At 69.2% G+C, this 54,467-nt stretch carries 59 protein-coding genes and 1 tRNA gene; 34 read left to right on the top strand and 26 right to left on the bottom strand.

The features are described 5' to 3' along the window. Positions 1-7 precede the first annotated feature (7 nt). From G5B46_RS08365 to G5B46_RS08350, 4 genes are all read right to left on the bottom strand, one after another. On the bottom strand, positions 8-532 hold the full coding sequence (locus tag G5B46_RS08365) for a DUF3617 family protein (protein WP_165257698.1): 525 nt from the start codon (positions 530-532) through the stop codon (positions 8-10). A 79-nt stretch (positions 533-611) separates the two neighbouring features. Then, positions 612-1,112, bottom strand: a complete 501-nt coding sequence (locus tag G5B46_RS08360) for a polymer-forming cytoskeletal protein (protein ID WP_165257697.1) — start codon at positions 1,110-1,112, stop codon at positions 612-614. 89 nt (positions 1,113-1,201) lie between these two features. Next, positions 1,202-1,534, bottom strand: a complete 333-nt coding sequence (locus G5B46_RS08355) for an Mpo1-like protein (protein WP_165257695.1) — start codon at positions 1,532-1,534, stop codon at positions 1,202-1,204. Between the two features lie 127 nt (positions 1,535-1,661). After that, entirely contained in the window at positions 1,662-2,159 is a 498-nt protein-coding gene (locus tag G5B46_RS08350) for an Lrp/AsnC family transcriptional regulator (protein ID WP_058348122.1), read from the bottom strand. 142 nt (positions 2,160-2,301) lie between these two features. Between G5B46_RS08350 and G5B46_RS08345 the strand changes: the two genes are divergently transcribed. Then, positions 2,302-5,742: an indolepyruvate ferredoxin oxidoreductase family protein gene (locus G5B46_RS08345; RefSeq protein WP_165257694.1), complete on the top strand. Its 3,441-nt coding sequence runs from the start codon at positions 2,302-2,304 to the stop codon at positions 5,740-5,742. A gap of 16 nt (positions 5,743-5,758) precedes the next feature. Here G5B46_RS08345 and G5B46_RS08340 read toward each other — a convergent pair whose 3' ends face one another. Continuing rightward, positions 5,759-6,568, bottom strand: coding sequence for an energy transducer TonB (locus G5B46_RS08340; protein ID WP_165257692.1), 810 nt, complete (start codon positions 6,566-6,568; stop codon positions 5,759-5,761). A gap of 23 nt (positions 6,569-6,591) precedes the next feature. Here G5B46_RS08340 and G5B46_RS08335 point away from each other — a divergent pair, with 23 nt between their 5' ends. From G5B46_RS08335 to G5B46_RS08320, 4 genes are read left to right on the top strand one after another with little or no spacing between them, the layout of a single operon-like run. Continuing rightward, positions 6,592-6,966 carry a hypothetical protein gene (locus G5B46_RS08335; protein ID WP_165257690.1) on the top strand — a complete coding sequence of 125 codons (375 nt, stop codon included), beginning with the start codon at positions 6,592-6,594 and terminating at the stop codon, positions 6,964-6,966. Next, entirely contained in the window at positions 6,963-7,250 is a 288-nt protein-coding gene (locus G5B46_RS08330; RefSeq protein ID WP_165257688.1) for a type II toxin-antitoxin system RelE/ParE family toxin, read from the top strand. Before G5B46_RS08335 ends, G5B46_RS08330 begins: the two co-directional genes overlap by 4 nt. Beyond that, positions 7,250-8,368: an NAD(P)/FAD-dependent oxidoreductase gene (locus tag G5B46_RS08325; RefSeq protein ID WP_165258337.1), complete on the top strand. Its 1,119-nt coding sequence runs from the start codon at positions 7,250-7,252 to the stop codon at positions 8,366-8,368. The genes G5B46_RS08330 and G5B46_RS08325 overlap by 1 nt, the downstream gene beginning before the upstream one ends. Positions 8,369-8,421: 53 nt before the next feature. Next, complete coding sequence (locus G5B46_RS08320; protein ID WP_101719401.1) at positions 8,422-8,790, top strand: hypothetical protein; 369 nt, start codon at positions 8,422-8,424, stop codon at positions 8,788-8,790. 9 nt (positions 8,791-8,799) lie between these two features. Here the strand turns inward: G5B46_RS08320 and G5B46_RS08315 are convergent, their stop codons facing one another. Further along, positions 8,800-10,044, bottom strand: a complete 1,245-nt coding sequence (locus tag G5B46_RS08315; protein ID WP_165257687.1) for a PQQ-dependent sugar dehydrogenase — start codon at positions 10,042-10,044, stop codon at positions 8,800-8,802. A 125-nt stretch (positions 10,045-10,169) separates the two neighbouring features. Here G5B46_RS08315 and G5B46_RS08310 point away from each other — a divergent pair, with 125 nt between their 5' ends. Together G5B46_RS08310 and G5B46_RS08305 are read left to right on the top strand one after the other, a co-directional pair. Beyond that, a complete protein-coding gene (locus G5B46_RS08310) occupies positions 10,170-11,219 on the top strand; it encodes a glycosyltransferase (protein WP_165257685.1) in 1,050 nt (349 codons plus the stop codon). Between the two features lie 42 nt (positions 11,220-11,261). Further along, a tRNA-Met gene (locus tag G5B46_RS08305) sits at positions 11,262-11,338 on the top strand. Positions 11,339-11,461: 123 nt separating this feature from the next. Here G5B46_RS08305 and G5B46_RS08300 read toward each other — a convergent pair. From G5B46_RS08300 to G5B46_RS08290, 3 genes are all read right to left on the bottom strand, one after another. Further along, positions 11,462-12,085, bottom strand: coding sequence for a hypothetical protein (locus G5B46_RS08300; protein WP_165257684.1), 624 nt, complete (start codon positions 12,083-12,085; stop codon positions 11,462-11,464). A gap of 13 nt (positions 12,086-12,098) precedes the next feature. Beyond that, complete coding sequence (locus tag G5B46_RS08295; RefSeq protein WP_165257682.1) at positions 12,099-12,488, bottom strand: helix-turn-helix transcriptional regulator; 390 nt, start codon at positions 12,486-12,488, stop codon at positions 12,099-12,101. 121 nt (positions 12,489-12,609) lie between these two features. Then, positions 12,610-13,512 (bottom strand): PAS domain-containing protein, encoded by a 903-nt coding sequence (locus G5B46_RS08290; RefSeq protein WP_165257680.1) that lies wholly within the window; start codon positions 13,510-13,512, stop codon positions 12,610-12,612. 262 nt (positions 13,513-13,774) lie between these two features. Between G5B46_RS08290 and G5B46_RS08285 the strand changes: the two genes are divergently transcribed. The 4 genes from G5B46_RS08285 to G5B46_RS08270 all read left to right on the top strand — a co-directional run bounded on the left by G5B46_RS08285 (position 13,775) and on the right by G5B46_RS08270 (position 16,689). Beyond that, positions 13,775-14,200 carry a TadE/TadG family type IV pilus assembly protein gene (locus G5B46_RS08285; protein ID WP_165257679.1) on the top strand — a complete coding sequence of 142 codons (426 nt, stop codon included), beginning with the start codon at positions 13,775-13,777 and terminating at the stop codon, positions 14,198-14,200. 3 nt (positions 14,201-14,203) lie between these two features. Continuing rightward, positions 14,204-15,850, top strand: coding sequence for a pilus assembly protein TadG-related protein (locus tag G5B46_RS08280; protein WP_205691565.1), 1,647 nt, complete (start codon positions 14,204-14,206; stop codon positions 15,848-15,850). A 38-nt stretch (positions 15,851-15,888) separates the two neighbouring features. Next, positions 15,889-16,239 carry a hypothetical protein gene (locus tag G5B46_RS08275; RefSeq protein WP_240903411.1) on the top strand — a complete coding sequence of 117 codons (351 nt, stop codon included), beginning with the start codon at positions 15,889-15,891 and terminating at the stop codon, positions 16,237-16,239. A gap of 96 nt (positions 16,240-16,335) precedes the next feature. Continuing rightward, positions 16,336-16,689, top strand: coding sequence for a PilZ domain-containing protein (locus G5B46_RS08270; RefSeq protein WP_165257677.1), 354 nt, complete (start codon positions 16,336-16,338; stop codon positions 16,687-16,689). Positions 16,690-16,763: 74 nt separating this feature from the next. Here G5B46_RS08270 and G5B46_RS08265 read toward each other — a convergent pair whose 3' ends face one another. The 5 genes from G5B46_RS08265 to G5B46_RS08245 all read right to left on the bottom strand — a co-directional run bounded on the left by G5B46_RS08265 (position 16,764) and on the right by G5B46_RS08245 (position 23,956). Then, positions 16,764-17,195, bottom strand: a complete 432-nt coding sequence (locus G5B46_RS08265; RefSeq protein ID WP_058348070.1) for a helix-turn-helix domain-containing protein — start codon at positions 17,193-17,195, stop codon at positions 16,764-16,766. Positions 17,196-17,306: 111 nt separating this feature from the next. Beyond that, positions 17,307-18,128: an acyl-homoserine-lactone synthase gene (locus tag G5B46_RS08260; protein ID WP_165257675.1), complete on the bottom strand. Its 822-nt coding sequence runs from the start codon at positions 18,126-18,128 to the stop codon at positions 17,307-17,309. Positions 18,129-18,402: 274 nt separating this feature from the next. Beyond that, a complete protein-coding gene (locus tag G5B46_RS08255; RefSeq protein WP_165257674.1) occupies positions 18,403-19,131 on the bottom strand; it encodes a LuxR family transcriptional regulator in 729 nt (242 codons plus the stop codon). Positions 19,132-19,298: 167 nt separating this feature from the next. Further along, positions 19,299-20,822, bottom strand: coding sequence for a response regulator (locus G5B46_RS08250; protein ID WP_165257672.1), 1,524 nt, complete (start codon positions 20,820-20,822; stop codon positions 19,299-19,301). Positions 20,823-20,965: 143 nt separating this feature from the next. After that, positions 20,966-23,956, bottom strand: a complete 2,991-nt coding sequence (locus G5B46_RS08245) for a TonB-dependent receptor (RefSeq protein ID WP_165257670.1) — start codon at positions 23,954-23,956, stop codon at positions 20,966-20,968. 474 nt (positions 23,957-24,430) lie between these two features. Here G5B46_RS08245 and queC point away from each other — a divergent pair, with 474 nt between their 5' ends. The 5 genes from queC to G5B46_RS08220 all read left to right on the top strand — a co-directional run bounded on the left by queC (position 24,431) and on the right by G5B46_RS08220 (position 27,390). Further along, positions 24,431-25,174, top strand: coding sequence for a 7-cyano-7-deazaguanine synthase QueC (gene queC / locus G5B46_RS08240; RefSeq protein ID WP_165257668.1), 744 nt, complete (start codon positions 24,431-24,433; stop codon positions 25,172-25,174). Beyond that, positions 25,171-25,803 carry a 7-carboxy-7-deazaguanine synthase gene (gene queE, locus G5B46_RS08235; protein ID WP_165257666.1) on the top strand — a complete coding sequence of 211 codons (633 nt, stop codon included), beginning with the start codon at positions 25,171-25,173 and terminating at the stop codon, positions 25,801-25,803. The genes queC and queE overlap by 4 nt, the downstream gene beginning before the upstream one ends. Positions 25,804-25,874: 71 nt before the next feature. After that, positions 25,875-26,243 (top strand): 6-carboxytetrahydropterin synthase, encoded by a 369-nt coding sequence (locus tag G5B46_RS08230; RefSeq protein ID WP_109099966.1) that lies wholly within the window; start codon positions 25,875-25,877, stop codon positions 26,241-26,243. A gap of 209 nt (positions 26,244-26,452) precedes the next feature. Beyond that, on the top strand, positions 26,453-26,929 hold the full coding sequence (locus tag G5B46_RS08225) for a recombinase family protein (protein WP_165257665.1): 477 nt from the start codon (positions 26,453-26,455) through the stop codon (positions 26,927-26,929). A gap of 65 nt (positions 26,930-26,994) precedes the next feature. After that, complete coding sequence (locus tag G5B46_RS08220; RefSeq protein ID WP_165257663.1) at positions 26,995-27,390, top strand: YciI family protein; 396 nt, start codon at positions 26,995-26,997, stop codon at positions 27,388-27,390. 3 nt (positions 27,391-27,393) lie between these two features. On the opposite strand, the gene G5B46_RS08215 is transcribed toward G5B46_RS08220, so the two are convergent. Continuing rightward, positions 27,394-27,627: a hypothetical protein gene (locus tag G5B46_RS08215; protein ID WP_165257662.1), complete on the bottom strand. Its 234-nt coding sequence runs from the start codon at positions 27,625-27,627 to the stop codon at positions 27,394-27,396. Positions 27,628-27,831: 204 nt separating this feature from the next. On the opposite strand from G5B46_RS08215, the gene G5B46_RS08210 reads away from it, so the two are divergent. Next, positions 27,832-28,047, top strand: a complete 216-nt coding sequence (locus G5B46_RS08210) for a hypothetical protein (protein ID WP_165257661.1) — start codon at positions 27,832-27,834, stop codon at positions 28,045-28,047. Positions 28,048-28,205: 158 nt separating this feature from the next. Here the strand turns inward: G5B46_RS08210 and aroC are convergent, their stop codons facing one another. The 4 genes from aroC to argH all read right to left on the bottom strand — a co-directional run bounded on the left by aroC (position 28,206) and on the right by argH (position 32,563). After that, a complete protein-coding gene (gene aroC / locus G5B46_RS08205; protein ID WP_165257659.1) occupies positions 28,206-29,333 on the bottom strand; it encodes a chorismate synthase in 1,128 nt (375 codons plus the stop codon). Positions 29,334-29,432: 99 nt separating this feature from the next. After that, on the bottom strand, positions 29,433-30,698 hold the full coding sequence (gene lysA / locus G5B46_RS08200) for a diaminopimelate decarboxylase (RefSeq protein WP_165257658.1): 1,266 nt from the start codon (positions 30,696-30,698) through the stop codon (positions 29,433-29,435). A 135-nt stretch (positions 30,699-30,833) separates the two neighbouring features. Next, a complete protein-coding gene (locus tag G5B46_RS08195) occupies positions 30,834-31,148 on the bottom strand; it encodes a hypothetical protein (RefSeq protein WP_165257656.1) in 315 nt (104 codons plus the stop codon). Continuing rightward, positions 31,145-32,563: an argininosuccinate lyase gene (gene argH, locus G5B46_RS08190; RefSeq protein ID WP_165257655.1), complete on the bottom strand. Its 1,419-nt coding sequence runs from the start codon at positions 32,561-32,563 to the stop codon at positions 31,145-31,147. The genes G5B46_RS08195 and argH overlap by 4 nt, the downstream gene beginning before the upstream one ends. Between argH and G5B46_RS08185 the strand changes: the two genes are divergently transcribed. The 6 genes from G5B46_RS08185 to G5B46_RS08160 all read left to right on the top strand — a co-directional run bounded on the left by G5B46_RS08185 (position 32,564) and on the right by G5B46_RS08160 (position 36,934). After that, on the top strand, positions 32,564-33,184 hold the full coding sequence (locus tag G5B46_RS08185; RefSeq protein WP_165257653.1) for a TlpA disulfide reductase family protein: 621 nt from the start codon (positions 32,564-32,566) through the stop codon (positions 33,182-33,184). Then, a complete protein-coding gene (locus G5B46_RS08180; RefSeq protein ID WP_165257652.1) occupies positions 33,181-33,921 on the top strand; it encodes a GNAT family N-acetyltransferase in 741 nt (246 codons plus the stop codon). The genes G5B46_RS08185 and G5B46_RS08180 overlap by 4 nt, the downstream gene beginning before the upstream one ends. Before the next feature lie 79 nt (positions 33,922-34,000). Further along, positions 34,001-34,528: a CcdC protein domain-containing protein gene (locus tag G5B46_RS08175; RefSeq protein WP_165257650.1), complete on the top strand. Its 528-nt coding sequence runs from the start codon at positions 34,001-34,003 to the stop codon at positions 34,526-34,528. A 186-nt stretch (positions 34,529-34,714) separates the two neighbouring features. Continuing rightward, positions 34,715-35,935 carry an acyltransferase gene (locus G5B46_RS08170; protein ID WP_165257648.1) on the top strand — a complete coding sequence of 407 codons (1,221 nt, stop codon included), beginning with the start codon at positions 34,715-34,717 and terminating at the stop codon, positions 35,933-35,935. Positions 35,936-35,967: 32 nt separating this feature from the next. After that, positions 35,968-36,612: a hypothetical protein gene (locus G5B46_RS08165; RefSeq protein ID WP_205691563.1), complete on the top strand. Its 645-nt coding sequence runs from the start codon at positions 35,968-35,970 to the stop codon at positions 36,610-36,612. 7 nt (positions 36,613-36,619) lie between these two features. Further along, on the top strand, positions 36,620-36,934 hold the full coding sequence (locus tag G5B46_RS08160; protein WP_165257644.1) for a transcriptional regulator: 315 nt from the start codon (positions 36,620-36,622) through the stop codon (positions 36,932-36,934). On the opposite strand, the gene gluQRS is transcribed toward G5B46_RS08160, so the two are convergent. Continuing rightward, the gene (gene gluQRS / locus G5B46_RS08155; RefSeq protein WP_165257643.1) at positions 36,931-37,770 is read right to left on the bottom strand and encodes a tRNA glutamyl-Q(34) synthetase GluQRS; all 840 of its coding nucleotides are present in this window, start codon (positions 37,768-37,770) and stop codon (positions 36,931-36,933) included. The genes G5B46_RS08160 and gluQRS overlap by 4 nt on opposite strands. A 13-nt stretch (positions 37,771-37,783) precedes the next feature. Then, positions 37,784-38,404, bottom strand: coding sequence for a TetR/AcrR family transcriptional regulator (locus G5B46_RS08150; protein WP_165257641.1), 621 nt, complete (start codon positions 38,402-38,404; stop codon positions 37,784-37,786). Between the two features lie 177 nt (positions 38,405-38,581). Between G5B46_RS08150 and G5B46_RS24365 the strand changes: the two genes are divergently transcribed. The 4 genes from G5B46_RS24365 to G5B46_RS08135 all read left to right on the top strand — a co-directional run bounded on the left by G5B46_RS24365 (position 38,582) and on the right by G5B46_RS08135 (position 40,911). Next, complete coding sequence (locus G5B46_RS24365; protein ID WP_240903410.1) at positions 38,582-38,695, top strand: hypothetical protein; 114 nt, start codon at positions 38,582-38,584, stop codon at positions 38,693-38,695. Positions 38,696-38,876: 181 nt separating this feature from the next. Further along, positions 38,877-39,356 (top strand): transcription elongation factor GreA, encoded by a 480-nt coding sequence (greA, locus tag G5B46_RS08145; RefSeq protein WP_165257639.1) that lies wholly within the window; start codon positions 38,877-38,879, stop codon positions 39,354-39,356. Between the two features lie 242 nt (positions 39,357-39,598). Then, entirely contained in the window at positions 39,599-40,183 is a 585-nt protein-coding gene (locus G5B46_RS08140; RefSeq protein WP_165258331.1) for a DNA-3-methyladenine glycosylase 2 family protein, read from the top strand. 164 nt (positions 40,184-40,347) lie between these two features. Next, complete coding sequence (locus G5B46_RS08135) at positions 40,348-40,911, top strand: HNH endonuclease (RefSeq protein WP_205691581.1); 564 nt, start codon at positions 40,348-40,350, stop codon at positions 40,909-40,911. Positions 40,912-40,974: 63 nt separating this feature from the next. Here G5B46_RS08135 and G5B46_RS08130 read toward each other — a convergent pair whose 3' ends face one another. Further along, positions 40,975-41,466, bottom strand: coding sequence for a PEGA domain-containing protein (locus G5B46_RS08130; protein ID WP_205691562.1), 492 nt, complete (start codon positions 41,464-41,466; stop codon positions 40,975-40,977). 122 nt (positions 41,467-41,588) lie between these two features. After that, on the bottom strand, positions 41,589-41,717 hold the full coding sequence (locus tag G5B46_RS24690; RefSeq protein WP_276611534.1) for a hypothetical protein: 129 nt from the start codon (positions 41,715-41,717) through the stop codon (positions 41,589-41,591). Between the two features lie 523 nt (positions 41,718-42,240). Between G5B46_RS24690 and kdpA the strand changes: the two genes are divergently transcribed. From kdpA to G5B46_RS08095, 6 genes are all read left to right on the top strand, one after another. Beyond that, on the top strand, positions 42,241-43,950 hold the full coding sequence (kdpA, locus tag G5B46_RS08120; protein ID WP_165257635.1) for a potassium-transporting ATPase subunit KdpA: 1,710 nt from the start codon (positions 42,241-42,243) through the stop codon (positions 43,948-43,950). Between the two features lie 16 nt (positions 43,951-43,966). Continuing rightward, entirely contained in the window at positions 43,967-46,039 is a 2,073-nt protein-coding gene (gene kdpB, locus G5B46_RS08115; protein ID WP_165257633.1) for a potassium-transporting ATPase subunit KdpB, read from the top strand. Positions 46,040-46,184: 145 nt separating this feature from the next. After that, positions 46,185-46,970, top strand: coding sequence for a transporter (locus G5B46_RS08110; protein ID WP_165257631.1), 786 nt, complete (start codon positions 46,185-46,187; stop codon positions 46,968-46,970). A gap of 18 nt (positions 46,971-46,988) precedes the next feature. Next, positions 46,989-47,567: a potassium-transporting ATPase subunit KdpC gene (gene kdpC, locus G5B46_RS08105; protein WP_165257629.1), complete on the top strand. Its 579-nt coding sequence runs from the start codon at positions 46,989-46,991 to the stop codon at positions 47,565-47,567. A gap of 3 nt (positions 47,568-47,570) precedes the next feature. Next, on the top strand, positions 47,571-50,279 hold the full coding sequence (locus G5B46_RS08100; protein WP_165257627.1) for a sensor histidine kinase KdpD: 2,709 nt from the start codon (positions 47,571-47,573) through the stop codon (positions 50,277-50,279). Between the two features lie 7 nt (positions 50,280-50,286). Continuing rightward, entirely contained in the window at positions 50,287-50,979 is a 693-nt protein-coding gene (locus tag G5B46_RS08095; RefSeq protein ID WP_165257625.1) for a response regulator, read from the top strand. 10 nt (positions 50,980-50,989) lie between these two features. Here the strand turns inward: G5B46_RS08095 and G5B46_RS24360 are convergent, their stop codons facing one another. After that, positions 50,990-51,394 carry a hypothetical protein gene (locus G5B46_RS24360; protein ID WP_240903409.1) on the bottom strand — a complete coding sequence of 135 codons (405 nt, stop codon included), beginning with the start codon at positions 51,392-51,394 and terminating at the stop codon, positions 50,990-50,992. A 191-nt stretch (positions 51,395-51,585) separates the two neighbouring features. Here G5B46_RS24360 and G5B46_RS08085 point away from each other — a divergent pair, with 191 nt between their 5' ends. Continuing rightward, positions 51,586-51,864 (top strand): hypothetical protein, encoded by a 279-nt coding sequence (locus G5B46_RS08085; protein ID WP_165257621.1) that lies wholly within the window; start codon positions 51,586-51,588, stop codon positions 51,862-51,864. 348 nt (positions 51,865-52,212) lie between these two features. Here G5B46_RS08085 and G5B46_RS08080 read toward each other — a convergent pair whose 3' ends face one another. Together G5B46_RS08080 and G5B46_RS24180 are read right to left on the bottom strand one after the other, a co-directional pair. Then, positions 52,213-54,006 (bottom strand): ATP-binding protein, encoded by a 1,794-nt coding sequence (locus G5B46_RS08080; protein ID WP_165257619.1) that lies wholly within the window; start codon positions 54,004-54,006, stop codon positions 52,213-52,215. Positions 54,007-54,067: 61 nt separating this feature from the next. Further along, the coding region (locus tag G5B46_RS24180) for a hypothetical protein (protein WP_205691561.1) at positions 54,068-54,467 on the bottom strand (400 nt) is incomplete at its 5' end.

Raw genomic sequence — 54,467 nt, 5'->3', positions numbered from 1 at the left:
GCGATGACTAGGTCTTGGGCGCCGGGGCCGTTTCGGCCTTGTTTTCGCCCTTCGGCTCGCACGGGCCGATGTAGACGCTCTGGCTGTGCAGCCGCATGACCTTGGAGGCGCCGTAGGCCTGGACCTTCATTTCGAGGTCGGTGGTGGTGCGGGTCTGGAAGTCGCCCTTCACCACGCCGGCCAGGCTGTAGGTGATGGCGTCCTTGCGGCAGGTCAGTTCGATCGTGAAACCGTCGATGACCGGCGTGACCTCGGGCTTGCCGCAGGGCGCGGCCTTGGCGGCTTCGGCGGCCGGGTCGTGCCCCTCGCCGATGCACTGGGTGGTGCTCTGTTCGCCGCTGGGCGTGCCGGCGGTGGTCTTCCAGAGACCGGCGCGCAGCGGCCGGGGCGCGCCGCCGGCTTCGGGCGCCGCCTCGCTCCTGGCCGAGGAGGCTTCGGCGCCGGCCGCCGGCGCGGCGGCCTTGTCGTCGTTGCGCGAGCAGCCGGCCGCCGCGAGGACGGCCAGGAGGAGGGCGAGGTGGGCGGTGGTCATCGGCTACTGTCCCGAAAAGCGCGGCGGCGAACCGCCTTGCTCGAACAATACCCGGATGCGCCGGCCGGTTGCCAGGGGATCAGCCCGCAGCGGGCGCGTAAGTAGCTGCGGCCGGGGCCGGAGCAGGGGTGGGAGCCGGGGCCGGTTGCGGCGCCGGGCGGGTGAACTTGACGCTGCGGCCCTGGAAGTCGGCGCCGCTCTCCATGGCCAGTTGCTCGTGGGCGATGTCGCCCTCGACCTTGGCCGTACCGTAGAGGCGCACCTGGCGGGCGGCGACGGCGCCGATGACCTTGCCGTGGATCTCGACGGCCTGGGCGGCGATCGAGCCTTCCACGCGGCCGTTGGGGCCCAGCACCAGCTTGCCGACCTTGATGTCGCCGATCACCAGGCAGTCCAGGTGCAGTTCGCCGTCGCCCGAGACGTCGCCGCGGATGGTCAGGCCCTGGGCGATCAGCGAGGCGGGCTTGGGACGCGGCGGCGGAGCCGGGGCGGCGGCCTGGGCCAGGGGGGCGGGCGTCGGAGCGGCCGCCAGCGGCTCCAGGGCCAGCGGGGCGGGGGCGTCTTTCTTCTTCTGGAACATGAGGCGGCGGCTTTCTCGAATTGGGTCGCTTGCCAGCTTGACCAGCAAGGGCGGCGCCAATCGGAAATCGTCGTCTCAGGCGGGGCCCGTCACCAGGGGCGGCGGCCCGCCACCGTCTCGAAGAACAGCCGGAAGTCGCCCATCAGGCTGTAGAGGGGATAGGTGAAGGTGGCCGGGCGGTTCTTCTCGAACACGAAGTGTCCGACCCAGGCGAAGCCGTAGCCGACCAGCGGGGCGGCCAGGAAGAACCACGGGCTGATCGTCAGGCCCATCACCAGGCTGACGATCACAAGACTGGTGCCCACCACGTGCAGGCGGCGGCTGGTGCGGCTCTGATGTTCGGAGAGATAGAAGGGATAGAAGTCGGCGAAGGTGCGATAGCGCTCTTCGCCCGGCGCGTGTTCGGCGCGATGCTGGCCCATGGGGCGTGTCCTCCCGGTCGATGCGGCCCGACCTTGTCGCTTAGAGGAGGACTCTCTGCGCCCCGATGCAAGAGGCGACGCAAGAGGTCTCGTCGAGGGCGGCCCCCACCGCCCTCGAAGCGAGCCCTCAGCCCAGCGGGCTGACGTAGGGGCTGACCAGACCCAGCGGCACGGCCGTCGAGTTCTTGACGCCGCGGATGACGATGCGGCTCTCGATGTTCGAGACCAGGCCCAGCGACAGGATCTTGTCGCGCAGGAACTCGTCGAAGGCGTGCATGTCGCGGGTGACGATGCGCATCTCGTAGTCGGCCGCGCCCGTCACGGTGGCGCATTGCACCACCTCGGCCCACTTGGCGACCGCGTGCTCGAAGGTTTCGAGGTTTTCCTTGGTCGGCAGCGACAGCTTCACGGTGCAATAGACCTCGAAGCCCAGGCCCAGCTTTTCGCGGTCCAGGATGGTGACGCGGCGCTGGATGACGCCGGCGTCTTCGAGACGCTTGATGCGGCGCCAGCACGGGCTGGACGACAGGCCGACTCGCTCGGCGATCTCGGCGACGGACAGTCCGGCGTCGTGTTGGATGAGATCCAGGATCTTGGCATCCACGGCGTCGAGTTGTTCGGACAAGAATTCCTCCCCCCAGAGGGTGTTTGACGCGTCGATTTTGCGCAAAGCCCACCTGAGTCGGGCACGCCTTGGGCAAACAATTTCCGGGCTTCTATAAGATATTGCCTTACGGGCGAAAAGACCCGGGAGGAAAAATTTTGCCATGCGGCACTCGGAAGTCACGCTCGACGACAAATATGTGCTCGAAGATGGTCGGGCATTCATCACCGGCGTGCAGGCGCTGCTCCGTGTGCTGCTCGATCGCAAGCGCCTGGATCGACTCGCCGGCCTGAACACCGCCGGCTTCATGTCGGGCTATCGGGGCTCGCCGCTGGGCGGCCTCGACCAGCAGGCCGCGCGCATCCGCAAGCTGCTCGACGCGCACGACGTGGTCTTCAAGGAAGGCCTCAACGAAGACCTGGCCGCCACGGCCGTCTGGGGCAGCCAGCAGGCGAACCTCTTCCCCGGCGCGACGCACGATGGCGTCTACGGCATGTGGTACGGCAAGGCGCCGGGCGTCGACCGCACCGGCGACGTCTTCAAGCACGCCAACTTCGCCGGCTCCTTCCCGACCGGCGGCGTGCTGGCGGTGGCGGGCGACGACCACGCCTGCAAGAGCTCGACCCTGCCGTCGCAGTCGGAGTTCGCCTTCCAGGACTTCGAGATTCCCGTGCTGTCGCCCGCCGACGTGCAGGAAGTGCTCGACTACGGCCTTCTCGGCATCGCCATGTCGCGGTTCTCGGGTCTCTGGACCGGCCTGATCGCTCTCGCCGACACCATGGACAGCGGCGTGACCATCGACGTGTCGCTGGGCCGTCACCAGGCCGTCATTCCCGAATTCGCCATGCCGCCCGGCGGCCTGGGCATCCGGCTGAAGGACCAGCCGATGGAGAAGGAGCGTCGGCTCCGCCTCCACAAGATCCCCGCGGCCCTGGCTTTCGCCCGCGCCAACCAGATCGACCGCGTGGTGCTGGGCGCCTCGCACGTTCGCGTCGGCAAGGCCCGGCTGGGCATCGTGTGCCAGGGGCAGGCCTACAAGGACGTGCTGGAGGCCTTCTCGGCCATGGGCATGAGCCTGCAGGAAGCCGCCGACCTGGGCGTCTCGGTCTACAAGGTGGGCATGCCCTGGCCGCTGGAGCCCCTGGGCCTGCGCGCCTTCGCCGCCGGCCTCGAGACGCTGATGGTCATCGAACACAAGCGCGCGCTGATCGAGCCCCAGGCTCGGGCGGCGCTTTATGACCTGCCGGCCCAGGCCCGCCCGCGCATCATCGGCAAGACCGACGAGAAGGGCCATCCGCTGCTGTCGGAACTGGGCTCGCTGTCGGTGGCCGAAATCGCCCTGGCCATCTACGACCGCCTGCCCGACGGGCCGCACATGGAGCGGGCGCGCGCCTATCTGAACCGCGTCTCGGCCGCCGGCGTCGCCGCCGTCAGCCTGGCCTCGGACCAGGCCCGCAAGCCGTTCTTCTGCTCGGGCTGCCCGCACAACACCTCGACCAAGCTGCCGGAAGGCAGCCGGGCGCTGGCGGGCATCGGCTGCCACTACATGGCCGGCTTCAACGACCCCTCGACCGACCTCAACACCCACATGGGCGGCGAGGGCCTGACGTGGGTGGGCGCCGCGCCCTTCACGACCGAGAAGCACGTCTTCCAGAACCTGGGCGACGGCACCTACAACCACTCCGGCTCCCTCGCCATCCGGGCCGCCGTCGCGGCCGGGGCCAACATCACCTACAAGCTGCTGTTCAACGACGCGGTGGCCATGACTGGGGGGCAGCGCGCCGAAAGCGGCTTCACCCCCGCACAGATCACCCGCCAACTGGCCAGCGAGGGCGTGACCCGCACCGTGGTCGTGGTGGATGACCTCAAGCGCTACGAAGGCGTCGCCGACCTGGCGCCCGGGGTCGAGGTGTTCCCGCGTTCCGAGCTGATGACCGTGCAGAAGATGCTGCGCGACACCCCCGGGACCACGGTGCTGCTCTACGACCAGACCTGCGCCACCGAGAAGCGCCGTCGTCGCAAGCGCGGGACCATGGCCAAGGCGACCCAGAAGGTCTTCATCAATCCGCTGGTCTGCGAAGGCTGCGGCGACTGCTCGGTGAAGTCCAACTGCGTGTCGGTCGAGCCGCTCGACACCGCCTTTGGCCGCAAGCGCAAGATCAACCAGTCCAGCTGCAATCAGGACTACTCGTGCCTGGAGGGCTTCTGCCCGTCCTTCGTCACGCTGGAAGGGGCCGAGAAGGCCGGTGAAAAGGCCAAGCCCGCGCCGCTGTCGGCGGACTCCACGCCCTTGCCGGCGTTCGAGGAGTTCCACGGCGTGCGCCGGATCATCTTCACCGGCGTCGGCGGCACCGGGGTCACGACCGTGGCCTCGATCCTGGCCATGGCCGCCCACGTCGACGGCCGCGCCGGCAGCGTGGTCGACATGACGGGCCTGGCCCAGAAGGGCGGCTCGGTGTTCAGCCACGTCAAGATCGGCGAGACCGAGGAGACGGTGGTCGGTGGGCGCGTGCCGGCCGCCAGCGCCGACGTGCTGATCGCCTGCGACCTGCTGGTCGCCGCCAGCCCCGAGGCCCTGGCGCTGTACGCCAAGGACCGCACCATGGCCTTCGGCAACAGCGATTTCGCGCCCACCGCCGACTTCGTCACCAGCCGCGACGTCAAGTTCGATGGCGGAGCCATGGCTCGCCGGGTCAAGGCCGCCGCCAAGGCCTTCGACGCCTGCCCGGCCCAGCGCCTGGCCGAAAGCCGGTTCGGCGACGCCATCTACGCCAACATGATCATGGTCGGCTTCGCCTGGCAGCGCGGGGTGATCCCGGTCTCCAGCCGCGCGCTCTACCGGGCCATCAAGCTGAACGGGGTGGACGCCGAGGCCAACCTGCAGGCCTTCGAGCTGGGCCGCCAGATCGCCTTCGACCCAGCCGCGGCCGGCGACAAGCCGGTCGAGGTCCCCACGCCGCAGACCGAGCCGCTGGACGCCCTGATCGCTCGTCGGGTCGAGGATCTGGTCGCCTACCAGGACGCCCATTACGCCGCCCGCTACGCCGAACGCATCGCCAAGCTGCGTCACGCCGAGGTCGCGGCGACGGGCGAGGGGGCCGAGTTGCCCCTGACCCGCGCGGCGGCGACCAATCTCTACAAGCTGATGGCCTACAAGGACGAGTACGAGGTCGCCCGCCTCTACACCGACGGCCGCTTCGCCCAGGAGCTGGCCGGAACCTTCAAGGGCGGCAAGGCCAAGGTCTGGCTGTCGCCGCCGCTGATCGCGCCCAAGGGCAAGGACGGCAAGCCGAAGAAGATCGCCTTCGGCGGCTGGATGCTGGATCTGGCCTTCCCGATGATCGCGCGCATGAAGGGCCTGCGCGGCGGGGCCTTCGACGTCTTCGGCAAGACCGAGGAGCGCCGGAGGGAGCGCGGCCTGATCGCCGACTACGAGGTCACGCTCGACCGCCTGGCCGCCGGCCTGCGCACCGAGAACAGGACCCTGGCCGTCAAGCTGGCGGAGGTTCCCTCCGAGATCCGCGGCTACGGCCACGTCAAGGAAGCCGCGGTCGAGAAGGCCAAGGCGACCGCGGCCAAGCTGTGGGAGCAGTGGGAGGGGTGATCCCCCTCCCGGCGAGCTATTTCGACGCGTCGCGATAGACCGGCGCGTAGGCGGCGTTCAGGGCCGGCCAGTCGAAGACGGCGATCACCTGCTGGCCTTCGACCTTGGAGCCGTCCCTGGCGCGCTCGGGCGGGATGAAGCGCGGGGCCAGCGCCAGCATGGCCTCGCCGCCCGCCTGGGTCAGGTGTTCGCCGATGGCGCGGCAGCCGGTCAGCGCGCCGCCCTTGGCCGTGCACTCCAGATGGGTCAGGCCGTTCTCGGGGCCGATGGCCGCCACGATCGGGCCGTACAGGCCGACGGTGGGCGAAGCCTTCCAGTCCAGGCCGTGCAGGGCGCACTTGGCCGCGGGCTGGCCTTCCAGCATGCACGGCGCCGGGCCGTTGGGCTCCAGAGTCAGGATGGCGCCCGTCCCCGGCTGGGGGATCTGGACGTTGTTGTGGCCGCTCGGGGTCACCAGGGTGATCGGAATGGTGATCATCGCGCCGGCGACCGGCTGGCCGTCTGTGGTGGCGGGGGCCATGCGGAACTTGTCGGCCAGTTTCAGGGCCATGTCGTCGAAGTGCTCGTCCTTGGGGAAGGACGCCGGCGCGCGACAGGCTTCCAGGCGACCGTCGGCCGAGACGCGGCAGCGCAGCAGGGCCCAGCCGCCGATGCCCTGGCGCATGGCTCGGTAGGGATAGTAGTTGGCCATGTCGTTGGCGTTGGGTTTGCTCTTCCAGACGACGCCGTCGACGATCTCGCGTCCGGGCGAGGGCGCCTGGGCCATGGCGGAGCCGGCGAGGGCGAGGCTGACGGCCAGGCCCAGAAAACGTGCGGTTGAAATCATGGTCAAATACCCCCTGGGTCGTTATGGCCAAGTTGCAGGAGAGACTCAACGCCTTCACGCAGGCGGCGATCGAACGGCCGTCGGCGCTGGCCGGCAGGCGGGTTCGTGCTAGGCTGAGATCCATGAACAAGCCGGTTCGACATCCAGACAGGCACTTCATTCCGCCGGCCCTGGCTGAGCGCTTCCGTCCAGCCGTCGAGAACGGACGGTTCGAAAGTGTGGGCGAGGCGGTGGTCGTCGCCGCCCAGGCCTTTGCCGATCGTCTGGAGTTCGAGACTGCCGACGATGTCGAGGCCATCCGTCGCTCTATCGCTGCGTCCATCGCCGAGGAGGACTACGAGGACGCCGACGCCGTGTTCGCCAGGCTGCGCCAGCGTTATGGCGAGGGCGAGGATTGAAGCGTCTACGGTTCTCGCGGCGTGCGGAACTGGACCTTGTCGGCATAGGCGATTGGATCGCCGCCGATCGTCCCATGGCGGCGCGGCGCCTTGTCGCCCGTCTGATCTCAGGCGCGGAGGCCTTGCGGGCGACGCCTGAAATGGCGCCTCTCGTTTCCCACTATGGCGAGGGCGTTCGAGGTCTTTCCGTCAGGCCCTACATCATTCTCTACCGCGTTTCCGGGGAGGTCGTGTTCATCGAGCGCGTCATCCACGGCGCGCGATCGCCAAAGACCATCAGATGATCCCAGACTTCGATTTCGACGCCGTCGTGGTGGGCGCGGGCGCCGTGGGACTGGCCTGCGGCTACGCCCTGTCGCGGCGAGGCCTGGTCGTGGCGGTGCTGGAGGCCGAGAGCCACATCGGCCAGGGCGTGTCGTCGCGCAATTCCGAGGTGATCCACGGCGGGCTCTACTATCCGACCGGTTCGCTGAAGGCCCGGCTGTGCGTGCAGGGGCGGCGGCGGCTCTATGAATTCCTCGACGCCCACAAGGTCGCCTACAAGAAGTGCGGCAAGCTGGTGGTGGCCACCAGCGACGACGAGATCGCCCGGCTCGACGCCATCTGGGACCAGGCCCTGGCCAACGAAGTCGAGGGCATGGAGCGCCTGACGGGCGCGCAGGCCCAGGCCCTGGAGCCCGGTCTCAATGCCCACGCCGCCCTGCTGTCGCCGGAAAGCGGCGTCTTCGCCAGCCACGACTACATGCTGGCCCTGCACGGCGAGATCGAGGCCGCCGGCGGGGCGGTGGTGGTCTCCACCCCCTTCGAGGGCGCGAGCCCGCTGGAGGGCGGCGGCTTTTCGGTACGGGCCGGCGGCGCCGAGCCGACGACCCTGACCTGCCGCCTGCTGGTCACCGCGCCGGGCCTGTCGGCGCAGGGCGTGGCGGCGAGCATCGAGGGCTTTCCGCGGGATCAGATCCCCGCCGCCCATTACGGCAAGGGGGTCTATTTCCGGCTGACCGGCAAGGCGCCGTTCCAGCGCCTCGTCTATCCGCCGCCGATCCACGGGGCGCTGGGCACGCACTACCGCAACGACATGGGCGGCCAGGCGGTGTTCGGGCCCGATCTCGAATACGTGCCAGAGCCCGACTATTCTGTGGATCCAGACAGGGCGAAGGCCTTCGCCGCTTATATCCGCAAGTTCTGGCCGGGGCTGCCCGATGGCGCGCTCAGCCCCGACTACGCCGGCGTGCGCCCCAAGATCCACGGTCCCGACGAGCCCCAGCCAGACTTCCAGCTTCGCGGCGCCGACACTCATGGCCTTCCGGGGCTGGTGGCGCTGTTCGGCATCGAGAGCCCGGGCCTGACCAGTTCGCTGGCCATCGGCGAGGCCGTCGCCGACCGGCTTGAGTCGGCTGGCTGACACCAAACCCGCCCTCGTGCGTTAGCCTGGAAGGCTGTTCGACGGAGAGGGCGATGGTGGACGATTTCATCGACAGGCTGACTTCGCGCCTGGTGCGGGGCGCTGGCCTGGTCATGGCCGCGGCGATCGCGGCGATCTCGGGGGCCATGGCGGTGTTCGCCTTCCTGGCCTCGCTGGTCGGCGCGGCTTGGGCCCACGCCATCGTGGCGGCGATCGCCGCAGCGGTGGTGGCGATCTGGGCGCTGGCCCAGTCCAATCAGCAGGCCAAGGAGCGCAAGGCCCCCATCGAGGAGCGCGTGGCCGACATCATCCTGGCCCATCCGACCGCCTCGTTCCTGGCGGGGCTCGCGGCCGGAGCCTTGGTCAAGGGCAAGCCGTCGGAGGCGCGCAAGGCCTGGCGCGCCCGCCGCGAGGTGGACTAGAGCTGGGCCTCAGCCCTTCGGGGCGATCCGGATCACCTTGCCGTCGTCCTCGTCGGTCACCGCCCAGACGGCGCCGTCGGGGCCGACCACGACGTCGCGGATGCGTTCGCCGAAGTCGACGGCGATGCGCTCTTCGCCGACCACCTTGTCGCCGTCCAGCGTCAGGCGGGCGATGTGGTGCTCCTTCAGCGCGCCGACCAGCAGGCTGCCCTTCCAGGCGGGGAACAGGTCGGCCTGGTAAAAGGCCATGCCCGAGGGCGCGATCACCGGATCCCAGTAGTAGATCGGCTGCTCCAGGCCTTCCTTGGCGGTGATGCCCTCGCCGATCGGCTTGCCGGAATATTCCTCGCCATAGGTGATCGACGGCCAGCCGTAGTTCTTGCCGGCGCGGGGAATGTTCAGCTCGTCGCCGCCCTTGGCGCCGTGCTCGACCGTCCACAGTTCGCCGGTCTTGGGATTGATGGCGGCGGCCTGCAGGTTGCGGTGGCCGATCGACCAGATCTCGGGCTTGGCGCCGGCCTGACCGACATAGGGATTGTCGGCGGGGATCGAGCCGTCCGGCTTGATCCGCACCACCTTGCCCAGCGTGCCGTCGAGGCGCTGGGCCTGCATGCGGCCTTCGATGATCGAGCGCTCGCCGGTGGTGACGAACAGGTTGCCGTCGCGGGCGAACACCAGCCGTCCGCCAAAGTGCAGCGACGAGGCCAGGGTCGGCGTCTGGCGCCAGATGACCTGCACGTTCTCCAGCTTGGGCGTTGCGCCAGGGACCAGCTTGCCGCGCGCCACGGCCGTGCCGTTGCCGCCGTCGCGGGGCTCGGCGTAGCTCCAGTAGACGAGGCCGTTGTGGGCGTAGTGCGGATCGATCGCCAGGCCCAGCAGACCGCCCTGGCCGTTGGCGTCCACCGCCGGCAGGCCGGTCACGGCGGGCGACAGCTTGCCGTCCTTGGCCAGGATGCGCAGGCGGCCGGCGCGTTCGGTCACCAGGGCCGAACCGTCGGGCAGGAAGGCGATGGCCCACGGATGGTCCAGGCCCTTGGCCACGACCTGCACCTGGTAGTCGACGCCGGCGGCCTTCAGCGGCGCGCGCGTCTGGCCGGCGAAGGCGGGCTTCTGGTCGGGCGCGTTGGCGGTGCGGGTCTCGACCGGACCGCCGTCGGCGGCTACGGCCGGGGCGCTGCTGTCTTGGGCCTCGCCGGGGCCGCAGGCGGCGATGGCGAGCAGGGCGGAGGCGGCGAAGATCAGGGAAGAACGCATGGGGCGACCATAGACGTCTTTTCCTCCGGCGGGCGAGAGGCGGGGCCCCATTTCTTTCGGCGCATTGACAGGAGGGGCGGCGCGGGGAAGCTTCCCGGCCTTTCCCGCCGACCCCGGAGCCTGCCTTGACCGCCATCCTGCACGCCATGCTTGGCAAGGGTCTGGGCGGCCTGGAGCAGGTGTTTCTCGACTATCAGCCGATCCTGGAGACCTGGGCCGCGCGCCGGGGCGGGATCTGCGCCGGCGTGGTCCGGTCGGGAGGCGCGGTGGCCAAGGCCCAGGCCGGCCGCAGCCCGCCGCTGCTGTCGATGCCGGCCCATACCGACTGGGATCCGATCACCCTGGGCGCGGCCCGCAGGATCGTGAAGGCCGTCCAGCCGACCATCATCCTCAGCCACGGCCAGCGCCCGGCCCGCCTGTTCGAGAAGGCCGCGCCGAAGCAGGCGCGCCTGGCGATCTGCGTGCATAAGCCGGTGTTCGAGGTCGAGACCACGCGCACCGACTACATCTGCGTCGGCCGGCATCTGGCCGACCTGGCGATCGAGCGCGGGATCCCGGCGAGCCGCGTGCACTTCGTGCCCAACGCCGTGAAGATCCCCGCCGTGTTGGCTCAGCCGTTCGCCGACGCCGGCCGGCCGCCGCGCATCGTCGCCGCCGGCCGCCTGCACCCCAAGAAGGGTTTCGACGTGCTGGTCGCCGCCGCTGCCCTGCTGCGTGACCGGGGCCTGTCGTTCGAGGTCGAGATCGCCGGCGAGGGCGACGAGCGCGGCAGGCTCGAAGGGCTGATCGCTGAGCATGGCCTTGGCGAGCGCGTGCGCCTCGTGGGCTGGCGCGACGCCTCGGCCTTCCTGGCCACGGGCGACGTCTTCGCCTTCCCGTCCTACCAGGAGGGGTTCCCGCTGGTGCTGCTGGAGGCCATGGCCGTGGGCCTGCCCGTCGCGGCCAGCGCCATTCCCGGTCCGGACGAAATGATCCTTGAAGGCGTCAGCGGCCGCCTGACCGGGCCGGGCGATCCGGTCGCCCTGGCCGACGCCCTGGCCGCCCTGATCGCCGATCCGGCCGCCTCGGTCGCCCTGGGCCGCAAGGCCCGCGAGGCGGTGCTGGCCGACTATGGTCCCGACAGCCTGGCCAGGCGTTTGAGCGCAGTTGTGGATGAGATCGCAAACCGGGCTTGAAGCCCGCCCCGGTTTGCGCTTATAAGCCCGCTCCGCTTCGGCGGCTGGGTAGCTCAGATGGTTAGAGCGGTGGATTCATAACCCACAGGTCGGCGGTTCGATCCCGCCCCCAGCCACCAACGGTTTTCTCCGACAATTCGTTGAATTCGCATCGCTTCCTTGGCGATCGCGCGTGCGCGTCGATGCCGCCGTTGAAGGGGCGTTCGATGCTTGCGATCACGCTTTTCCGATCGAATTCCTCATCACTGTTCGAGCGCGCACGCCGCCCGCGCCGGCCGGTGATCGCGGGGTTTCGCTTCTGGGTTGAGCCCCGTATTGCTCAATAATTTATATTGATGTAAGTAAAGCGGACGGGTGATGACCGCCCTTGGGGAGTTGAGCGTGAACAAGTGCGCCGCCGTCCTGTCCGCCGCCATGGCTCTTGCGACCGCGACCGCGGGCGTCGCCAGTTCAGCCTCGGCCGCGACGTTTACGCCGAGCCCCGTCTCGAATTTCACCCTGAGCGGAAGCCTGACGGTCTCGCACCCCCAGGCCACGACCGTCACTTGCTCGGTCGAGATGACGGGCAACATCGACAGCAGCGGCGCCACGGCGGTGATCTCCAACGTCGCCGTCGACCCCGGCGACTGGGCATGCGGCTCTCTGCTGACGGCTAACGGCACGCCCTGGATCGTCCTGCCGACCAGCACCTCTTCGGTCATGATCTGGATGGGCTTCACATCGCCCTGGACCTGTGGCGGCGCCACTGCGGCCAGCTGGACGAACGGCGCGCCCAGCACGGTCACATTCTCGAGCGCGACGGTGCCCGGATCGCCGGGCTGCACCGTTAGCGGCACGCTCACCGCCTCGCACTCAGTGACCATCATGTAGGCTGGGGGCTCAGCTCGCCGCCTTGTCCTCGGTCGCGTACACGGTCGCCAGGCGGAAGAGCTCGTTGCGCACCGGCTCGGGCAGGGCGACGGCGGCTTCCATGAACGGGGCGGCCTCGCGCAGGCTCATGAAGCGGGCGATCAGGCTCTCGCCGCCGCCGGCCACGACGTCGACGCCCTCGAACAGCGCGCCGACCGGCAGCGACAGCGCCCGCGACACCTCGACCAGCTTGGAGGCGCTGATCCGGTTCTCGCCGGTCTCGTACTTCTGGATCTGCTGAAAGGTCAGGCCCAGGGCCGCCCCCAGTTCCTCCTGCGACACGCCGGCCGCGCGGCGATGGGCGCGGATCATCGCGCCGACATGCCGGTCGATCGGGTGCGGAGGAGGCGGGGGCGCCATGACGTCATTTCCGTATACGAAAATCAACGTTTTGGCTTTGCCTCGCGGGCGTCGAAAAAACAAGCGCTTAGGCCGCGGCGGCCGCGCGAATGTTCCGTTCGGTCAAGTTCGTTTCGGCCGATCAGGCCGACAGCACCGCCAGCACCCCCTCGGGAACGCCGTCGCGGCGCACCGTGGCCAGCGCCAGTTCGACCGTTCGCTCAGCCCCGTCCTTGACCAGCAGGGTCACGGGCAGGCGGCCGGGGGCGTCGCCCTGCAGGGCGTGCTCGACGGCCTGGGTCAGGGCGCGGCGCTCGGCCGGGCGGACGATGTCGCTGAGCCGGCAGTCGCGCAGTTCGGCCTCTGAGAAGCCAGTCAGCCGCAGGAAGTCGGCGTCCATCGAGGCCAGCACCCCGCGGATGTTCAGCCGGGCCGTGGCCACGCCGGGCAGCACCGATAGAGCCGTCTCCAGCGCCGCGGCGCGGTCGAGACGGGCGCGCAGGTCGCGTTCCTCGGTGCGGTTGACGAACAGGGCGGCCACGCCGCCGGGATAGGGGAACACCCGCACCCCGAAGCAGCGGCCCGACTGCACGGTCGATTCCGACTCGAACTCCAGCGTCTCGCCCGTACGCAGCACGCGGCGGAACTGCTCGCCGATCAGGGCCTGCACGGGGGCGCTGAACACCTCCGTCCAGGCCAGTCCGACCAGCTGGGCGGCGCTGGCGCCCTTCAGGTCCTCGAACACGGCGTTGACGGCGGTGATCCGCAGGTCGGGATCGAGCGCCACGAACGCCTCGTTGAGGTGGCCCAGTATGGCCGAGCGGGCCGTCTCCGCCGTCTGCAGGGCGGAGTCGTTGTCGAAGCCCGCCGGGCCCTCGGCCAGGCCGGCCGCGGCGTAGTGCTCGGCCGAGATCATCACCACGCGCGGTCGCCCGTGGTGAGTCACGATCACGGGTCCGGACAGGGCCACATCCTGCCACTGGCCGAAATTTCTGCTGATTTCCCCGGCGGTCACCCTGGCCGGTGCGATGTCGCGCGACTTCATGTCACCCTCTCCAGATCCACGCAAAATCCGGACGCTCCGCAATCGCTGAAACAAACTCTCGGAATGGTTGGTTGGTTGCCACTTAAAGTTACCGCCACGCGAGTCTGGGGGCAACGGTGTTATCCCAGCGGCACAACGTCGCAGTACGGCCAAGTTCTCAACTACGCGAACTTCAAATAACGCGGATTTTCCGTGAGAACTCGCCGACAGCCAAGGTCGACTTACGCTCAGGGCGCAACCGAGAGGATGTGCGGAGGCGACCATGGACAAGCAGCAGTTCTTCCAGAGGTTTGGCGCGGATCGGGCGGGCACCGCCCTGGTCGAGTTCGCCCTCGTGTGTCCGATGCTCATCATCCTGGTGGTGGGGATGCTCGGCTGGGGGTCCTACTTCTGGATGGCTCACTCGGTGCAGCAGGTCGCCAACGACGCCGCGCGGGCGGCCGTGGCCGGGCTGACGGGGGCCGAGCGCGCCACGCTGGCCAAGGCCGCCGCGGCCGAGGGCGCCGCCGACTATGCCGGCCTCGACAGCGCCCTGGTGAAGACCACCGTCACCGAGCGTCCCGACCGCACCGTGGTGTCGGTCTCCTACGACGCCTCCAAGACCGTCGTTTTCGCCTTCGACAAGATCGCGCCGATGCCGTCGAGCATGATCACGCGCCAGGCCTCGGTTCGCCTGGGAGGCTACTGAATGATGCGTCATTGGCTTCGCAACCAGGACGGCGGCGTGGCGATCATCGCCGCGGCCGCCCTGACCGGGGGTGTCGGCCTGGCCGCCATGGCCGTCGACCTGGGCTCGGTCTATCTGCAATCGCGCCGCCTGCAGGGCGTGGCCGACCTGGCGGCGCTGGCCGCCGCCGGCGACATCGCCCGCGCCCAGGCCGCCGCCAACGCCACGGTCGAGGTCAACCCGATCGGCGGAACCACGAAGGCCAGCGTCGCCCGGGGCCGCTATGACCCCCGCGCCAAGGGCGGACCCAGCCAGCGCTTCCAGCCGAGCGAGGCCGAGCCGGACGCCGCCCGGGTCACGCTGGAAGGCGAGGCCAACCTCTTCTTCGCCCAGGCCCTGCTGGGCAAGAAGTCGATCCCGATCCGCCGCGAGGCGACCGCCACGCGCGCCGACCTGGCCAGCTTCTCGATCGGCACGCGCCTGGCCAGCCTGGACGCCGGGGTCGCCAACGCCCTGCTGACCGGCCTGACCGGCAGCAAGGTCAGCCTGTCGGTGATGGACTACGACGCCCTGGTCCAGGCCGATGTCGACCTGTTCGACTATCTCGACGCGCTCGACACCAAGCTGGGGATCAACGCCGCCAGCTATGACGACCTGCTGGCCACCAACGTTAAGACCGGCAAGGCCCTGTCGGTGCTGGCCGACGTGCTGAACGCCGCTGGCGACAGCCGCGCGGCCAGCGCCGCCACCGTGCTGGCCTCGGCCACCGCCGCGAGCGAGAGCGTCAAGCTCAGCACCCTGGTCGACCTTGGCCCCTACGGCGGCCAGGACCACGTGGCCGGCGGCTCCAGCGCCGGGATCGGCACCGACGCCATGCAGCTGGCCAACGCCATGCTGATGCTCAGCAACGGCGCGCGGCAGGTGCAGCTGGACCTGGGGACCGCCGTTCCGGGCCTGGCCGACGTCGACGCCTGGCTGGCCATCGGCGAGCCGATGAACAACTCGCCCTACATGACCGTCACCCAGGACAAGTCGGTGGTCATCCGCACCGCCCAGACGCGCCTCTATGTCGAGGCCAAGCTGCTGGGCTCGGGCATCCTGGGCGGCGTGGCGCAGGTCAAGGTGCCGCTGCTGGTCGAGCTGGCCTCGGGCGAGGCCAAGCTGGCCGCGCTGGACTGCAAGGCCCGCACGACCACCCTGGCGGTCAAGCCCAGCGTCGGCTCGCTGACCATCGGCCAGGTCGACACCAGCAAGCTGTCCAACTTCAAGGTCGGCCTGACCCCGACCAAGGGCCGCATCGTCCAGGCGCCGCTGTTCACGGTGGACGGCTCGTCCAAGGTCGACCTGGGCGGCGCGACGTTCCGCAACGTGGTGTTCAGCAGCGCCGACGTGAAGGCCGGCACGGTCAAGACCGTGAAGACCAACGACCTGGTCTCGACCACGGTGGCCACCCTGATCGGCAACCTGTCGCTGGACGTGAACCTGCTGGGCCTGCAGCTGGGCCTGGGCGAGTCTTCGATCCTGGCCGCCCTGAAGCCCGTGCTTTCTGCCGCCGCCGCGCCGCTGGACGTGGCGATCAACCGCCTGACCGCGCTGGTCGGCGTGGGCCTGGGCGAGGCCGACGTGCGCGCCAACGGCATGCGCTGCGGCGCCCCGGCCCTGGTGGCCTGATGATTTCGTACCTCGAGGAAGGAAAGCGTAGTTCAGTCATGTCCAGGAAGTCGTCGCAGCAGGGACCGGTCCAGTCGCAGGGGCAGGGGCAGTCGTGGCCGGGTCTGGGGGATGCGCCCGAGGACGCGCCCGCCGGGCCGTTCGGCCGCCGCGGGGTCTCCGACGCCGAACTCGCCACGCCGTCGGTGCTGCACTCGACCTTCCAGCCGCCCAGCATCCGCGCCCGCCTGCACGTGCTGTGCGCCCTCTACGCCCATACCCCGTCGCCGGCGCGCCGCCTGGAGCTGCTCGACAGCCTGGAGGGCCAGGTGCTGGAACTGGCGCACCTGATGGCGCTGGACCTGCTGAGCAATGGCTGGCGTCCCGAGCCGGGACGCGACGCGGCCTGACCTGTCCCCCGAACCATCCACGGCCAAGCTTAGGTAAACGACGGAAAAACCGTCTAAGCCGACGACCGATTAACCGCGCCATGCGTTGTTGGGGTCATGTCGAGGTTTGATTCAGGCTCGGGGGACGATCGCCGCGCTTCGCCGCGCCTGAACACCAACAGGTCGGGCAAGGTGCTGTGCGGCGCCTTCGCCTGGGACTGCGTGATCAAGGACGTGTCCGACGGCGGCGCCCGCATCCTGATGCTGTCGGGATCGACCCCGCCGACCAACGTGCAGCTGATCGACCTGGTCGGCGGCTTCGCCCACGACGTGAAGGTGGCCTGGCGCAAGGATCGTGAACTGGGCCTGACCTTCCTGCGCAGCCATGACCTGCGCGGCCTGGCCCCGGCCAGCCTGCAGACGGCCAAGCGGATCTGGCTGGCGGCCCAGAGCCGCGCCAGCACCGGCTGAGCATATCCCATAGAAAAAGCCTCGCCTGGGGGGAGGCGAGGCTCTTCTAAGCTTTTACTCGGTGATCGCGAGGATCAGGCGTCGGCGCGGGCGGCTTCCTCGGCCATGGCGCGGACGAGGTCCAGCACCTGGCGGCGGACGCGGCCGCGGTTGATCTTCGGGAACACTTCGGCCAGTTCCAGGCCTTCCGGCGTGGTCAGGAATTCCTGGACGACGCGTTCGGCGTGGTGACCGACTTCATCCTCTTCGGCGCCGCTCATCGGGTCGGCCAGGCCGTCGAAGAAGAAGGAGACCGGCACCTGAAGGGTGCGGGCGATCTCGTACAGTTTCGAAGCGCTGACGCGGTTGGCGCCACGCTCGTACTTTTGGACCTGCTGGAACGTCAGGCCCAGGGAATCGGCCAGTTGCTCCTGGCTCACGCCCAACAGCTTGCGACGCATACGGACTCGACCGCCGACGTGCAGATCGACCGGGTTGGGTCGCCGGCCTTCGGTTTCTTCACTCAACTTTTTCGCCTCCAACGGTTGTTTGTGTAAAATGACACGACCGGGACGTTGGCGATAGCCGAGCTAGGGCAGGTGCGGCGCTACGTCGCTGAGGTGGAGCTTGAGCTCCGCCTAAGCGTTAAGCTGAAACTCCGATTTCTGGCCGCGATCGTTCCAGATCCGTCGAGCCTGGCCGCTGGCGTCGTGCAAGCGGTACAGCGCTTCGGCGGAAAGGGTTTCGTCACGCTCCGAACCCGGAAGAATCTGGGGCGTCATCGCCCGCAGCACCTGACGCTGCACGGCGGCGAGATCGCCGAAAGCCCGCAGGTCGAGTTCGTCGACGTGATAGCCGACCGTCGATTCGATGGCGATCGATTCGCGGACCCGTTGAAGCAATTCTTTCGACAGGAGAATTTCCGAACCGGCGACGACGCCGAACTCGTAGGGGCGCGGCAGGCCGACCAGGCGCGTGTCGATCGGCGAGTTCATGATGCCGGGGTAGAGCGCCATGTCGATCATGCCCACGAAGCGGGTCACGTTGTTGACCAGCGCCAGCTCCATGGCCGCGGCCCAGGCCTCGAACACCCGGGTCCCCCGACCCGGACCCTTCTTGGCGCGATAGGCCTCGGTCGTGAACAGGCGGCTGGCTTCCCAGACGTCGCAGCCCTTCTTGGGCGTCTCGCCGGGAGCGATCAGGTGGGCGAACTTGTCGGCCAGCATGCAGCGGTCGTCGGTGGGCCGCAGGCGCAGGCCGACCTCCAGCTGCATGTCTTCGTCGAAGCCCAGCAGATAGATGGCGCGGGAGTCGTCGTAGTCGTCGACCTCTCCGCCATCGAGCACGACCAGGTCGACCCAGCCGTTCTTCTCGACGCACTGCTTGCGGCGTTCCTCGTGCATGGCCCACAGCTGGGGCCCGTAGAGGTGGCGGTTCTCGCAGGTGATGATGTGGATCATGGCTGTCCCCCGTTCTGGACAGCCCGCATTAGGCGGTATGATCCGCCCAATCGCCGATAGGCCAAACGGCCTATGCGACGCGCCGCCCCAGTCCGTGCGGCCATTACCAATGAGTGGAGGGGGCGCTTCTGTGCGCTGACGCACACCTTGGCGCAAAAGGGCTTCGCCAGGCAACGCGACGCACGCGCCAAGCGATATGTCGAACATCTAACAGATGATCGACACGCATTCAAGGTTGTGAAACTTCATATTCCAGCCTTGCGCGCGTAGGCGCTCAGCCGGCCTTCAGCAGGCCCAGCTCGCCGGCCTTCATCACCGCTTCCTGCCGCTTGACCACGCCCAGGCGCTTCTTGGCGGCTTCGATGTGATGGTGGACGGTGCGGGGCGACAGCTTGAGGATCGCGCCGATCTCCCAGTCGGTCTTGCCGCGGCTGGCCCAGTACAGGCACTCGGCCTGGCGCTCGGAGATCACGCCGTAGTCGGGCTTGTCGTCCTGCATTTCCCAGTGCTTGAGCATGATGGTGCCGAACACCGTGGCCAGGCTCTCGACCACGGCGCGGTTGGCCGGGTCGGTGTCGGGCGCGGCGGTCGACATGCGGATCAGCACCTCGTGGCCGGCCGGGCCGAACACCCGCACCACATAGCCGTCGTTCATGCCGAACTCGGAGGCCTCGCCCCACATGGCCTGGGCGCGCTGGTCGCCCAGGGGCTTGGCGTCGGACCAGGCGAAGGACTTGCTGGATTTCAGCAGCAGCTTGACGCAGGGGTCGTGGACGACGTGGCGCTCGCCCCAGTAGCGGGCGTCCCAGGCCTCGAAGTCCTGGCGCGACAGGGCCGGCGGCTCCTTGCCGTAGCGCTCGGCGTTGACCAGGGTGGCGGCGAAGCGGTCGTAGCCGAAGGCGGACAGGGCGCGCCCGAAATGCGCTTCGACATCGGCCGGCGCATCATAATGCGGCGCCTTGCTCAGGAACTCCCAAGCCTGCTGTTCGGCCGAATTCAACACGAGGCTATCGTCTCCCGCTCCCTCATCAACTTAGAGCTACCCTGGCGATAGCGCCAGTAGCGGCGTCGATGTGTCGCGGGTTTTACTCAAGGCAACACTAGGGACAACTTCCCGTAGTTGCGCTTTCTCAAAAGTTGAGGCGATCGTATACTGACCGGATGGGTCGGTCAGGCGGCTTCCTGCTCGTCCTCGCCGCCCAAGAGGGCGCTCAGCACGATGGCCAGGCGCTCGGGCTTGATCGGCTTTTCGACCACGTCCTGCATGCCGGCGGCCAGATAGACGGCGACGTCCTCGGGGCCGGCGTTGGCGGTCAGGGCGACGATCGGCGCCGCGCCGGCCGGGCCGGACAGCTCGCGGATGGCGCGGGTGGCGGCCACCCCGTCCATGCGCGGCATCTTGATGTCCATCAGGATCAGGTCGAAGCGGCCCGTGCGGGCGGCCTCGACGGCCTCGACGCCGTCGGCGACCTGCTCGGAGGTGCAGTCGAACATCTCGCACAGCGCTTCGGCGACCATGCGGTTGGTGGCGTTGTCGTCGACGATCAGGATGTGGGCCGGGCGGGCCGAGACGCTGATGTCCTCGTCCTGGACGGTTTCGACCTGCGCGGCCGGGGCGGTGAGGGCGAAGCGCAGGGTCAGGCCCGCGCCGCGGTTGGGCTCGGCGCGCACCTGGCCGCCCATCTCGCGCAGCACGCGGTGAGCCAGGGCCATGCCGACGCCCAGAGCCATCTCGGCCCGATCGTCCATGCGGCCTTCGCCCAGCGGGTCGAACACGCGGGCCAGGCGTTCCTCGGCGGTGACCGAGGCGGCGTTGTCGCGCACGTCGCCTTCCAGGCGCAGGCGACCGTCGTCGAGGCGGGCCCGCAGGCTGGCCTCGATGACGCCGCGGCCGTGGGCCAGGGCGCCGTCGATCAGCGCGTCGAACACCTGCAGCAGGCGAGAGGGATCGACCAGGGCTGCGGCCTCGGGATCGCCGTCGTAGGAGAACAGAAGGGTCGAGCCGCCCTCGGCGGCGCGCGGCGCCCAGCGGGCCTCGACCGCGTCGGCCAGGTCGCGCAGGCGGGTCGGTTCGGGCGACAGCGCCAGGCCGCCGGTGGCGGCGCGGTGCAGGTCCATGGCCCGGCCGAGGATCTCGCTCATGTCGCGGCTGGTGTCGCTGATGGCGCGCACGCAGGCGGCCGCGTCGGGCGCCAGGCGCTGCTGTTCCAGCCGGTCGGTGAAGGCCTGGACGCCGTCCAGGTGCAGGCCGATGTCGTGCGCCATGCGCTCGACCAGGCCCATCGCCTCGCGGGCTTCGCGCTGCTTGCGGCGGTGCGAGGCCAGCAGCGAGGCCAGGCCGCCGACGCCGGCGTAGAGCCCCTCGTCATCGACGGCGACGAAGGCGGTGCGGAAGACGGGAGTGGCGCTCTGAGCCAGGGCGTCGACGAAGACGCCGGGCTCCATCGACACGCGCACGCTGCGCGGGTCGGGGTCCATGATCTCCGAGACGGGGCGTTCGTTCAGGTGCTCGGCGGCGACCAGCATCTGGCCGACGAAGACGTCGCGATAGACCAGGCCGATCGGCGCGCCGTCCTGCGTCACCGCCAGGGCGGCGAGGGCTGGTTCGCTCGCGAAGATCTCCAGCACCATCCTGCAGGTGATGCTTGGGTCGACCGGATCGCGGCGATCGATGAGGCGGGCGAGCGTTTCCATGCGGCCGGGGGCTGGGCGTCGGGGAATTCACAGCTTGGACGACTTGGCCTTGCAGAGTCGTTAAGTCACAGCGCTGAAAGCAAAAGGGGCGGCGGATTTGCATCCGCCGCCCCCCTTCTCGAGCCGATCCGGCCCGATCAGGTTCACCAGGTCTTGGTCAGGCTGACCCCGTAGAGGCGCGGTTCCAGCGTGTAGACATTGGTGAACAGGCCCGAGGTGTCGTCGGTGGTGTAGGCGTCGGTGATCGGCGTCTTGTTCAGCAGGTTCTTCACATAGGCGTCGATCGACAGGCCAAGCTCCGGCTTCTCGATCTTGAGCGTCAGGTTGACGTTCTCCCAGGATTTCAGCCGGTCGTACTCGGTGTTGTAGATGCGGGCGTACTGCTCGCTCTGGCGGTAGTAGTCGCCGCGCACGGTGGCGGCCCAGCCCGACGGCAGGTCGAAGGTGTACTGGGCGCCCAGCGACAGGGTCCAGTGCGGCGAGTTGGGCAGTTCGTTGCCCGACAGGTCGGCCGCGCGGCCGTCGATCGAGGCCCCGGCGGCGTAGTTGTAGAGGCCCGTGCTGTTGGCCAGGGTGTTGGCCGTCAGCGCCACGGTGACGAGGCCGGTGGCCTGGGCCGGGGTGAAGCCTTGCGAGATCAGCGCCCCGGCCAGGGTCGAGGCCCCAGCCGCGGGGCCCCCGGCCGCCGCCAGGATGGTCTGGACCGCCGTGGCCTGGGCCGCGGTCAGGCCCGCGCCGCCCGAGGCGGTGGGCAGGGTGTAGAGGGTGTTGGCCAGGTTGCTGTAGTAGCTGCTGGCGCCCGTGCCGGGACCGGCGCAGGCCAGCGGCAGGGTGCCGCCCAGCCCCGCCCCGATGATCGTGGCCACGCCGGCGGTGGTCAGCACGCAGTTGCTGCCCAGGGCCGCGGTCGGCCGGGCCGCCTTGACCAGGGTCAGGGCCGGGTCGCTCTGGGTGCGGTTCATGACGTCGATCGAGGTGACGCCCTTGCCGATCTCGGTGTTGAGGTAGCCGACATTGGCGTTCAGGCGCAGGCCCTTGACCGGCTGCCACAGGGTTTCCAGCTCGACGCCCCAGACCTTGGCGTCGATGTTCTCGTTGACCGAGGTGCGGTTGACGATCTTCGAGATCTGGTAGCCCTGGTAGTCGTAGTAGAAGCCCGTGGCGTTCAGCAGCAGGCTGCCGCCCAGCAGGGTGTTCTTGGCCCCGATCTCGTAGGCGTTGACGAATTCCGGCTGGTAGGTCGCCGCCACGCCGGCCACGCCGATGGCCCCCGGCGGGTTGGCGCCGCCGCCCTTGTAGCCCTTGGAATAGAAGGCGTAGAGCAGGGTCTCGTCGGTGAACGGCAGGTTGGCCTTGTAGTCGAAGCCCAGGCGGCCGGTCAGTTCCTTGAAGTCCGACTTCTGCTGCGCCGGTGTGCCGGTGATCAGGCCGTAGCCGGGGGCGAGCAGGGCGGTCGAGATGTTGTCCGAGGTCTTCTTGTCGTGGGTCTGGCGCAGGCCGAGGGTGAACTTCAGGTCCTCGCTGGCCTGCCAGTAGACCTCGCCGAACAGCGCCGTGGCCTTCAGGTGATAGGGCGTGCGGTTGTCATAGTAGTTGTGGCCCTCGCCCGTCGGATTGGCTGAGGTGTCGATGCCGATGCAGTTGGCCGTGGTCAGCGGGTTGCAGTTCGGATTGCCGGTGTTCTGGAAGTTCAGCGCCAGGGCCGAGATCGTCAGGCCGTTCGACACCACGTAGTAGTCGGTGGTCCCGCGGTAGTCGAAATAGATGCCGCCGATGTTGAAGTTGACCGGCCCGTCGAAGGCCGACTGCAGGCGGAATTCCTGGCTGATCTGCTTGGCGTTGGATTTCGAGATGTCGTAGGTCAGGAAGGTGTTGGCCGTCCCGGTCTGCGGATCGCTGAAGTTGCCGCCCGGCGTCAGGGCCGTGTTGTTGAACGTGCCCGGCGAGATGTTCCGGAAGTAGTCCTGCTTGGAATAGATGTCGCCCGTGCTGATCGAGCTCAGCGACGTGAAGGTCAGCTGGTCGGTGATGTCGTAGGCGAAGTTGAACTGGTAGACGTCCGAGGTCGACCGGTAGATCGGGTCGAAGCGGGTCTCGATCTCGCGCAGGTCCTTGGTCACCGTGTCGCCGGCGTTCAGGTCGCCGCTGGTGAAGCCCACCAGGTTGCCCAGCACGCCGTACAGCGTGCCCGAGGTGTTGACCGTGCCGTAGGCGGCGTTGCTGTAGAGGCTGGCCGAGGCGCAGCCCTGGGTCAGGTAGCGGCGCGACGTGCCGGTGGCGACGCCGCCGACCGTGGCGGGGCCGTCGTCCTTGGTGCACAGCTGCTTGCCGATGCGGGCGCGGTTGTCGTCTTCCTTGAAGTGCTCCCACATCAGGTTGACGCGCAGACGCTCGTTCGGGTTCACCGCCAGGCTGATGCGGGTGGAATAGAGGTCGCGGTCGTCGACCTTGTGGCCGTTGAAGGTATTGGTGACGAAGCCGTCGCGCTGCACCAGGGCGCCCGCGATGCGCAGGGCCATCTTCTCCTCGACGATCGGGATGTTGACCATCCCGCGCAGCTTCTTGGTGTCGTAGTTGCCGTACTCGGCGCGGCCCAGGGCCTCGAAGCGGTCGGACGGCTTGGCGGTGATGATGTTGACGACGCCGCCGGTGGCGTTGCGGCCGTACAGCGTGCCCTGCGGGCCGCGCAGCACTTCCACCCGCTCGACGTCGTAGAACTCGGCCTCGAACAGGTTGCTGGCCTGGAGGGGCGCGTTGTTGACGTGCACGCCCACGCCGCTGTCGGCCGAGACGCCGACGCCCTTGGAGCCGATGCCGCGGATCTGGAAGTTGAAGCTGTTGGTGAAGTTGCTCTTGCCGAAGCTGACGTTCGGAATGGCCTGCTGCAGGTTGGGGCCGCCGTCGATCTTCTGGGCTTCCAGGCTGTCCTGGCTGAAGGCCGAGACCGCGATCGGCACGTCCTGGAGGGCTTCCTCCTTCTTCTGGGCGGTGACGACCAGTTCCTCGATCACGTTGTCGGAGGCCGGCTTGGCCGGAACCTGAGTCTGGGCGAAGGCCGGGGCGGCCACGGCGGTCAGCACGGCGGCGGAAGCGCCCATGGCCAAGAGGCGCCGCAAGCGCGGGGTCTGCGTCATTCGAAATCCCTCCCTGGACGCGATGACGCCTTGTTGGCGGCCCCTATCCGCGTCCCGTTGTTTCCTCGTCGCCGCACGTTTTCATTGTCGTATCTCCATTGCGGAGATCGGCGCGCAGGTGTCCGGCAGACCTGCTTCGGCTTTGCGAGATTGCATACTTGCGTTCTTTGGCTGTCAACTGGCGGCGCTGTAAGTAAACAGCGATAGGTTACGGCTTTTAACTTTCCGCAACGTCACCCTATTGTTCAAAGTTCGCGTTTTCGCAGAAATTAGAAAAACGGGTGTATCGCCTGACGCAACGTCAGGCGTGGAGACATGCTGAATACAGCGAGGAAATCCGCTCCCCCGCACCGGGTATCTTGGCTCATTCCCGTAAAAGGTACAGCGCAAAACGATGTTTGCTGAGCGCGGCGGCCGTCGCGTGTCCATGCGCCGCCGTTCCAGCCGGGGGCAAGGTCGTGTAGAGGAGCGGGCATGTCCGCATCCCTCACGCCTTCCGCGCCCTCCGGCGCCGCCCTGGTGCTGTTCTCCGGCGGCCAGGACTCCAGCGTCTGCCTGGCCTGGGCGCTCGAGCGCTATGCTCGCGTCGAGACCCTGGGCTTCGACTACGGCCAGCGCCATTCGGTCGAGATGGAGGCCCGCCAGGCCGTCCGTCACCAGGTCGCCGCCCGCTTCCCGCACTGGGCCGATCGCCTGGGCGAGGACCACGTGCTCGACATCAGAAGCTTCGGCGCCGTGGCCCAGTCGGCCCTGACCGCCGACCGCGCCATCGAGATGACCGAGCGGGGCCTGCCGTCGACCTTCGTGCCCGGCCGCAACCTCGTGTTCCTGATCTACGCCGCGGCCCTGGCCGACCGCCGGGGCATCGACGCCCTGGTCGGCGGCATGTGCGAGACCGACTTCTCGGGCTATCCCGACTGCCGCCGCGACACGCTGGACGCCATGCAGAGCGCCATGAACCTGGGCATGGACCGCAACTTCAGCGTCGAGACGCCGCTGATGCACCTGACCAAGGCCCAGACCTGGGCCCTGGCTAAGCAGCTGGGCGGCGAGGATCTGGTCGACCTGATCGTGGTCGAGAGCCACACCTGCTACCAGGGCGAACGCGGCGAGCTGCATCCGTGGGGTCACGGTTGTGGCGAATGCCCCGCCTGCGAGCTGCGCGAGAAGGGCTACGCCGAATGGGACGCGGCCGGGCGCGAGGCGCTGGTCTCGTGACCTATTCCGTCAAGGAGATCTTCCTCACCCTGCAGGGCGAGGGCGGCCAGGCGGGCAAGGCCGCCGTGTTCTGCCGCTTCTCGGGCTGCAACCTGTGGACCGGCCGCGAGCAGGACCGCCACAAGGCCGTCTGCACCTTCTGCGACACCGACTTCGTCGGCACCGACGGCGAGGGCGGGGGCAAGTTCGCCACCGCCGACGCCCTGGCCGCGGCCGTCGAGGCCGCCTGGACCGGCGGTCCGGACGACCGCCTGGTGGTCTGCACCGGCGGCGAGCCGCTGCTGCAGCTGGACGCGGCGATCGTCGAGGCGCTGCACGCGCGCGGCTTCCAGATCGCCATGGAGAGCAACGGCACCCTGCCGGCCATCGACGGCATCGACTGGATCTGCGTCAGCCCCAAGGCCGACGCCCCCGTGGTGCAGACCTCGGGCCAGGAGCTGAAGCTGGTCTTCCCACAGGAAAAGGCCATGCCCGAGCGCTTCGCGGACATGGATTTCGAGCGCTTCTACCTGCAGCCGATGGACGGCCCGGACCGCGACAGGAACACGCAATTGGCCGTCGCCTATTGCCTTGCCCACCCCAAATGGCGTTTAAGCGTCCAGACACACAAGTATCTCGGCCTGCCCTGATGGATAGGGCGCTCGGTTTGGTGACAGGACCGCGCGCTAGAGCCTCCCAGGCCTAGTCATAAAAGAAGTCCATGTCCGAACCCGTCTTCGAGATCACGAAGGCCGCGCATTTCGATGCGGCCCACTACATTGAGCAAGGCCCCGGCGATCACCGCTATCGCCGCCTGCACGGCCACTCGTTCCGCGTCGAGGCCAGCGTCAAGGGCGTCATGCAGCCGGCCGGGTGGGTCGCCGACCTGGAAAGCCTGGACGTCGCGCTCAAGGCCGTCGCCACCGAGCTCGACCATGGGCTGCTCAACGACCGCCCGGGGCTGGAAAGCCCGACCCTGGAGCGCATCTGCCTCTATTTCGCCGAGCGCCTGAAGCCGCAGTTCCCCGGCCTGTCGCGCGTGGTGCTGTCGCGCCCGACCATCGGCGAGAGCTGCGCGCTGACGCTGTAAGGGAAGCTCCCCCTCTGGGGAGGCGGCTGAAGGCCGGCGGGGGGACGTTTTCAGCTTCTGAAACGTCGGTCGATCTCACAACAACTCCCCCCACCGATCGCTTCCCCCAGAGGGGGAGGTTCCTCGTCGCCGCGTTCGTTTATCCCCGACTTTGACGCCGTCGCCCCCTTTCGCGGCGGCGCGGAGTTCGCCACACACGCGGCATGCGCATGATCGGCTACTTCCGGGTCCCGCCCGTTCGGGGCGCGACCTTCGACGGACCCCTGGCGGACAAGCTGACGGCGGCCGGCTGCCAGGCGCTGCACCACGACGCCTGCTACGCCCTGGCGGTGCACAAGCCGGGCCTGGAGGCGGCCATCGCCTCGGCCAGGCCGGGCGACCTGCTGGTGGTTCCCAGCCTGCACGCCTTCGCCGCCCACATCGTCGACCTGCTGCAGGTCATGGGCAAGCTGCAGGCGGCGGGCGTCTATCTGATGAGCCTGGGCGAGGGCATCGACACCCGCATGCCGGGCGGCTTCTTTCCGGTCTGCGCCCAACTTCTGCAGTTCAACGACCAGACCCGCATGGTCCGCACCGCCGAGGAGAAGATCGTGCGCCTGGGCCGCCCGCGTCCCGCGCCGTCCGAGGCGCCGGGCGACGAGGAGCCTGCGTCGGAAGCGGTCGTAGAGTCGCCGCCGGAGGCCTGAGGGCTCTTTTCAGAGAACGCTGGTCGCGATACCCCTCGCGTCACCAACGACCCGGGAGACCCGCCGTGCTCTACGCCATCCTCTGCTACAACGACCAGGATCTGGTCTCGGGCTGGACCAAGGCCGAGGACGAGGCGGTGATGGCCAACCTGTCGGTGGTCCACGACCGGCTGTACGCCGAGGGCAAGCTGGGTCCCGCCGGGCGCCTGGGCTTCACCGGCTCGGCCAAGACCCTGGTCAAGGGCCAGGAGCCGCCGGTGGTGATGGACGGACCCTACGCCGAGACCAAGGAAGCGATGCTGGGCTTCTACATCGTCGACTGCGCCTCGATGGACGAGGCCCTCGACGTGGCCCGCGCTCTGGGCGAGGCCAATCCGACCGGCGCCTACGAAATCCGGCCGCTGTCGCTCTACCTGCAGGGCGTAGCGGTCGGCGACCAGGTCCCGCAGGCGGCGGAGTAGGGGTCAGCGGCCGCGCTGGGCCTTCTTCCACTCGCGGAACTCGCGCTTTTCGCGGTCCTTCTTGCTTTCGCCGGGGATGATCGCCTTGCCGGTTCCGACGGCGACCTTGCCGGCCGTGCCGACCACGGCCCCGGTCGCGCCGACGACGGCGCTTCCGGCCGCTGCGGCCAGGCAGCCCTGGGCGCCGACGGCGATCGCCAGCAGGGCGGGAACGAGAAGCAGGCGGGAAGCGCGCATGAAGAAAACTCGCGGAACGAAGGTCCGCAGGTTCTAGCCGATCAAAGGTTTACGATCTCCGCGACCAGAAGACGCTGTCGTCTGGCCGACAGTTCTTGTGGCGAAAATGCGTCGGCGCAGCTTGCTTAATATTTGTAAACAAAAAAGTCAGGAACGAGTCCGAATGTTCGGCGCTTCTTCTGTCGAAAGGCAGAGACCCGACCGATGCCCCGCCGCGAAGACATGATCAAACAGGAGGCCCAGGCGCTGTGGCGAGAGCTGCACGGCGAGCCGGTCCCCGATCTCAGCGGCGCCGAACTGCTCGACCGGATCTGCGGCGGCCTCGACATCGTCGACTACGACCGCGTCCAGTCGCCTTTCCTGCGATCCTCGATGATCACCCGCCCGGAAGACTGGCGCGAACGCCAGGGGCGGGGATAGGGCTTCCGTGTCCTCCCCCTGAAGGGGGAGGTGGCCCGAAGGGCCGGAGGGGGAAGTGTCCTGTGAGGTTGGAGCGGCTGCTGAAACAGCAATCTCTTCCCCCTCAGTCGGCTTCGCCGACAGCTCCCCCTTCAGGGGGAGCGTTCTGAAGAATGTCCTCAGACCCGCTCGCCGCCGCCGCCCGGCAGGAACGCGCCGCCGCCGGTCTGGGCGCGATGGCGCAGGAAAGCGTCGGCCAGCACGCAGGCGGTCATGGCTTCCACCACCGGCACGCCGCGAATGCCCACGCAGGGGTCGTGGCGGCCCTTGGTGCGCAGGTCGATCTCCTGCCCGGCCTCGTTGAGGGTCTGGCGGGGGATCAGGATCGACGAGGTCGGCTTGAAGGCCACGCGGGCCACCACCGGCTGGCCGGTCGACAGGCCGCCCAGCACGCCGCCGGCGTGGTTGGACAGGAACTCCGGCTCGCCATTGGGGCCAAGACGCATCATGTCGGCGTTGTCCTCGCCGGTCAGGGCGGCGCTGTCGAAGCCCTCGCCGATCTCGACGCCCTTGGCGGCGTTGATCGACATCAGGCCCGCGGCCAGTTCGGCGTCGAGCTTGCCGTACAGCGGCGCGCCCCAGCCGGCCGGCACGCCGGTCGCTTCGACTTCGACGACGGCGCCGGTCGAGGAGCCGGCCTTGCGGATCTTCTCCAGGTGCTCTTCCCACACCGGGATGATCGCCGCGTCGGGCGACCAGTAGGGGTTTTCCTGCGTCTGCGCCCAGTCCCAGTTGGCCCGGTCGATCTTGTACGGACCGATCTGCACCAGCGCCGCGCGCACCGTGACGCCCGGGATCACCAGCCGCGCCACCGCGCCGGCCGCCACCCGCGCGGCGGTCTCGCGCGCCGAGCTGCGCCCGCCGCCGCGATAGTCGCGCACGCCGTACTTGGCGAAGTAGGGATAGTCGGCGTGGCCAGGGCGGAAGGCCTGGGCGATCTCGCCGTAGTCCTTGGAGCGCTGGTCGGTGTTCTCGATCATCAGGCTGATCGGCGTGCCGGTCGTGCGCTGGCCGCCGGTGCGCTCGTCCTCGAACACCCCCGACAGAATGCGCACCGCGTCCGGCTCCTGGCGCTGGGTCACGAACTTGCCGTTGCCCGGGCGACGCTTGTCGAGGAAGCCCTGGATCATCTCGGCCGTCAGCAGGATGCCCGGCGGCACGCCGTCGACGACGCAGCCGAGGGCGGGCCCGTGGCTCTCGCCCCAGGTGGTGACGCGGAACAGGTGACCGAAGGTGTTGTGCGACATGGCGAGGCTTCTAGCCCAAAGGGCGTTTGGGGGCGAGACTTTGCGGGCGGGGAGCGGGCAGGGTGGCGGCGCGCAAGAATTTGCCGCCGCCCGCCGCGGCTACACCCAGTCCGGAACCAGGTCCCGGGCCAGCATCTCGTCATAGGTCGGGCGCTTGCGGATCACGGCGTAGCGGTCGCCGTCGACCAGCACTTCGGGGATCAGCGGGCGGGTGTTGTATTCGCTGGCCATCGCCGAGCCGTAGGCGCCCGCCGACATGAAGGCCACCAGGTCGCCGGGACCGAACGGCGGCAGGGTGCGGTCGCGGGTGAAGGTGTCTCCGGTCTCGCAGACGGGGCCGACCACGTCGTAGACGCTCTCGCCGCTCTTGGGCTGAACGGGGCGGATGTCGTGGAAGGCGTCGTACATGGCCGGACGCACCAGGTCGTTCATGGCCGCGTCGATGACCAGGAACTTGCGGCCTTCCGGACGCTCGTGGACGTGGATCACTTCCGACACCATCACGCCGGCGTTGGCGGCGATGACGCGGCCCGGCTCGAAGGCCAGCTTCACCGGCAGGCCCTTGGTCACCTCGGCGACCATGGCGGCGAAGGCGGCCGGGGGCGGGGGCTCGGGGTGGTTGAAATAGGGCACGCCCAGCCCGCCGCCGAGATCCAGGCGCTCGACCGACAGGCTCTCGCCGATCAGCTTCTCGACCAGGCCCCGCATCTTGGTGAAGGCTTCGCGCATCGGCTCCAGGTCGACGATCTGGCTGCCGATGTGGCAGGCCACGCCGATCGGCTCGAGGGCGGCGTTGTTGCTGGCGTTGGCGTAGAGGCGCGCGGCCTCGGCGAACGAGACGCCGAACTTGTTCTCGGACTTGCCGGTGGCGATCTTGGCGTGACCGCCGGCGGCGACGTCGGGATTGACCCGGAAGGCGATCTTGGCCCGCACGCCCAGCTCGGCGGCGACGCTGGCGATCAGCTCCATCTCAGGCTCGGACTCGACGTTGATCTCGGCGACGCCGACCTTCAGGGCGAAGGCGATCTCGTCGCGCTTCTTGCCCACGCCGGAAAACACGATGCGCTCGCCGGGGATGCCTGCGGCCAGCGCCCGACGGACTTCGCCCTCCGACACGGTGTCGGCGCCGGCGCCCAGGTCGCCCAGCACCTTCAGCACGGCCACGTTCGAATTGGCCTTCACCGCATAGGCCACCAGCGGATCGACGACGCCGGCCTCGACCAGGGCGTCGCGGAACACCGTGAAGTGCCGCTCCAGCGTGGCGCGGGAGTAGACGTAGACGGGCGTGCCGACCTCGGCCGCGATCTTGGCCAGGGGGACGCCTTCGCAGGCCAGGCCCTCGGGGCCGTATTCGAAGTGGTTCACTTAAGGGGCTTTCGGTGTCGGTCGTGCGTCCTTCGAGGCTCGGCTGCGCTTCGCGCCTCAGGATGAGGAACTCAGCACAGGCCCTCCTCATCCCGAGGCGCCCGCGTTAGCGGGCCTCGAAGGACGCAGGGATTGTCAGTTCGGCGTCGAGGACGGGAAGCCGGCGGCGGACGGGCCGCCGAACGGGTCGGACGGCGCGCCGCGCAGCGGGGCCGCGCGGGTCGTGCGGTTGCTGGACGCCGGGTCGACGTTCTCCTGCACGCCGTTGGGGCGGGCCGGCTTGTTGGCCTGGGCCGAGGCCTCGCGACGCTTGGAGGCTTCGGCGGCCTTCTTTTCCGGACCCCACAGCGGCGCGGGGCGCTCCAGCTCGGCCTGCTTGCCGCAGGCGGAGAGGGCGGCGCCGGTCAGGCCCAGGGCGGCGATGGCGAGCAGCGTGGCGGGGCGGATCATGCCAGGGTTTCCTTCCAACGCGCGATCTGGGCGCGCACCTGGGCGGGGGCGGTCCCGCCATAGCTCATGCGGCTGGCCGCCGAGGCGGCCGGGGTGAGGACGGCATAGACCCCGTCGGTGATCCGCGGCTCGATGGCCTGGAACTCGGCCAGGCTCAGCTCGGCCAGATCCACGCCCTTGGTTTCCGCAGCCTTCACGGCCGAGCCTGTCACGTGGTGAGCGTCACGGAAAGGCATGTTCAGTTCGCGCACCAGCCAGTCGGCCAGATCCGTGGCGGTCGAGAAGCCGGCGCCGGCGGCGGCGGCCATCTTCTCGGTGTTCGGCGTCAGGTCGGCGATCATGCCGGCCATGGCCAGCAGGGACAGTTCCAGCGCGTCGAAGGCCTCGAAGGTCGGGACCTTGTCCTCCTGCATGTCCTTCGAATAGGCCAGCGGCAGGCCCTTCATGACCACGGTCAGGGTGGTGAGGCTGCCGAGGATGCGGCCGACCTTGGCGCGGATCAGCTCGGCCGCGTCGGGGTTCTTCTTCTGCGGCATGATCGAGCTGCCGGTCGTGAAGGCGTCGGTCAGCTTGATGAAGCCGAACATCGGCGTCGTCCACAGCACGATCTCCTCGGCCAGGCGCGACAGGTGCGTGGCGGTGATCGAGGCGGCCGACAGGGCTTCCAGTGCGAAATCGCGCGAGGAGACGCTGTCCAGCGAGTTGGCGGTCGGACGGTCGAAGCCCAGCGAGGCGGCGGTCTGGTGGCGGTCGATCGGGAAGGGTGAACCGGCCAGGGCCGCCGCGCCCAGCGGGCATTCGTTCATGCGGGCGCGAGCGTCGCGGAAGCGGCCGGCGTCGCGGCCGAACATCTCGACATAGGCCATCAGGTGGTGGCCGAAGGTCACTGGCTGGGCCGGCTGCAGGTGAGTAAAGCCCGGCATCAGGGCGTCGGCATAGGTCTCGGCCTGGGCCAGCAGGGCCTTCTGGAGGGCTTCCAGCTGGGCGGCCGAACGGTCGGCGGCGTCGCGCACCCACAGGCGGAAGTCGACGGCCACCTGGTCGTTGCGCGAGCGGGCGGTGTGCAGCCGGCCGGCCGTCGGGCCGATCAGCTCGCGCAGCCGCGCCTCGATGTTCATGTGGATGTCTTCGTACTCGTCGCGGAACGGGAAGGTCCCGGTGGTCAGTTCGTCCTCGATCCTGGCCAGGCCTTCGAGGATTTCCTCGCCGTCGCTGCTTGCAATGACGCCCTGGCTGATCAACATCCGCGCGTGGGCGCGGCTGCCCGCCAGGTCCTGCGCCCAAAGGCGCTTGTCGAAGCCGATGGAGACGTTGATCGCCTGCATCAGCTCGGCCGGCTTGGCCGAGAACCTGCCGCCCCACATGGCTTGGCCCTGGCCGTTCGCGGCGGGCGATTTGGAGGCGTTGTCGGTCATATGAGCGAAGTCCAGTCGGGTGGGCCGCAAAAGCGCGACGGTCTGAAATGGGCGATCGGCGCCGTCATGGTCGTCGGCGTCGTCGCGGTCCTATACGTCATCGCCCAGGCTTCGTTCAAACCCGCAGAGCTCGCTGACCTCAAGGAATTCAAGAAGGGGTCTTTAGCCAAGCTGGACGTGCCGGCCCAGCCGCGCGCCGCGCCGACCACCGTGTTCACCGACATGGACAACCAGCCCCACACCCTGGCCGACTTCAAGGGCCAGGTCGTGGTCATGAACCTGTGGGCCACCTGGTGCGGGCCCTGCAAGAAGGAGATGCCCACCCTGGCCAAGCTGGCGGGCACCTACGCCGCCCAGCCGCTGAAGGTGCTGCCGATCAGCGTCGACCGCGACAGCGACGTCAACCTGATCCAGGCCGAGATGGCCGCGAACCGGCCGCTCGTCTCGTTCCGCGACAAGAGCTACAAGATGTCGTTCGACCTGCAGCCGCGCGCCGTCGGCTATCCGACCACGGTGATCTACGACAAGCAGGGGCGCGAGCGGGCCCGCATCGCCGGCGAGGCCGACTGGTCCAGCCCCGAGGCCCGCGGCCTGGTCGAAGCCCTGCTGGCCGAGAAGTGAGCCCCGAGACTCTGGAGCCCATCGCCGACTCGGCCTGGCCTGCCCGGGAGCGCGGGCGCCTGGGCGGCTGGCGGCTCAACGCCACCGACGGCTTCTCGCTGCGTATCAACGCCTGCTGGCCGCTGGGCGAGCCGGACCGCGATCCCGAGGGGGCCATCGACGCGGTCGAGGCCTTCTACGCCGCACGCGGCCTGCCGGTTCGCTTCAAGCTGACCGACGGGGCGACGGCGCCGGCGGATCTGGCCGAGCGGCTGGAGCGGCGCGGCTATGCCTCGCACGGCGAGACGCTGCTGATGACCGGGCAGGTCGCGGGTGGCGCCGACGCCGAGGTGGTGCTGTCGGCCGATCCCGACCCGGCCTTCGAGGCCCTGCTGGTCGCCTCGGCCAAGGGGAACGCCGCCGACGCGCGCGAACGGCTGGAGGCCCTGGGGCGGATTCCCGCGCCGGCCCGGTTCGCCCGCCTGGTCCTGGACGGCCGCACGGCGGCCCTGGGCGCCTGCGCTGTCGACGGCGAGGCCGTGGGGATCTTCGGCATGCGCACGGATCCGGACTTCCGCCGTCGGGGCCTGGCCCGCCGGGTGCTGGACGCGCTGCTGGCCGAGGCGTCCTCGCTGGGGGCGCGGACGGCCTATCTGCAGGTCGAGGAAGCCAACGCGCCCGCCATCGCCCTCTACGCGGCGCGCGGTTTTTCGACCGCCTACCGTTATCGCTACTGGAGCCGGCCCGCCCGCGATTGACGGGGCATGGCTTTTCGGTTGCTCATCGCGGCAGGGGGCGCGGCGAGTGGATGCCGCGCGTTTTCGGGGGAAATCGGTCGTGGATCACGGCAATCAGAAACTGATCGGCTATGGCGTCACGGCGGTGGTGGTGGCCATCGTCTTCGTCCTGCGCTTCCGCTCGATGAGCAAGGAGCGCCGGCTGAAGCTGGAGTTCATGTGGATCCTGCCGGCGGTCATGGTCGTGGCGACCGTGTTCCTGTTCATGCAGTTCACGCCGCACGGAACCGACTGGCTGTGGTTGGCGGCGATCTTCGCGGTGGGCGCGACGATCGGCTGGTGGCGCGGCCGCCTGATCCCGATCGCCATCGACCCGGACACGCACGAGCTCAACACCAGGCCCTCGCCGGCGGCGATCCTGTTCCTGCTGGGCATCTTCGTCGTGCGCTTCGCCCTGAAGACGGTGTTCGAGGCCGAAGCCGAGGCCTGGCACATCAGCGCCGTGCTGCTGACCGACGGCTTCGTGGTGCTGGGCGTGGGCCTGTTCGGCGTCTCGCGCCTGGAGATGGCGCTGCGGGCGATCGGCCTCCTGCGTCAGGCCCGCGCCGCCAAGGCTGCGGCGGCCTAGGGGCAATACCCCTTCATCGTCATCCCGGCTCTGCGGATCGCTGGCGCGGTCCTTCGGCCGGGATGGCGAACTTGGTAAGCTCACCCTCCTCACGTCCGCATGAAAACATCGTTCTCTAACTTGTTTACAAAACAAACTAGTTGATCCATGGTCGCCGCCAACCTCGACGGGAGGGGGAGGCAAGCCATGCATGCGCCGCTCAGCGCTTCGGACAAGTCAGCGAAGATGGCCGTCGGCGACGGCCGCAACGCTCCGGTCGGCGCCCTGCGCGCCTTCGTCACCCTGCTGGTGATCTTTCACCACATGGCGATGACCTATCACCCGTACGCGCCGGCCCCGAAGGCGTTCGACGCCCAGCCGATCCTGTGGACCGCCTTTCCGGTCGTGGATCCGCAGAGGGTGGGGGCGTTCGGGATCCTGACGCTGGTCAACGACATGTTCTTCATGTCGCTGATGTTCTTCATCTCGGGCCTGTTCGTCGCCGACGGCCTGCGAAGCAAGGGCGCGGGCGGCTTCCTGAAGGGGCGGGCCCTGCGCCTGGGGATCCCGTTCGTGATCAGCGCCGCCCTGCTGGCCCCCCTGGCCTACTATCCGGCCTGGCTGCAGTCGGGCGGGGCGCCGTCGCTAGCAGCCTTCGCCAGCGCCTGGACCAGGCTGCCGTTCTGGCCGGCCGGTCCTGCCTGGTTCCTGTGGGTGCTGCTGGCCTTCGGCGCCGTCGCGGCGGGGGCCTACGCCATCGCGCCAGGGCTGCTAGATCGGCTGGCGCGTCTGGGCGCGGGCGCCGAGCGCAAGCCCGCGCGGTTCTTCTGGGGGCTCGTGCTGGTCAGCACCCTGGCCTACCTGCCGCTGTCGATGACCACGCCGTTCGGCCACTGGACCATGATCGGCCCGTTCACGGTCCAGACGGCGCGCATCGGCCACTACCTCGTCTACTTCCTGGCCGGGATAGCCGTCGGCGCGGCGGGCGTCGGCCTTGGCCTGACAGACCCCGGCGGCAAGCTGGCCAAGCGCTGGTGGGCCTGGCAGCTGGCGCCGGTCCTGCCGATCATCGGCGGCGTGGCGACCCTGATCGTGGCCTTTTCGCCCAACCCGCCGCCGCGACCCTTCCTCGACGTCTTCGGCGGCTTGATGTTCACCCTGGCCTGCGCCGCGCTGTCTTTCGCCGCCCTGTCGGCCTTCCTGCGCTTCGTGCGCCGGACGGGGGTCCTGGGCGCCAGTCTGCAGGCCAACGCCTACGGCATGTACCTGCTGCACTACGCCTTCACCTCGTGGCTGGCCTGGTTGCTGCTGCCGCAGGCCTGGGGCGGCCTGGCCAAGGGGGGCCTGGTGTTCGCCGGCGCGGTCGCGCTGAGCTGGCTTTCGACCATCGTCCTGCGCCGCACGCCGCTGTTGGGACGAATCCTGTGACCCTGCATGATGCCGCCGATGGAGCCGCGCCCATGAACGACAAGCTGAAGACGGTGCAGGACGACCTGGCCTTCCTGCGCGGCCTGGCCGAGGGCGGCGCGGACCGGGCCGGCCTGGGCGTCGCCGGCGGCGCGCTCTATGGCGCGGCGGGCCTGCTCTACGGCGTCCAGTGCCTGGTCTACGTCGCTCAGGAGAACGGCCTGGTGAGGCTGGGCGGGCTGGGCAACCTGATCCTGGCCTGGCTGCCGACGGTGATATTCCTGATCCTCATGACGATCGTCATCGTGGTCGAGCGCCGCAAGCCCAAGGCCGGGGTGACCCACCGGGCCATCAACGCCGCCTTCGCGGGCGCGGGCCTGGCCAATCTGGCGCTGATCATCGTCTTCGCGGTCGCGGCCGTGAAGAACCACGACTTCCGCTACTGGCTGTACCATCCGGCGGTGGTGTTCGTGCTGCAGGGCGCGGTCTGGTACGCGGTCTTCGCCCTGCGCAAGCGCGCCTGGATGCTGGCGGTCTCGCTGGGCTGGCTGGCCACGGGCGTGGGCATGGGCCTGCTGGTCGATCGCGCCGGCCTCTATCTGCTGATCGCGACCTTCGGCCTGTTCGCCTTCATGGCCGCGCCCGGCTTCTTCATGATGCGCCAGGCCATGGGCCGGCCCGCGGACCTGGGCGCCTGAGACGACCGTGGCGCCAAGGTTCGACATCAGCGGGCTCGACGACGTCATCCACGGCCGCGTGCGGCTGGGGGTGGTGGCCTATCTGGCCAGCGCCGAGGTGGCCGACTTCACCGAACTGAAGACCCTGCTCGAGGTCACCCAGGGCAATCTCTCCATCCACCTGCGCAAGCTGGAGGAGGCCGGCTATGTCTCGATCGACAAGAGCTTCGTGGGCCGCAAGCCGCTGACCCGCGTGCGCCTGACCGAGACGGGCAGGGCCGCCTTCGCCGGATACCTGCGGGCGATGGGCCAGCTGGTCGAGCAGGCCGGCGGCGCGGACTAGAGGCCCATCTCCGCCAGCAGGTCGCACGGCGTCACGCCGGCGGCGCGCAGTTCGCGCAGGGTCTGGGCCTTGTCGCGCTTGGCGTAGCGCTTGCCGTCGGGCCCCAGCAGCAGGCGGTGGTGGTGATAGGTCGGCGTCGGAAGGCCCAGCAGGGCCTGCAGCAGGCGCTGGATGTGGGCGGCCTCGAACAGGTCCACGCCCCGGATCACGTGGGTGACCCCCTGCAGGGCGTCGTCCAGCACCACGGCCAGATGATAGGCGACGCCGACGTCCTTACGGGCCAGCACGATGTCGCCGGCGGTCTCGGGACGCGCGGCGACCAGGCCGGTCTCGCCGCCCGGGCCGGCGCCCTCCTCGACGAAGGCCAGGTCGGCGAAGCCGCCCAGCGCCGCCTGGGCCGCGTCCAGCGACAGCCGCCAGGCGAAGGCTTCGCCGCGCGAGAGGCGCTCGGCTTCCTCGTCGGCGGGGAGCGGCGCACCGCGATAGGGGACGGCCGGCTCGTGCGGGGCGCGGCCGATGTCCAGCTCCTTGCGGGTCTTGAAGCAACGATAGACGAGACCGCGCTCGCGCAGGGCTTCGATGGCGGCGTGGTAGTCGGCCAGATGCTCGGACTGCCGGCGGACGGGCTGTTCCCAGGCAAGGCCCAGCCAGGCCAGGTCCTCCAGGATCGCCGCCTCGTATTCGGGGCGGCTGCGCGTGGCGTCGATGTCCTCGATCCGCAGCACGAAGCGGCCGCCGGCCTCCTGCGCGGCCTGGAAGGCCGTCAGCGCCGAGAAGGCGTGTCCGCGATGTAGGTAGCCGGTGGGGGAGGGGGCGAAGCGGGTGGTGAAGCTCATTCGCGGGGCGAGATCATCCGCGATCGAACTTGGCGAACATGCCCAGGTGGTCGAACACGGCCTTGAGGAACGCCTCTTCGCCGCCGAGCAGGGCTTTGAGGCTTTCGAACTGCTTGAAGCCGCTCATTTCCGCCAGGCCGTGGCCCGCGCACCAGGCCGCGATGGTGGCCAGCTCCAGGTCGATCTCGGAGACGCCATCGCCGGCGGCGTGGGCGATGGTGTTGCGCACCTGGCAGTAGGCGCCTTCTTCCTTCATCTGGTCGGGAAGGGCGTCCTTGTCGCGCGAGCAGTCGTACATCACGCGATAGAGCGCGGGGTTGTCGCGCGCGAAGGTGACGTAGGCCACGCCCAGGCTGGTCATCCGGCGGCGATCGTCGTCGCTTTCCTGGCGGGCCTTCATCAGGGCTGCGTCGAGCGCCACCCAGCCCTCGTGGGCCACCGCGTCGAGCAGTTGGCCCTTGTCCTTGAAGTGGTGGTAGGGCGCGGCCGGGCTGACGCCGGCCTCGCGCGCCACGGCTCGCAGGGACAGGGCGGCCGGGCCGTCGGTCTCCAGGATCCTGCGGGCGGCCTCGACGAGGGCGCGGCTCAGATCGCCGTGGTGATAGGGGCGGGCTTCGGGCTGGGCGAGAGTCATCGGCGGGCACTCTATCCCTTACGTAGCGAAAATCCATCCAAACAGCGTCAAGATATCTTGACGTCGACAAGATCCGTGTTATCTAAGCGTTGTTCAGATGGATCGGCCATCAAGAGACCGCCACTGAGCCACGCCGGCCGAGGGGGTCGGCGCGCACCAACTGCAAGGATGTGTGTCATGACCAGCCGTAGCTTCGAAGCCTTCGAAGGCCTCTTCGACCGCGTCGCCATCGGTTACTTCCTGGTTGCCGCCGTCGGCGTCGCCGGCGCCGTGCTGGCCATCGCGCTGTAAGGACGAAGATGTCCGATGCGGCCGCCCCGGCCTTGTCCGGGGGCGGCCGCCGGGGTGGCCCGTCCGCCCCCAATCTTGATCTGAGGGCCGCGCTCGGTCATAGCCGAGGCGGCGGAACGACCCGCGACATGCCGGGTTTCCGTCCGATGATCCTGCCGATTTCCTTTTCGCGAGCGCCCCTATGAGCGTGGCCTTCACCAAGGAAGGCGACGCCGAAGCGTTCGCCGCCGACCTTCCCGATCGTCCGATCTCGCAACATCCCAATCTCGTCACGCCCGACGGCATGGCGATGATCGAGGCCGAGTTCGTCGCCGCCCGCGCCGCCTACGCCGCCGCCCAGGCGGCCGGAGGCGTGGCCGACGACCGCACCGCCATGGCCCGCGCCACGCGCGATTTGCGCTATTGGTCGGCTCGCCGCGCCACGGCCCAGCTGGTCGAGCGCGACGCGGGACGGTCCAGCGTGCAGTTCGGCGACACGGTGACCTTCGACCGCGAGGACGGCCGCACCCAGACCTTCCGCATCGTCGGCGAGGACGAGGCCGACCCGGCCAAGGGCTCGGTGTCCTACGTCTCGCCCCTGGCCCGGGGCCTGATGGGCAAGGGCGTGGGCGACACCGCGACGGTGGCCGGCGGCGAGGTCGAGATCGTCTCTATCGGCTGAGGCCTTGCGTCCTTCGAGGCTCGCCTGCGGCTCGCAGCTCAGGATGAGGACCCTGGTCGCACTGACTTCCTCATCCTGAGGCGCCCGCGCCAGCGGGCCTCGAAGGACGCAAGACGCCCTCCGCAAGTTTCGGATTGCCAGCGCGACCCGGCGAGGGCTTCCTCGCCGCCGTGATCTCCGCTTCCGCTCCCACTCCCGGCCTGATCGCCGCCGCCCGCGCCCACCTGGCCGCCGCCGACCCGATGTTCGCCCGCCTGGAGGCGGTGACGCCGGTGTTCGAATGGCGCCTGCGGCCTGGCGGCTTTCCGGGCCTGGCCCGGATGATCGTCGAGCAGCAGATCTCGGTGGCGGCCGCCGCGGCGATCTGGGCGCGGGTTCAAGCGGGCCTGCCCGAGCTGACGCCCCAGGCCGTCATGGCGCTGGACGACCCGGCGCTGCAGGGCCTTGGCCTGTCGCGGCCCAAGGTGCGCTATCTGCGCGAGATCGCCGGCGCGCACCTGTCCGGCGCCTGCGACTTCGATGCGCTTAAGGCCATGCCCGACGCCCAGGCCGTCGCCGCCCTCGTGGCCATCAAGGGGATCGGGCGGTGGACCGCCGAGACCTTCCTGATGTTCTGCGAGGGGCGCATCGACGTCTTTCCCGGCGGCGACATCGCCCTGCAGGAGGCCATGCGCTGGGCCGACGGCCAGGACGCGCGTCCCAGCGAGAAGGCGGCCTATGTCCGGGCCGAGGCTTGGAAGCCCTATCGCGGGGTAGCGGCGCACCTTCTGTGGGCCTGCTACGGCGGCGTTCGGCGCGGAGAGATAGCACTCCAGCCCGTCGGCTGAACTTTCACAAGCTTCGTCTTGGTTCTGTCGCCGATTGGGATCATCCTTTCTGTGCGTCCGGGAATGAATGGCGATTCCCTGATTTGCGTAGGAAGGAGGCCCGTCTTCAGTCCGACCGCGTACCAGCTCCATAGGGACCTTTCGGGTCCCGGATTCGGGAGGCCCTGATGCAGGTCCTGACCCGTCCCCCGTCCGGCATGCCGGCTCTCGTTCTCAACGCCGACTACCGGCCCTTGAGCTATTATCCGCTGTCCCTCTGGCCATGGCAGGAGGTGATCAAGGCGGTGTTCCTCGACCGCGTCGACGTGGTCTCGACCTACGACCACGTGGTCCACTCGCCGTCCTTCGAGATGAAGCTGCCCAGCGTGGTGTCGCTGAAGCAGTACGTGCCGCAGGAGCGGCCGCCGGCCTTCACCCGCTTCAACCTGTTCCTGCGCGACAGCTTCAGCTGCCAGTACTGCGGCTCGCCCGAGGACCTGACCTTCGATCACGTCATCCCCCGCTCGCGCGGCGGGCGCACCACGTGGGAGAACATCGTCACCGCCTGCGCGCCCTGCAACCTGACCAAGGGCGGTCGCACCCCGCGCGAAGCGGGCATGCACCCCTTCCACACCGCGCGGCGTCCCTCGATGCACGAGCTCCAGGATCGCGGCCGCAGGTTCCCGCCCGGGCACCTGCACGAAAGCTGGCTCGACTACCTCTACTGGGACATCGAGCTGGAATCCTGACGGTGCAAAAGCAAAGGGCCGCCCGGAGGGGCGGCCCTTCTTCATTCCGGGTCCGCCCCGGGCCTAGTTGCCCGCCGGGGTCGGGGACGCCGCCGGGGTCGCGGCCGGAGCCGGAGCGGGGGCGGCGGCCTTTTCGGCCGGAGCGGGGGTCGCGCCGGTCGCGGGCTGGGCGGTCTTGATCGGCTCCAGCTTCACGAAGGCCGGATTGGGCACCAGGTCCTGCGACGCGCCCGAGAAGGCGTCGACGCCCAGGCCGATGACGCCGCCGACAAGCACGTTGCCGGCGACGCCGGCCGCCCCGGCGCCCGCGGTCTTGTGCGTGACGGTGATCTTGGCCGGCTCGTAGCCGGGCTTGGTCACCGTCGCCACGAACTGGCTCTTGCGCTTCATGCGGATGGCGCACGGCGTGGCTTCGCAGAAATGGCCGTTGGTCGTCTCGACGCGCGCCCCGCCCGGATCGCTACTGACTTCCCACGCGTCGCTGGATCCGCGCGTCACCGTCGCGCACGCGGAAAGGCTCAGGCAGCCGACGGCCGCCAGGATCAACTTCTTCAATTGGTGCTCCCCCGAGCAAGATGATCGCGGAACGCGATCAAGTTCGCTCTTACCTCATTCCGCTCGCGCGAGGGAAGAGGTCTCGCGCGATTGCGCGGATCGGGCGATTGGGGGCGGGGTGATCAGTCCCGGAAATAGCCGCGACGCTTGCCGCGCCCGCGCAGCCGGCGGCGCAGGCGGGGTTCGACGCTGGGCCAGACCAGCAGCGCCAGCAGGGCCAGGATGACCAAGGTGGGGAACAGCGGTGACATGAGCCCAAGAACGCGTTCGACGAGGGAAGGCTTCCACCGTTTCGCGATTTTGCGCTGCAAACAAGGACAAAGTTTCGCGCGCGCCACAATAACCGTCGATCAGGGCGCTCGTCACGAAAACGCCTTGTTCGCAAGGCTGACGGCCTAGTTTCCAGCGAGGCGGAAAGGCCGTCACTGGACGGCTGTTCTTGTGCTGCATTGCAGCATGCGCCGCCTGGGCCGGCTCTGCGTCCCGTCTTTATGCGGCGCTTATGCGGCCCATACGTCTCCCGAATGGAGCCCTTACGCGGCTCCGTGGTCCCTTCCGCGCCAACCCGGAAGGAGGCCGACATGGCTGACATCGTTTTTCTGGCGCTGGGCGGAGGGCTGTTTGCGCTCTTCGGCCTGTTCGCCGTCGCATTGAGGCGCGCATGACCCTGTTCGTGAACGCGCTGTGGGGGGCCGGGGCGATCGTCGTCGCGGCCTACATGGTCACGGCCCTGATGCGGCCGGACCGGTTCTGACGATCCTCGGATAACCTCAAATGAACTGGCAAGGATGGGCGGAGATCGCCCTGACGCTTGGCCTGGCGGTCGGCTTGGGCTGGCCGCTGGGCGTGTACATGTCGCGCGTCTGGAACGGCGAACGCACCTGGCTCGACCCGGTGCTGGCCCCGGTCGAGCGTCTCTTCTACGCGGCCGGCGGCATCGACCCGCGCAAGGGCCAGAGCTGGATCGGCTATGCCGGCGCGCTCCTGGCCTTCAACGCCGTCGGCTTCTTCCTGGTCTATGGCGTGCTGCGCCTGCAGGGCGTGCTGCCGCTGAACCCGCAAGGGTTCGCAGGCCTGTCGCCGCACCTGGCGTTCAACACCGCCGTCAGCTTCGTGACCAACACCAACTGGCAGAGCTATGGCGGCGAGACCACCATGTCGACGCTCAGCCAGATGCTGGTGCTGACGGTGCAGAACTTCGTCTCGGCCGCCACCGGCGCCGCCATCGCCGCGGCTCTGGCCCGCGGCTTCATCGCCAACAAGGGCGAGGATGTCGGCAACTTCTGGAGCGACGTGATCCGCACCACGCTGTGGGTGCTGCTGCCGCTGTGCGTGGTGGTGGCCATCGTGCTGGTGGCCCTGGGCGTGCCCCAGACCCTGGCCGCCGGCGTCACGGCTCACACGCTCGAAGGCGGCGAGCAGAAGATCTCGCTGTTCGCCACCGCCAGCCAGCTGGCGGTCAAGCAGCTGGGTATCAACGGCGGCGGCATCTTCAACGTCAACTCGGCTCACCCGTTCGAGAACCCCACGCCGCTGACCAACCTGATCACGGCCGTGTCGATCAACGTGCTGGGCTGGGCGGCGTTCTTCGCCTTCGGCCGCAGCGTGCTGGCCAAGAAGGACGTGCGCGCCCTCGTCATCGCCGCCGCGGTGCTGCTGAGCGCCGGCGCGGCGAGCATCTACGCCACCGAGACGCAGGCTCCGCCGGCCCAGGTCGCCGCCCATGTCGACACCTCGGTGAACATGGAAGGCAAGGAGGTCCGCTTCGGCGCGCCCTCGACCGCCGCCTGGGCGGCCATGACCACCGGGGCCTCCAACGGCTCGGTCAACGGCATGCACTCCAGCCTGATGCCGCTGGGTGGCGGGGTGACGATGTTCCTGATGCAGCTGGGCGAGATCCTGCCCGGCGGCATCGGCTCGGGGATCGCCATCATGGTCGTCATGGCCCTGCTGGCGGTGTTCGTCGCCGGCTTGATGGTGGGCCGCACGCCCGAGTACCTGGGCAAGAAGATCGAGGCCCGCGAGATCCAGTTCGCCATGCTGGCCGTGCTGGTGATCCCGCTGTTCATGCTGGGCTTCGCCGCCCTGGCCGCGATCCTGCCCGAGGCGCTGAAGGGCCTGATGCACGCCGGTCCCCACGGCCTGTCGGAGATCCTCTACGCCTACGTCTCGACCACGGCCAACAACGGCTCGGCCTTCGGCGGCCTGACGGCTAACGCCCCCTGGTGGAACACCACCTTGGGCGTGGCGATGATGTTCGGGCGGTTTGCTCCCATCGTCGCGGTGCTGGCCATCGCCGGCGCCCTGGCGGCCAAGCCCAAGCTCGCCCCGACGGCCGGCGCCATGCCGACCCACGGCGGCCTCTTCGTCGGCCTCCTGATCGGGGTGATCCTGATCCTCGGCGGCCTGCAGTTCTTCCCCGCTCTGGCGCTGGGACCGATCGTCGAGCACTTCCAGGCGCTCGCCTTCGTCGCCGGCCGCTGATCGAAAGCGCACTTCCATGACCACCTACGACATCGAGGCGGGCGAGGGCGGACGGCGTAAAGCCGCCAGCCTCGCCGGCGGCCTCTCGACCCCGATCCTGGCCCGCGCGGCCAAGGACGCCTTCCTCAAGCTCGACCCGCGCAAGCTGACCGGCAATCCGGTGATCTTCGCAACCTGGATCGTGGCGCTGCTGTCGACGGTCTCGGCCGTCGCCGCCATCGCCGCCCAGCAGTCGGCCGGCTTCGCCGTGCAGGTCTCGCTGTGGCTCTGGGCCACCGTGCTCTTCGCCAACCTGGCCGAGAGCGTGGCCGAGGGCCGCGGCAAGGCCGCCGCCGACAGCCTGCGGGCCGCCCGCGTCACCACCAAGGCCAAGCTGATCATCGACGAGCAGGCCGGCACGATCATCCCGACCCCGGCCCACAAGCTGGTTCCCGGCGAACTGGTGCTGGTCGAGGCCGGCGACGTGGTCCCCACCGACGGCGAGATCGTCGAGGGCATGGCCAGCGTCAACGAAGCGGCCATCACCGGCGAAAGCGCGCCGGTGATCCGCGAGAGCGGCGGCGACCGCTCGGCCGTGACCGGCGGCACCACCGTCGTCTCCGACTGGATCAAGGTGCGGGTCACCGCCGCGCCGGGCTCGACCTTCCTCGACCGCATGATCGCCATGGTCGAGGGCGCCGACCGCCGCAAGACGCCCAACGAGATCGCGCTGGCCGTGCTGCTGGCGGGCCTGACCCTGATCTTCCTGATCGCGGTGGTCACCCTGCTGGGCCTGGGCAAGTTCTCGGGCGTCGCCCTGGATCCGCTGGTGCTGGGCGCGCTGTTCATCACCCTGATCCCGACGACCATCGGCGGGCTTCTGTCGGCCGTCGGCATCGCCGGCATGGACCGCCTGCTGAAGGTCAACGTGCTGGCCACCTCGGGCCGCGCGGTGGAAGCGGCCGGCGACGTCGACACCCTGCTGCTCGACAAGACCGGCACCATCACCTTCGGCAACCGCATGGCCACCGAAGTGATCGCCGCCCCCGGCGTGCGTCCCGACGCGGCCCTGCGCGCCGCCGTCATGGCCTCGCTGGCCGACGAGACGCCCGAAGGCCGCTCGATCGTCGAGCTGGGCCGCCAGCAGGGCCTGGCTCTGGAGGCGCCGGCCGGCGCGACCGCCATCCCGTTCAGCGCGACCACGCGCCAGTCGGGCCTGGATGTCGACGGCCGCTCGTGGCGCAAGGGCGCGGTGGACGCTGTCTATCGCAGCCTGGCCATCGATCCCAAGCGCATCCCCGGCGAGGTGATGGCCGCCGTCGACCGTATCGCCCGCTCGGGCGGCACGCCCCTGGCGGTCAGCGAGGACGGCGTCCTGGTCGGCGTCATCCACCTGAAGGACGTCGTCAAACCCGGCGTGAAGGCCAGGTTCGCGGACCTCCGCCGCATGGGCCTGCGCACGGTGATGATCACCGGCGACAACCCGGTGACGGCCGCGGCGATCGCCTCGGAAGCTGGCGTCGATGACTTCCTCGCCGAAGCCACCCCCGAGGACAAGCTGCGCCTGATCCGCGCCGAGCAGGCCAAGGGTCGCCTGGTGGCCATGTGCGGCGACGGCGCCAACGACGCGCCCGCACTCGCCCAGGCCGATGTCGGCGTGGCCATGCAGACCGGCGCCCAGGCCGCCCGCGAGGCCGGCAACATGGTCGACCTCGACAGCGACCCGACCAAGGTCATCGAGATCGTCGAGGTCGGCAAGCAGATGCTGATCACCCGCGGCGCGCTGACGACGTTCTCGATCGCCAACGACGTGGCCAAGTACTTCGCCATCATCCCGGCGATGTTCGTGGTCGCCCTGCCGGCTCTAGGCGGGTTGAACATCATGGGCCTGCACAGCCCGCAGAGCGCGATCCTGTCGGCGGTGATCTTCAACGCCCTGGTGATCGTCGCCCTGATCCCGCTGGCCCTGAAAGGCGTGAAGTACCGGGCCATCGGCGCCGGCAAGCTCTTGTCGCGCAACCTGCTGATCTACGGCGTCGGCGGCCTGGTGGCTCCGTTCGTCGGCATCAAGCTCATCGACATGGCCGTCTCCGCCCTGGGGCTGGCCTGATGAAACGCCCGATCGCTCCGGGCTCGATCGCCCCAGGTTCGATTTTAAGGGATCTGGTCTTCGGCCTCGTGGCGATCGGGATCGTCTGCCTGGCGGCCAATCTCGGCGGCCAGTGATTTCTCCTCCTCGAAAGACGACAATTCAAATGCGCAAGTTCGCGTTTCTCGTGATCACCGCCTCGACCCTCGCCGCCACCGCCGCCTGGGCGGACGAGGCCCCGATCTGCACCGACCGCCCCACCAAGGCCAACAGCACCTGCTCGGTCCCCAAGGGCGCCTGGCAGGTCGAGGCCGACGGCGTGAACTGGACCCAGGTGAAGGCCTCGGGGCTCAAGGCCGAGACGACCGCCGTGGCCGCCACGACCCTCAAGTACGGCCTTTCCGACACCAGCGACCTTCAGGTGACCTGGACGCCCTATCTGCAGGCCCGCGTGAAGGGGCCGGGGCTCGACGACAAGACCGACGGCGTCGGCGACGTGTGGATCCGGTACAAGACCCGCGTCCATTCCGGCGACAAGGTCACCGTCGCCCTGCTGCCCTACGTGAAGATCCCGACGGCGGCCAAGGGCCTGGGCAACGACGAGGTGGAGGGCGGCGTGGCCGCGCCGATCAGCATCGCGCTTTCGGGCGCCACCCTGACCTTCGGGCCGCAGGTCGATCTGCTGCTCGACGCCGACGGCGACGGCCGCCACGCGGCGGTGACCAACGTCGTCAACCTGGCCCGTCCGGTCACCGATCGCCTCTCCCTCGTCGGCGAACTGTGGACCAGCACCAATTTCGACCCCGCCGACACGGTGACCCAGGTCTCGGCCGACGTCGCCGCCGCCTATCTCGTCGCGCCGACCCTGCAACTGGACGCCGGCGCCAATTTCGGATTGAACCGCGACACCCCCGACGCGCAACTGTACGTCGGCGTCTCGAAGCGGTTCTAGGAAAGGAGCTGGAAGGTCATGATCTCGCACCTTCGCCCGGCCCTCGTTTCGATGGGCCTCTTCACCATCCTGCTGGGCCTGGCCTATCCGCTGGCGATCACCGGCGTGGCCCAGGCCGCGTTCCCGGCGCAGGCGGGCGGCTCGCTCGTCCGCGACGCGCACGGACAGGTCGTCGGCTCGGAACTGATCGGCCAGGTCTTCACCAAGCCGGGCTACCTGCATGGCCGTCCGTCGGCGGCGGGGAACGGCTATGACGCCTCGGCGTCCAGCGGTTCCAACATGGGTCCGCTGAACGACAAGCTGATCGAGCGCGAGAAGACCGACGCCGACGCTCTGAGGGCCGAGTTTCCCGGCGCGGTCATTCCGGCCGACGCGGTCACGACGTCCGGCTCGGGCCTGGATCCGGACATCTCGCCGGCCTATGCCCGCTTGCAGGCGTCCCGCATCGCCGCCGCCCGCAACGCGCCGCGCGGCGAGGTGCTGGGGATGATCGACGCGGCCGTCAAGCCGCCGCTGCTGGGCTTCGTCGGCCAGCCGCGGGTCAACGTGCTGGACGTCAACCGGGCGCTCGACGCGCGCTTCCCGATGGTCGGCTAGTCGTTGGCGGGCGACCCCTCCGCATACCCCGAAAGGGGCCGCCCCGACCCCGAGGCGCTTCTGGCGGCCGCCAACAAGGCCCGCCGGGGGCGCCTCAAGGTGTTCCTGGGCATGGCGCCGGGCGTGGGCAAGACCTACGAGATGCTGCGCGCCGCCCGCCGTCGCAAGGCCGAGGGCCAGGACGTGCTGGTCGGCGTGGTCGAGACCCACGGCCGCCGCGAGACCGAGAGCCTGCTGCGCGGCCTCGACGTGTTACCCCGCCGCCCCGTGGAAAACCGGGGGCGCAGCTATCTGGAGTTCGACCTCGACGCGGCGCTGGAGCGGCGGCCCAAGCTGCTGCTGGTCGACGAGTACGCCCACTCCAACGCGCCCGGCTCGCGCCACCCCAAGCGCTGGCAGGACGTCGAGGAGATCCTGGCCGCGGGCGTCGACGTCTGGACCACGCTGAACGTCCAGCACCTGGAGAGCCTGGTCGACGTCGTCCTGCGCATCACCGGCTCGCGCCAGCGCGAGACCGTGCCCGACAGCGCGCTGGCGCGGGCGGACGACATCGAGCTGATCGACATCACCCCCGACGAGCTGCGCGAGCGGATGGCGGCGGGCAAGGTCTATGTCCCCGAGACCGCGCGGCTGGCCTCGGAGAACTTCTTCAAGGTCGAAAACCTCACGGCGCTGCGCGAATTGGCCCTGCGCCGCGCGGCCCAGACCGTCGACGACCAGCTGGTCGCGGCGATGCGCGAGAAGGGCGTCGAGGGGCCGTGGGCGGCGGGCGAGCGGATCCTCGTCCTGGCCGGCGGCGACGGCATGGCGGCGGGCCTCGTGCGCGCCGGCCGCCGACTGTCGGACATGATGATGGACGCGCCGTGGACCGTGGCCCATGTCGAGCGTCCCGACCGTCCGCCGCCGCCCGAGGCCGCCGCCGCCCGCACCCGCGAGGCGCTGAAGCTGGCCGAGCAACTGGGCGGCTCCACCGTCGTGCTGACCGGGGCCGACGTGGTCGCCACGGTCATGGCCTGGGCCCGGCGCAACAACGTCACCCAGATCGTCATCGGCAAATCGAAGGATTCCCGATGGCGCGAGCTGACCGGCCGCTCGCTGGCGACGGCTCTGCTGCGCGAGGCGCACGGCCAGGCGATCCACGTGGTCACCGGCGCCGGCGGCGAGGGGGCGGCCGAGGCGCCCGCGCCCAGGCCGCGCCGCTTCGACTGGCCCGCCTACCTGACCGGCGGCGGCTTCGTGGCCGCCGCCAGCCTGGTCGCCTGGGCGCTGGACACCGCCTTCGACCGGGTGGAGCTGGGGATGATCTACCTGGCCGCCGTGCTGGCGGCGGGGGTCATGCACGGCCTGCGCCCGGCCCTGGCGGCGGCGACGGGGGCCTTCCTCGTCTACAACTACTTCTTCCTGGCGCCGCGCTACAGCCTGGCCATCGGCTCGCCGACCGACGTGCTGACCCTGATCGTGTTCTGGGCCGTGGCCCTGGCCACGGGTGGGCTGGCGGGGCGGGTGCGCGACCAGGCCTTGGGCTCGCAGCGGCGCGCGGCCAGCGTGACCAGCCTGCTGGCCGCCAGCCGCACCCTGTCGGCCGCGTCGGGCAAGGCGGCGGTGGCCAAGGCGCTGGCCGAACAGGCGGCCGCCGCCTCCGGCGCGCGGGCGGTAGTGTTCCTGCCCGAGGACGGCGAGCTGGCGCCGGCGGCGGGGGCGCCGGATGTGGCCGATCTTGGAACCGCCCCGATGGCCGCCGCCCGCTGGGCCTGGGAGAAGGGCGAGCCCGCCGGAGCCGGCACCGGCACCCTGCCGCAGGCCGCCTGGACCTTCTGGCCGCTGGAGGGGTTGGGCGCCCGCGCCGGCGTCGCCGGGATCGAGGCCGGCGCCCTGGCGTCAGGATCGGACGAGGAGCGCCTGCTGCTGGCCCTGCTCGACCAGGGCGCGGTGGCCCTGCAGCGCGCCGAACTGGCGGCCGGGGCTGTCGAGGCCGAGGCCCTGCGCCGCTCCGACCGCTTCCGCAACGCCCTGCTGAACTCCATCAGCCATGACCTGCGCACGCCGCTGACCACGGTGCTGGGCGCGGCCACCACCCTGATCGACTACGGCGACAAGCTGTCGCCGCCGGGGCGCGCCGATCTCGCCCTCGGCATCAAGGAAGAGGCCGAGCGCCTCAACGGCTATGTCGCCAACCTTCTGGACATGACCCGCATCGAGGGCGGCGGGCTGAAGCTGCGCACCGACTGGATCGACGTGCGCGACGTGCTGGCGGCCGCCGCCGACCGGGTAGCCCGCCGCCTGGAGGGCCGGGTGCTGACGCGCGACTTCCCCGAGACGCTCAGTCTCGTCCAGGCCGACCCCAGCCTGCTGGAGCAGGTGGCGGTCAACATCCTGGAGAACGCCATCGCCTACAGCCCGCCCGGCGCGCGGATCGAGGTCGCCGCCTACGAGGACCGCGCCCACGTCGTCATCAGCATCGAGGACGAGGGCAGGGGCATTCCGCCGGCCGACCTCGTGCGGGTGTTCGAGAAGTTCCGCCGCCTGCAGGATCCCAGCGACCGCTCGCCGAACGCCAGCCAGGGCGTGGGGCTGGGGCTGGCGATCGCCAAGGGCTTCGTCGAGGCCATGGGCGGCCGCATCGCCGCCGCCAGCCCGATCCACGACGGCAAGGGCACGCGGATGCTGATCAGCCTGCCCAAGGGCGTCGCCACCCCGCACCATCTGCTATGAGCGGTTCATGAGCGCGCTTCGCCCCCGCATCCTGGTCATCGACGACGAGCCGCAGATCCACCGGTTCCTCGGCCCCGCGCTGGACGCGGCCGGTTACGACCCGCTGCGCGCCGACGGCGGCCAGGAGGGCCTGCGCGGCATCGCCCTGTGGTCTCCCGACGCGGTGGTGCTGGACCTTGGTCTGCCCGACATGGACGGCAAGGAGGTGCTGGAGAAGGCCCGCGCCTTCTACGACGGCCCGATCCTGATCTTGTCGGCCCGCGACCGCGAGATCGAGAAGATCGAGGCGCTGGACCGGGGCGCCAACGACTATGTCGAAAAGCCGTTCGGCGTGGGCGAGCTGCTGGCCCGGCTGCGCGTGGCCCTGCGCCAGAAGGCGGCCACCCAGGCGCCGGTCGGCCCTATCCGGGCCGGGGCGGTGGAGCTGGATCTCGAAAAGCGCCTGGTCACCCGCGACGGGGCGGTGGTGAAGGTCTCGCCGCGCGAATACGAGGTGCTGGCGCGCCTGGCGCTGGGCCGCGGCAAGGTGCTGACCCACAAGGAACTGCTGACCTCGGTCTGGGGCCCCGCCCACATGCACGACACCCAGTACCTGCGGGTGTTCGTCGGCCAGCTGCGCCAGAAGCTCGAGGCCGACCCGGCCCATCCGAAAATCCTGCTGACCGAACCGGGGGTCGGCTACCGCTTCATCGGGGACTGAGGGGGGTCTCTCAGGCTGCCGCCGTTCTCGCCGACAGGGTATTTATCGACGAAAGCCGAGACTTGCTCGCGGCGGCGACTTGATGGTCTGGATTGTGCGGCCAAACCAAATTCGGTTCGCGATCCATTGCGGCCATTGGAAGTTTGCGCGACCATTCGTCTTTAGGTCGAGCTGAGTGGTCATGCGATCGAAAGGTTCCCGACGAGGATTGGGCCCGAACTATACGGATCGCACGCTCGACCAGGTTGCTGCTCCCTACGATTGGCCGGCAGAGAAACAGTTCGTCAGCGTCGATAGCCGCGACAGCGATGGCGATATTTTGCTTCACCGAGCCGCTCATGGAGGGAGCGTTGAAGATGTCTGGGACCTGCTGCGCTTGGGAAGCGACATCAACGCCAAAGGCGATCTGGGGCATACGCCACTCCACTACGCGGCGATGGCGGGCCATCGATCCGCGACGATCGCGCTACTCGCAGCGGGAGCCTCAGACGGACTTCGCAACGAATGGGGCCAGACGCCCTCCGAAGCCGCAGACGTCGGCGGACACCACGAGCTAGCTTCGACCATACGGGACCATCAAAAGTGAAGAGGAGCTAGCTTCCTGCGATGAGCAAACCCCGCATAACCATGACCATTTCGGATGATGGCTCGTTCTTCGAGCTATTTCTCAACGAAGCGGGGCGCTCGAAGCTGATCCGCGAATTGCAGGCGCTCAACGAGACCGATGAGCATCTCCATCTCGACCCGGATGGGATTGGGGACATCATTATGTCTACCAAGGCCTACGGTGATGGGCAGACGGTGATCGGCTACGGGAAGATCTATCTGCGGAAGGACGAGTGGGATGCAGAGCATTACCCTCATGTCTTGGTCTCAGACGAATAGGTTATGCCCAGCATCGAGCTCATCGTTGAGGCTGACGAGCCCGCACTGTTCTTTTCGTCAGTGAGTGTGGCCGAGTCCTATCTTGAAGCCATTGATGTCCGAGATGGCGTCTACCCCGCCGCCTATGGGCCTGATGGGCAAGTCTTCAAGCTGGAAGCAATAGGCGACCGAGTGCGTATCACCTCCGTAGAATGTCCAAAGGCGCCCCACGATCTACGAGCGCTTCTGCTTCGCTATCTCTCCGCCGCTCAGGCGCACGCTGTCGACGGTACGGAAACCCTTTCAGTCCTTCTGGCGAGATGCGGGACGGCAGCGATCTGACGCCCGCAAACCACCCTCAGTGGGCGCCTAGTCTGTCTGCTTTCGAGAGCCCGCCGCCGCCTCGCTGACCTTCGCCAGCAGGGCGGCGATGTCGATCGGCTTGGCCACGTGGCCGTCCATGCCGGCCTCCAGGCAGGCGGCGATCTCGGAAGGCAGGGCGTTGGCGGTCAGGGCCAGGATCGGCACGCCGCCGGCCGGCGGAGGCAGGGCGCGGATCGCCCGCGTGGCCGCAAGGCCGTCCATCCCCGGCATGCGCACGTCCATCAGCACCACGTCGAAGGCGCCGTCGCGGACGGCCGCCACGCCCGTCGCGCCGTCGGCCGCGCCGCTCACCAGGTGGCCGGCCGAGCCCAGCACCGCCTCGGCCAGGGCGCGGTTGATGTCGGTGTCGTCGACGACCAGGATCCGCAGGCGCGGGGCGCTGGTCGGCGCGGGCTCGACGGCCGTCTGGGGCTGGGCGGGCGTCGCGGGGATCTCGAACCGAAAGGTCGAGCCTTCGCCCTCGACGCTGTCGAAGCCGATCGTGCCGCCCATGGCCTCGACCAGGCGCTTGCTGATCGCCAGCCCAAGGCCGGCGCCGCCGTAGCGCGGGTGGATCGAGGCGTCGGCCTGGCCGAAGGCCTGGAACAATCGCTCGCGCGCTTCGGGGGCGACGCCCATGCCGGTGTCGGAGACCATGACGCGCAGGGCCGGCGCCTCCGGCGGGCCGGTCGCCTCCAGCGTCACCGAGACGCCGCCGGCGGCGGTGAACTTCACAGCGTTATTGAGCAGGTTCAGCAGCACCTGGCGCAGGCGGTTGGCGTCGCCGGCGATCCGGCGGTCCGCGCCCGGTCCGATGCTGGTGGTGATCGCCAGGGTCTTGGCCAGGGCCTGCGGGCGGACCATGGCCACGCAGCTTTCCACCAGGCGGACCGGATCGACCTCGCCGGCCTGCAGTTCGAGCTTGCCGGCCTCGACCCGCGACAGGTCGAGAATGTCGTCGACGATGGTCAGCAGCGAGCGGGCGGCGTCGTGGACGAAGTCGCGATAGGCGGCCCGCCTTTCGGGGGCGAGGTTGTCGCGGGCCAGCAGTTCGGAAAAGCCGACCAGACCGTTCAGCGGCGTGCGCAACTCGTGGCTCATGGCCGCCAGGAAGTCGGACTTGGCGCGGTTGGCGGCTTCGGCCTCGGCCTTGGCCTCGCGCAGCTGCTCTGTCAGCAGGGCCAGCCGGTGATTGCGCCGCTCGACGCGCTCGAAGGCCGCGGTGCGTTCCTGAAGCAGCCGGCGCAGGGCGCTGAAGCTGGCGCGCTTGGCGATCGCCGCGCCCAGGGTCTGGCTCATGTGGCGCAGCAGTTCGACGTCCTCGAAACCGAAGGCGCGGGTGCGCGCGGCCATGGCCTTGAGCACGCCGATGGCGTGGTCGCCGTCGAACAGCGGCGCGCACAGCATCGAGCGCAGCCCCACCTTGCGGCAGGCCTCGCGGTCGACGCGAGCGTCGTGTTCGCTGTCCTCGCAGACCAGGATCTGGGCCTGCTCGACGCACAGACCCGACAGGCTGCCGGCGCGGGGGATGCGCAGCCCAAGATGCGCCTCCGATCCGGCGCTGACGGCGCGATAGACCATGTCCTCGCCGTCGACCAGTTCGACCACCACGCCCCGGCCGCCCAGCAGGTGATGCACGCGGTCGACGACGATCTGCATGAAGGCTTCGCCGTCCACCTCGGCGCCGGCCAGCATGGCCTGGATCTCGGCCAGTTCGCGCAGCCTCTCCAACCGCCGGTTCAGCCTTTGCAGGCGGGCGGCGCCGTCGGACGCATGAAGCGGCGTCGGCAGGGCATCCATCGCAAAACGTCCAGCTTCGCCATGCGAGACTGGGTCCGCCCAGGCCCCCGCGCAAGCATCCTCAGGATGCATCCAGGGCGCGGGGCGGGGCCATCGACGCGGCCGTTAACCTTGCCGGCAAGCCTGCCGAATGCACGTTTGAATGCGGCGGCCGGCGCTTGTCCGATGTGATCGCCTGATAGGCGACGCCGGTAAGTATATTTCTTGTTCGAACCCTGCTCTTTTCATCGTCAGGGTGATTAACGCCCTTTATGGCCAAGTTTGACAGCCATTCCGACCCCGGACGGTCGGCTGCGTGTTTGTGACGCTCGATCATTGGGCGCCGCAAACTTTGGCCACATGAAAATTTCTTTTGAGTAGTCATCAGTTGGTGATTGCGCTTCGGCGCGGAATGTCGAATGACAAACACTCGGTGTTTTTGTGCCGCCGGCTGGGCGGGGCTCTTATTGAGCAGGGGATAA

The sequence above is a fragment of the Caulobacter sp. 602-2 genome (genome assembly GCF_011043625.1).
Taxonomy (GTDB): domain Bacteria; phylum Pseudomonadota; class Alphaproteobacteria; order Caulobacterales; family Caulobacteraceae; genus Caulobacter.
Note: the sequence above shows the minus strand (reverse complement) of the source record. Positions and strands in the feature narration are given on the sequence as shown.

Bases quoted from the DNA above. Each gene is read 5' to 3' on its own strand.
- G5B46_RS08365 (WP_165257698.1), bottom strand. From the start codon at position 532: ATGACCACCGCCCACCTCGCCCTCCTCCTGGCCGTCCTCGCGGCGGCC.
- G5B46_RS08360 (WP_165257697.1), bottom strand. From the start codon at position 1,112: ATGTTCCAGAAGAAGAAAGACGCCCCCGCCCCGCTGGCCCTGGAGCCG.
- G5B46_RS08355 (WP_165257695.1), bottom strand. From the start codon at position 1,534: ATGGGCCAGCATCGCGCCGAACACGCGCCGGGCGAAGAGCGCTATCGC.
- G5B46_RS08345 (WP_165257694.1), top strand. From the start codon at position 2,302: ATGCGGCACTCGGAAGTCACGCTCGACGACAAATATGTGCTCGAAGAT.
- G5B46_RS08340 (WP_165257692.1), bottom strand. From the start codon at position 6,568: ATGATTTCAACCGCACGTTTTCTGGGCCTGGCCGTCAGCCTCGCCCTC.
- G5B46_RS08335 (WP_165257690.1), top strand. From the start codon at position 6,592: ATGGCCAAGTTGCAGGAGAGACTCAACGCCTTCACGCAGGCGGCGATC.
- G5B46_RS08320 (WP_101719401.1), top strand. From the start codon at position 8,422: ATGGTGGACGATTTCATCGACAGGCTGACTTCGCGCCTGGTGCGGGGC.
- G5B46_RS08315 (WP_165257687.1), bottom strand. From the start codon at position 10,044: ATGCGTTCTTCCCTGATCTTCGCCGCCTCCGCCCTGCTCGCCATCGCC.
- G5B46_RS08300 (WP_165257684.1), bottom strand. From the start codon at position 12,085: ATGATGGTCACTGAGTGCGAGGCGGTGAGCGTGCCGCTAACGGTGCAG.
- G5B46_RS08295 (WP_165257682.1), bottom strand. From the start codon at position 12,488: ATGGCGCCCCCGCCTCCTCCGCACCCGATCGACCGGCATGTCGGCGCG.
- G5B46_RS08290 (WP_165257680.1), bottom strand. From the start codon at position 13,512: ATGAAGTCGCGCGACATCGCACCGGCCAGGGTGACCGCCGGGGAAATC.
- G5B46_RS08285 (WP_165257679.1), top strand. From the start codon at position 13,775: ATGGACAAGCAGCAGTTCTTCCAGAGGTTTGGCGCGGATCGGGCGGGC.
- G5B46_RS08280 (WP_205691565.1), top strand. From the start codon at position 14,204: ATGCGTCATTGGCTTCGCAACCAGGACGGCGGCGTGGCGATCATCGCC.
- G5B46_RS08275 (WP_240903411.1), top strand. From the start codon at position 15,889: ATGTCCAGGAAGTCGTCGCAGCAGGGACCGGTCCAGTCGCAGGGGCAG.
- G5B46_RS08270 (WP_165257677.1), top strand. From the start codon at position 16,336: ATGTCGAGGTTTGATTCAGGCTCGGGGGACGATCGCCGCGCTTCGCCG.
- G5B46_RS08260 (WP_165257675.1), bottom strand. From the start codon at position 18,128: ATGATCCACATCATCACCTGCGAGAACCGCCACCTCTACGGGCCCCAG.
- G5B46_RS08250 (WP_165257672.1), bottom strand. From the start codon at position 20,822: ATGGAAACGCTCGCCCGCCTCATCGATCGCCGCGATCCGGTCGACCCA.
- G5B46_RS08245 (WP_165257670.1), bottom strand. From the start codon at position 23,956: ATGACGCAGACCCCGCGCTTGCGGCGCCTCTTGGCCATGGGCGCTTCC.
- queC (WP_165257668.1), top strand. From the start codon at position 24,431: ATGTCCGCATCCCTCACGCCTTCCGCGCCCTCCGGCGCCGCCCTGGTG.
- G5B46_RS08230 (WP_109099966.1), top strand. From the start codon at position 25,875: ATGTCCGAACCCGTCTTCGAGATCACGAAGGCCGCGCATTTCGATGCG.
- G5B46_RS08225 (WP_165257665.1), top strand. From the start codon at position 26,453: ATGATCGGCTACTTCCGGGTCCCGCCCGTTCGGGGCGCGACCTTCGAC.
- G5B46_RS08215 (WP_165257662.1), bottom strand. From the start codon at position 27,627: ATGCGCGCTTCCCGCCTGCTTCTCGTTCCCGCCCTGCTGGCGATCGCC.
- G5B46_RS08210 (WP_165257661.1), top strand. From the start codon at position 27,832: ATGCCCCGCCGCGAAGACATGATCAAACAGGAGGCCCAGGCGCTGTGG.
- aroC (WP_165257659.1), bottom strand. From the start codon at position 29,333: ATGTCGCACAACACCTTCGGTCACCTGTTCCGCGTCACCACCTGGGGC.
- G5B46_RS08195 (WP_165257656.1), bottom strand. From the start codon at position 31,148: ATGATCCGCCCCGCCACGCTGCTCGCCATCGCCGCCCTGGGCCTGACC.
- argH (WP_165257655.1), bottom strand. From the start codon at position 32,563: ATGACCGACAACGCCTCCAAATCGCCCGCCGCGAACGGCCAGGGCCAA.
- G5B46_RS08185 (WP_165257653.1), top strand. From the start codon at position 32,564: ATGAGCGAAGTCCAGTCGGGTGGGCCGCAAAAGCGCGACGGTCTGAAA.
- G5B46_RS08170 (WP_165257648.1), top strand. From the start codon at position 34,715: ATGCATGCGCCGCTCAGCGCTTCGGACAAGTCAGCGAAGATGGCCGTC.
- G5B46_RS08165 (WP_205691563.1), top strand. From the start codon at position 35,968: ATGAACGACAAGCTGAAGACGGTGCAGGACGACCTGGCCTTCCTGCGC.
- gluQRS (WP_165257643.1), bottom strand. From the start codon at position 37,770: ATGAGCTTCACCACCCGCTTCGCCCCCTCCCCCACCGGCTACCTACAT.
- G5B46_RS08150 (WP_165257641.1), bottom strand. From the start codon at position 38,404: ATGACTCTCGCCCAGCCCGAAGCCCGCCCCTATCACCACGGCGATCTG.
- G5B46_RS24365 (WP_240903410.1), top strand. From the start codon at position 38,582: ATGACCAGCCGTAGCTTCGAAGCCTTCGAAGGCCTCTTCGACCGCGTC.
- greA (WP_165257639.1), top strand. From the start codon at position 38,877: ATGAGCGTGGCCTTCACCAAGGAAGGCGACGCCGAAGCGTTCGCCGCC.
- G5B46_RS08140 (WP_165258331.1), top strand. From the start codon at position 39,599: ATGTTCGCCCGCCTGGAGGCGGTGACGCCGGTGTTCGAATGGCGCCTG.
- G5B46_RS24690 (WP_276611534.1), bottom strand. From the start codon at position 41,717: ATGTCACCGCTGTTCCCCACCTTGGTCATCCTGGCCCTGCTGGCGCTG.
- kdpA (WP_165257635.1), top strand. From the start codon at position 42,241: ATGAACTGGCAAGGATGGGCGGAGATCGCCCTGACGCTTGGCCTGGCG.
- kdpB (WP_165257633.1), top strand. From the start codon at position 43,967: ATGACCACCTACGACATCGAGGCGGGCGAGGGCGGACGGCGTAAAGCC.
- G5B46_RS08110 (WP_165257631.1), top strand. From the start codon at position 46,185: ATGCGCAAGTTCGCGTTTCTCGTGATCACCGCCTCGACCCTCGCCGCC.
- kdpC (WP_165257629.1), top strand. From the start codon at position 46,989: ATGATCTCGCACCTTCGCCCGGCCCTCGTTTCGATGGGCCTCTTCACC.
- G5B46_RS08095 (WP_165257625.1), top strand. From the start codon at position 50,287: ATGAGCGCGCTTCGCCCCCGCATCCTGGTCATCGACGACGAGCCGCAG.
- G5B46_RS24360 (WP_240903409.1), bottom strand. From the start codon at position 51,394: ATGCCCCAGATCGCCTTTGGCGTTGATGTCGCTTCCCAAGCGCAGCAG.
- G5B46_RS08085 (WP_165257621.1), top strand. From the start codon at position 51,586: ATGAGCAAACCCCGCATAACCATGACCATTTCGGATGATGGCTCGTTC.
- G5B46_RS08080 (WP_165257619.1), bottom strand. From the start codon at position 54,006: ATGGATGCCCTGCCGACGCCGCTTCATGCGTCCGACGGCGCCGCCCGC.